Genomic DNA, 40,996 nt, shown 5'->3' with positions numbered 1-40,996 from the left:
GGTTGGTCTCGGCGGCGGGGGTTTCACGTCCGGTGTCGATGACGATCGTCCGCGTGGGGCCCTCGGCGATCCGCTGGACGGTCATGCACGCACCGGCCTCTCGTCTCTACTACAGAACGTGGAACTCATCGTGGAAGAGAGTATTCCGCTGTGCGAGCGTGCTGCTGGCGGGGCCGGTCGAAACGGGTGTGACCCGCGCCGTTGAGCCGTGAGCGAATTTCCGATGCCTGACCCGCCCGGGCGGTGGCCGGTGGGTATGGTCGAGCCTGTCGAATCACGGATATCTCAAGAGGAGGCGGGAGCCGTGGCTGCTTCGCTGGAATGGTCCAGTCTCGATAGTCGGGCGGTCGACACCGTCAGAATGTTGGCGGTGGACGCGGTCGAGAAGGCGGGCAACGGCCATCCCGGCACGGCGATGAGTCTGGCACCGGCGGCCTATCTGTTGTTCCAGCGGGTGATGCGCCATGACCCGTCCGACCCCGACTGGGTGGGTCGCGACCGGTTCGTCCTTTCATGTGGACACTCGAGCCTCACCCTGTACATCCAGCTCTACCTGTCGGGTTACGGGCTGGAGCTGGACGACTTGAAGGCGTTGCGGCAGTGGGGTTCGCTGACCCCCGGCCACCCCGAGCACGGCCACACCCGCGGCGTGGAGACCACCACCGGCCCGCTGGGTCAGGGCGTCGCCACGGCGGTCGGCATGGCGATGGCGGCCCGCCGCGAGCGCGGGCTGTACGACCCCGACGCCGCGCCGGGAGCCTCCCCCTTCGACCACAACGTCTACGTGTTCTGTTGGACGGTGACATCGAGGAGGGCATCAGCCACGAGGCCAGCGCGCTCGCCGGCGTCCAGGAGCTGGGCAACCTGGTGGTCATCTACGACGACAACCAGATCTCCATTGAGGACGATACTTCCATCGCCCTGGCGGAGGACGTCAACCAGCGTTACGCCGCCTACGGCTGGCACGTCCAGACGGTGGACTGGCGGCCCGACGGGCGCCACGAGGAGAACATCGGCGCCCTGTACGAGGCGATCGAGGCGGCCAAGGCCGTCACCGACAAGCCGTCGTTCATCACGCTGAAGACCATCATCGGCTGGCCCGCCCCCAATAAGCAGAACACCGGCGGAATCCACGGGTCCAAGCTGGGCACCGAGGAGGCCGCCGAAACCAAGCGGCTGTTGGGTTTCGATCCCCAATCCAGCTTCGCCGTCGACGACGAGGTGCTCGGTCACGCCCGCGACGTTGTCGCGCGCGGCCGGGCGGAGCACCGGCGCTGGCAGGACGACTTCGACGCGTGGGCGCTGGCCAACCCGGACCGCCGGGAGCTGTTCGACCGGATGTCGCGGCGGGAGCTGCCGTCCGGGTGGACCGACGCGCTGCCGGTGTTCGACGCCGACGCCAAGGGCGTGGCCACCCGCGCGGCGTCCGGAAAGGTGTTGTCGGCGCTGGCGCCGGTGCTGCCGGAGCTGTGGGGCGGCTCGGCCGACCTGGCCGGCAGCAACAACACCACCATGGATGGCGAGCCGTCCTTCCTGCCGCCCGAGCGGGCCAGCAAGAAGTTCCCCGGCAACCCCTACGGCCGCACCCTGCACTTCGGCATCCGCGAACACGCCATGGGCGCCATCTGCAACGGCATCACCCTGCACGGCGGCACCCGGCCCTACGGCGGCACCTTCCTGGTGTTCAGCGACTACATGCGCCCGGCGGTGCGGCTGTCGGCGCTGATGAAGCTGCCGGTGGTGTTCGTGTGGAGCCACGACTCGATCGGCCTGGGCGAGGACGGCCCGACCCACCAGCCCATCGAGCACCTGTCGGCGCTGCGGGCGATCCCGGGACTGGACGTGGTGCGCCCGGCCGACGCCAACGAGACGGCGTGGGCGTGGCGCGCGGCGCTGGAGCACACCGACCGGCCCACCGGACTGGCGCTCACCCGCCAGAACGTGCCCACCTTCGACCGCGAGACCTTCGGGCCCGCCGAGAACACGGTGCGCGGCGCGTACGTGCTGGCCGAGGCCGACGGCGGCGCCCCCCAGGTGATCCTCATGGGGTCCGGCTCCGAGGTTTCGCTGGCAGTGGCGGCGCGCGAAACGCTTCAATCCCAAGGCATCCCGACCCGAGTGGTCTCGGTTCCGTGCATGGAGTGGTTCAAAGAACAGGACGAGACGTACCGCGAAAGCGTGCTGCCCGGGAATGTCAGGGCCCGCGTGAGCGTCGAAGCGGGTGTGGCGATGTCGTGGCGCGACCTGGTCGGAGACAACGGGGAATCCGTCAGCATCGAGCACTTCGGGGCGAGCGCTCCGTACCAACGGATCTATCAGGAATTCGGCATCACCGCCGAGGCGGTGGTCGCGGCGGCCCAGCGGTCGCTGTCCAAACTCGGCGGTTGACAGCCTCTCGTACACAAGGAGTCCGAACAATGACTACTCAGGACAGGCTCGGGGAATTGTCCGCGGCGGGCGTCGCGGTGTGGCTCGACGACATCTCGCGGCAGCGGCTGTCGACGGGAAACCTGGCCGAGCTGCGCGACACCAGGCACGTCGTCGGCGTCACCAGCAACCCCACCATCTTCTCCAAGGCGCTGTCGTCCGGGGACCACTACGCCGATCAGCTGTCGGACCTGGCGGCGCGCGGCGTCGACGTGAACGAGGCGGCCCGCGCCATCACCACCTACGACGTGCGCTGGGCGTGCGACGAGCTGCGCGGGGTCTACGAGACCAGCGGCGGCGCCGACGGCCGGGTGTCCATTGAGGTGGATCCCCGGCTGGCGCACGACACCGCGGGCACCATCGCCGAGGCCAAGGCCCTGTGGTGGCAGGTGGACAGGGAGAACCTGTTCATCAAGATTCCCGCCACCGACGCGGGCATCCCCGCCATCGCGGCGACCCTGGCCGAGGGCATCAGCGTCAACGTGACCCTGATCTTCGGCCTGGAGCGCTACCGGCAGGTGATGGACGCGTTCTTCGAGGGCCTGGAGCGGGCGGCCGCCAACGGCCACGACCTGTCCCCCATGGCCTCGGTGGCGTCGTTCTTCGTGTCCCGGGTCGACACCGAGGTGGACCCGCGGCTGGACAAGATCGGCACGCCCGAGGCCTTGGCGCTCAAGGGAACCTCCGCGGTGGCCAACGCGCGGCGCGCCTTCGAGATCTACACCGAGACCTTCGACTCCGACCGGTGGCGCGCCCTGGAGGGCAAGGGCGCCAAGGTGCAGCGTCCGCTGTGGGCGTCGACGGGCACCAAGAACCCCGACTACAGCGACGTGCTGTACGTCGAGGACCTGATCGTGGCCAACACGGTCAACACGATGCCCGAGGCCACCCTGAACGCCTACGCCGACCACGGCGACACCTCCGCCGACAACGTCACCGGCAACTACGCCGACGCCAAGGCCGCATTGGACGGTCTGGGCGAGGTCGGCGTCGACTACGACGACGTGATCGCCACCCTGGAACGCGAAGGTGTGGAAAAATTCATCGCCAGCTGGAACGACCTGTTGACCAGCGTGCGCGCCGCGCTTGACGAGAAGGCGGGAGCCTGACCATGACCCGGATGGATGCCGCCGGCGGCCTCGCCGTCACCACCACAGTGGATGCCGACGGGTCGCTGGACGCGCTCACCCGCGACGACGTTCCCGCCAAGCTCGCCGCGCTGGACGCGACCCTGTGGGGTCCCGACGCCGAATCCGAGGCCGCCGTCCGGCTGGGCTGGGTGGACACCTTCGTGCGCAGCCGGGCGCTGCTGCCCAAGCTGGACGAGGTCCGCACCCGGATGCGCGACAGCGGCCTCACCAAGGTGGTGCTGGCCGGAATGGGCGGCTCGTCCCTGGCGCCGGAGGTCATCTGCCGCACCCTCGACCGGCCGCTGACCGTCCTGGACACCACCGATCCCGGGCAGATCCGCGCCGCCCTCGAACAGGACCTGGAGTCCACGCTGGTCGTGGTGTCCAGCAAGTCGGGCGGCACCATCGAGACCGAGAGCATCCGGCGCGCCTTCGCCCAGGCGTTCACCGACTCCGGCGTCAAGGACGTCGGCAAGCACTTCGTCGTGGTCACCGACCCCGGCTCCCCGCTGGAGCAGCTCGGGCAGGCCATGAAGGCCACCGTGTTCCTGGCCGACCCGGACGTGGGCGGCCGCTACTCCGCGCTCACGGCCTTCGGCCTGGTTCCCGCCGCGCTGGCGGGGGTGAACGTCGCCGAGCTGCTCGACGACGCCGAGTCCTTCGCGGCAACCATCGCCGCCAAGGCTCCCGACAACCCGGCGCTGCTCCTGGGGGCGGTGTTGGCCTCGCGGCCCACCATCTCCATCGCCGACGACGGCAGCGGCATCGTGGGCCTGGGCGACTGGGCCGAGCAGCTGATCGCCGAGTCCACCGGCAAGAACGGCACCGGCGTGCTGCCGGTGGTCGTGGAGTCCGTGGTGGCCCCCGGCGCGGAGGGCGAGGGCGTGCTGTCGGCCGTGGTCGGCGGCTCCAAGCCGCCCGGCTTCGACACCCGCAACAAGGTCGGCAACCCCGACGTCGCCGTCAACGGCCCGCTGGGCGCCCAGTTCCTGTGCTGGGAGCTGGCCACCGCCTACGCCGGCCGGCTGCTGGAGATCGACCCCTTCGACCAGCCCAACGTGGCCGAGAGCAAGGACAACACCAAGAAGATCCTGGAATCCGGTGCGCCGCGGGAGGAGCCGAGCTTCACCGAGGGCGCGGTCGTGGTGTACGGCGCCGCCGCCACCGACCTGGCCGGGGCCCTGGGCGACCTGCTCGCGCAGCCCGGACCCGACGGATACCTCGCGGTGATGGCCTACCTGGACCGGGCCGCCGACGCCGAGACCGCCGAGCTGCGGGCGCTGCTGGCCGAACGGACCGCCGCCCCGGTCACCTTCGGCTGGGGGCCGCGCTTCCTGCACTCCACCGGACAGTTCCACAAGGGAGGGCGTCAGACCGGCGTGTTCCTCCAGATCACCGGGGACACCGGCGCCGACCTCGAGGTCCCGGGCCGCTCCTACGGCTTCGCCGGTCTGCAGGCCGCCCAGTCGGCCGGCGACCGCCGCGCGCTGGCCACCCGGGCCCGCCCGCTGTTGAGACTGCACCTCACCGACCGCCGGGCCGGTGTCGCCCAGCTGCTCGCCGCCGTCAAGGAGTTGACCAGGCCGTGATCACGCCGTCCGAGTCCAGCAACCCGCTGCGCGATCCGCAGGATCGCCGGTTGCCGCACATCCCCGAGCCCTGCGGGCTGGTGATCTTCGGCGTGACCGGCGATCTGGCCCGCAAGAAGCTGATCCCGGCCGTGTACGACCTGGCCAACCGCGGCCAGCTGCCCGCCGCCTTCGTCATCCTGGGCTTCGCCCGGCGCGACTGGGACCACGGCGAGTTCGAGGAGCTGGCCCGCGAGGCCGCCAAGGACCACGCCCGCACCCCGTGGCGCGAGGACGTGTGGAACCGGCTGGCGGGCAACTTCAAGTTCGTGCCCGGTTCCTTCGACGACGACGAGGCCTTTGACACCCTGGCGTCCACGCTGGACGATCTGCGTAACTCGCACGCGATCCCCGGCAACGCCGCGTTCTACTTCTCGATCCCGCCGGGGGCGTTCCCCGTCGTGCTGCGCCAGCTGGAACGCACCGGCGCCGCCGACAACAGCGCCAGCGGCGGTTGGCGGCGCGTCGTGGTGGAAAAGCCCTTCGGCAACGACCTGGACTCGGCCCGCGAGCTGGACGACCTGGTCGACGACGTGTTCACCATCGACGACGTGTTCCGGATCGACCATTACCTGGGCAAGGAGACGGTCCAGAACATCCTGGCGCTGCGCTTCGCCAACGCCCTGTTCGAGCCGGTCTGGAACGCCAACTACGTGGACTCAGTGCAGATCACCATGGCCGAGGACGTGGGCATCGGCTCGCGCGCCGGTTTCTACGACACGGCCGGCGCGGCGCGCGACGTCCTGCAAAACCACCTGCTGCAGCTGCTGGCGTTGACCGCCATGGAGGAGCCGGTGGGTTACGCCGCCGACGAGATCCGCACCGAGAAGCTGAAGGTGTTGCGCGCCATCACCCTGCCGGAGGACCTGGAGACCTACGCGGTGCGCGGCCAGTACACCGACGGCTGGGTGTCGGGCGGCCAGGTGAAGGGCTACGTGTCCGAGGACAACATCCCGGCCACGTCCGCCACCGAGACCTACGCGGCCGTCCGCCTCAACATCCAGAATCGACGGTGGGCGGGGGTGCCGTTCTACGTGCGCACCGGCAAGCGGATGCCCCGCCGGGTCACCGAGATCGCGGTGATCTTCAAGCGGGCGCCGCACCTGCCGTTCCACGACTACGACACCGAGACCCTGGGCCAGAACCAGCTGGTGATCCGGGTGCAGCCCGACGAGGGCGTCACCGTGAAGTTCGGCTCCAAGGTGCCGGGCACCGGCATGGAGCTGCGCGACATCTCCATGGACTTCCACTATGGAGAGGCGTTCACCGAGTCCAGCCCGGAGGCGTACGAGCGGTTGATCCGCGACGTCCTGTTGGGAGACAAGACGCTGTTCCCCGACGCCGCCGAGGTGGAGGCCAGCTGGGCGGTGGTCGACCCGCTCGAGGAGTTCTGGGCCGAGCGCAAACCCGAACCGTATCCGGCGGGAACCTGGGGGCCGGAGGCGTCGGAGCGCATGCTCGCCGCCGACGGGCGCGCCTGGCGCCGACTGTGACAATCCAAAGGAGAGCTTCGTGATCGCGCTGTGGGATACCACCGCCACCGAGGTGGTCGCGGCCTTGGCCGCCGAGCGCCATTCCTCCGGCGACACCAGCGGTGTGGCCCTCAACCTGGTGGTCGTCGTCGACGAGAAGGGCGAGCGCGAGGCCGAGGCCGCGCTGACCATCGCCGCCCAACAACACCCGTGTCGGCTGCTCATCGTGGTGCGCCGCGACGAGGAGGCGCCCGAGCCCCGGCTGGACGCCGAGATCGTGGTGGGCGGGCGGCTGGGCCCGTGCGAGGCCGTGGTGATGCGGATGCACGGCGCGCTGTCGCGGCACGCCGAGTCGGTGGTCGGTCCGCTGCTGGCGCCCGACGTTCCCGTGGTGACCTGCTGGTTCGTCCCGCCGCCCAACTGCACCGCCGACGACCCGCTGGGCGCGTTCGCCGACCGGCGCATCACCTACGCGGCACGCTCCGATGACCCGCTGGCGGCGCTGAAGCAGCGCTCCCGCGACTACGCCCCCGGCGACACCGACATCTCCTGGACCCGCATCACCTTCTGGCGCACCCTGATCGCCAGCGCCTTCGACACGGCCACGGCGCCGGCCGAGGCGATCTCGATCACCGCCAAGGCCACCGATCCGTCGGCGGCGCTGATGGCGGGCTGGCTGGGCACCAAGCTCGGCGTCACGCCCACCATCGACGACACCGACGTGGTGCGCAACAGCGAGCACCTGCCGGCGATCCAGGGCGTGTCGTTCCGGCTCGCCAACGGCGACGAGATCGCCGTCCACCGCGACAAGGTCGGCACGACGGTGTTGCGCCGCACCGGTTTCCCGGACCGCACGCAGACCATCAACGGCCGCACCCTCGGCGAGCTGCTCGCCGAGGAGCTCCGCCACCTCGACCCGGACCAGCCGTACCGGGCAGCGCTGACCAAGTTCACCAGCTCCCCCGGTCTCGCCGAGCCGGAGCCGGTGGCGTCGTGACCTCGGCCAGCGTCGTGGTGCACCCCGATCCCGGGGTGCTGGCCCTGTCGGTGGCCGCGCGGCTGGCCACCACCATCATCGACGCCCAGGCCGCCCGCGGCGAGGCGTCCATCGTGCTCACCGGCGGCCGGATCGCCGCCCGCTTCCACCAGGCGCTGGCCGACAGCCCGGTGCGGCACGCCATCGACTGGTCCCGGGTCGACTTCTGGTGGGGCGACGAGCGCTTCCTGCCCGCCGGCGATCCGGACCGCAACGAGACCCAGGCGCGGGAGTCCCTGCTGGCCGCGCTCCCGGTGGACGAGAAGCGGGTCCACGCCATGCCCACCTCCGACGGCGAGTACGGCGACGACCCGGAGGCCGCCGCCGCGGGCTACGCGGCCGAGCTGGCCGCCGCGGCCCGCCCCGGCCACCAGGAGCACCCGCACTTCGACGTCCTGATGCTCGGCGTCGGCGAGGACGCCCACGTCGCCTCGGTCTTTCCCGGGCAGCCCGCCATCTACGAGGACCGCCCGGTGGTGGCGGTGCGCGGCGCCCCGAAGCCGCCGCCGCGCCGGATCACGCTGACCTACCCGACGATCAACAGCGCCGAAGAGGTGTGGCTGATCGCCTCGGGCTCCGGCAAGTCGGACGCCGTGGCGCTGGCGATGTCGGGGGCCGGTCCGAAGCAGGCGCCGGCCGCCGGGGTGCGCGGGGTGTCGCAGACCCGCTGGCTGCTGGACACCGCGGCCGCCGGGGCGCTGCCGAGCAGCTTTCGGAGCCTGCTGCGGTAGCGGGCCGTCACCGCTGGTCGATGGTGATCAACACGATCGCCACCAGCCCGAGCCCCATCGCCACCCAGACCAGCCACACCCTGTCTCGCGCCCGCGGTTCGGGCGTCTCGAGGTCGATGGGCACCAGGTCGGTGCGCTTGGTCAGCTCGGTGACCATGGCGCGCGCGGCGGCGTCGCCGCGCCGGGCCGCGAGCCGGCCGCGACCGAAAGCCCCACCCTCCACGGTGGAGCGATCGGTCAGCTCCAGCCAGGCGCGCCCGGCGTCGTAGTGGGCGTAGGCCACCCTTTGGTACGGGATCACGCGGTCGGTGAAGGCACTCCTCCACACGATGTCGTGGGGGCCCAGGATGACTCGCGGTCGGATCGTCGCCGTCCAGGTCAACAGTCCACACAGGCACAACATCGACATCATCGCGGCGGCCCCGGCGTCCCAGCTCCGAGAGACGGTCACGCCCAGCGCGATCACCCCGCCCAGCGCGGCCACCAGGACCAGGCTGAACCAGCCCGCGGCCACGGTGGACCCGCGGCGATACGTCCGCCTGTCCAGTTCCACGCGATCACTCACCTACCATGGGAGTCGGCCTCGACCCCGTCGCAGGAGGAACGATGCTCAACTCGCGATCCAAAGCGCTGCACCGGACCCTGGACCTGCTGCGGCAACCGCCGCGCCGTCCCGACATCGGGCAGGGGTTTCTCGATCTGTTGCCCGACGAGCCGTCCGAGGCGTCGATGCGGGTCCAGCGACTGTGGACGACGTCGACCGGTGTCCAGATGTACACCAGAATCTACGACCTGCCAAGCGCGCTGACGCCGCCGTGGCTGCGCGATATCCACGGCCGACTCGAGCTGGCGCCCGGCGACACCGTGCTCGACCTGGGTTCGGGCCCGGGCAACATCAGCCGGATGCTGTCGCGCCAGGTCGGCGACGAGGGCCTGGTGGTGGGCGTCGACATCTCGCGCCCGATGCTGCAACGCGCGGTGACCAGCACCGACGCCGACAACGTGGTGTTCACGCGCGGAGACGCCACGTCCGTGGCCTTCGCCGACGGCGTCTTCGACGCGGTGTGCTGCGTGGCGATGCTCCAGCTGGTGCCCGACCCGTCGCCCGTGTACGACGAGATCGCCCGGGTGCTGGCGCCGGGCGGGCGGGCCACCATCATCACCACCGGCCGCGCGGGCACCCTGCTGCGGCCGGTGACCACCCTGCTGGAGTGGGCCAGCCAGGCGCGGATGTTCGGGCCCGACGAGATACCCGACGCCCTGGCGCAGCGGGGCCTGACGTCGATACGCAGCCGCACGATCGGCCTGTTCGAGGTGGTGCACGCCCGCAAGCCGCGCTGAGGCCAAAAGACCGTTGCCGCGCGGCGATCGCTCCCTTAAGGTCGGTGACACGAGAAGGGAGCCCGCCATCGATCTGCCGCTGATCGGCCGGGGCCGCGACGCCGACGTGTTCGCGCTGGACGACGACCGGGTGCTGCGCCGCAATCGCGACGGTCGCGGCGTCGGCGACCAGGCGCGCCTGTTGACGTTCCTGCACGAGGCGGGGTATCCGGTTCCCCTGGTGCACGACGTTTCGGGCCCCGACCTGGTGATGCAGCGCCTCCACGGTCCCGTCGCGCTGGAGGTGTCGGTGCGCGGCGGCCCCGCGCACGGCGCCCTGCTCGCCGACCTCCACAACCGCCTGCACCGCATCGCCGCCCCCGACTGGCTGCCCGGGTGGCGGGCCGGGGACGATCGCGTCCTCCACCTCGATCTCCACCCCGCCAACGTGATCCTCACCGACGACGGCCCCGTCGTGATCGACTGGGTCAACGCCCGGGCGGGCGATCCCGCGCTCGACGTCGCCAGCACGGTCGTCCTGCTGCGCAGCTCCCAGCCCGACGGCGTGGACCCGGCGGTCGTGGAGTCCCTGCGGCACAGGATCCTCGACGCGTTTCTGCCCAAGGTGGACGACGACCCGACTCCGCAGCTCGCCAACGCCATCCGCGGCCGCCAGCGCGACGCCAACCTGCTGCCGCGCGAGGCCGAGGCGTTGCGGGAGTGGCTGGAACGCATCGCCTGAGGCGATCAGTCCAGGCCCACGAGCCGGGCGGAGGCGTCCCACAGGCGATCGCAACGGTGGCGGTCGGTGGTGTGGGGTGCCGTGGTCACCTTGGCGCGCTTGACGAAGAACGCGCCGCTCACGCCCTTCGGTTCCGTCGCGGTGGCGAGCCAGGCGGGGGTGTCGGCCCCGGCGTCGACGTCGATGAGCTCGGCGGGGTCGAAGTCCACATCGTCGTGGAACTGTTGGATGGCGGAGTCGTCCATCTCGCCCCCGAGCCGGGTTCCCGCCACGATGCCGGGGTGGGCCGCGTTCACCGTGATCGCCGTGCCGCGCAGGCGGCGCGCCAGCGCGTAGGCGACCATCGTGTTCATGTTCTTGGTGAGTCCGTAGGCCGCGAAGGGCCGCAGCGCGGCGATCGGCCAGGTGTCGGCGCGACTCATTGCCACGTCGTCGACGTCGACGGGGCGGTCGGCCAGGCGCCGCGGGTCGGCCGCCACCATGACGAATCTGGCGGCGTGCCGGTCGCCGATGTGGTCGCCCAGCAGTCGCAGCAACAGATACGGCGCGAGGTGGTTGACCGCCACGACGCGCCGCAGCCCCTCGGAGGTGACGGCGTCCACCGGCGCGATCACCGCGGCGTTGCTGATCACGGCGTCCAACGACGGTCGCCTTGCCAGGCGTTCGGCCAGCGCCCGCACGTCCTCCATGAGGGACAGGTCGGCCAGTTCCGGACGGAGGCGGGCCGCGGGCACCGCTCGTTCGATCCGCGCGAGGGTCCGTTCCAGACGCTCGGCATCGCGCCCCACCACGGTGACGGTGGCTCCGTCGGCCGCCAGCCGGCGCGCGATGGCCTCGCCGATTCCCGAGGTCGCGCCCGTGACGACGGCCTCCATGCCTTGTGACACAACATTCTCCATCTCGCTAGTGCTCAGGTTGACGTTGTCAACCTATCAAGGATGGGTTGACAACGTCAACCTGCCGCTACGATGAGCCCGTGCCCACCGACACCCGCGGCTGCCTGGTCGACGCCGCCACCGGCCTCCTGGATTCCGGGGGCGTCGCCGCGGTGACCCTGCGCGAGGTCGGGCGCCGCGCCGGCGTCTCGCACAACGCCCCGTACAAGCACTTCCCCAGCAAGGAGGCGCTGCTGGCGGCGATCGCGGCCCGCGAGCTCGACGCCCGCGTCGCCTTTCTGCGCGCCACCGTCGCCCGCGCCGGATCCCCCCGCGACGTGCTGCGCGCCGCCCTGCGCGGCTACATCGCCGCCGCCCGCCAGCACCCCGCCCGCTTCAAGCTCGTCTACGGCGCCTGGACCACCGGCACCCCCGAACTCACCGAGGCGGCCACCGCCGCCCACGCCACACTGATCGACATCGTCACCGCGGCACAGGACGCGGGCGACGTCCCCGCCGGCGACCCCGAGCGCATGGCCGCGCTGGTACGCGCGCTGGCCCACGGCGCCGCCGATCTCGCCGCCGCCGGTCACCTGCGGCCCGACGGCAAGGGACACGCGGGTCCCGCCGACCTCGTCGACGACCTGCTCGAATACCTCGGCCGCGCCGCCCGATGACGCGCGTCGATAACGATTGATCCATGTACTTCCGTTGCGGCCCGCGCACGATTACCATCTGCGCATGCGGATCACGCTCGCGCAACTCGACCCGGTGTTGGGCGATATCGACGCCAATGTGGACAAGGCGACCGAGGCCATCGATCGGGCCAAGGGCGACGGCAGCGACCTCATCGTGTTCCCCGAGCTGTTCCTGTCGGGATACTCCGTCGGCGCGGTCGAGCAGGACGTCTCGATCACGGTCGACGACCCGCGCGTCGTGGAGCTCGCCCGCCGCGCCGCCCCCATGGGCCTCCACATCGGGCTCGCCGAGGACGCCAAGCGCAGCCCGCACACCTACAACAGCGCCGTGTACTACGAGGGCGACCGCCTCGTCCACGTTCACCGCAAGCTGCATCTGCCGACGTACTCGATCTTCGAGGAACGCAAGCACTTCGCGCCCGGGCAGTCGCTGCGCGCGTTCTCGGTCGGCGCCGACACCACCATGGCGACGCTGATCTGCAGCGACGCCTGGCAACCGCCGCTGGCGTTCATCGCGACCCAGGACGGCGCCCGCGCCCTGATCGTTCCCGCGGCGGGCTCGCAGAGCCGCTTCCCCGAGCACTACGACGCCGCCGAGTACTGGCACGACATCACGCTCTTCTATGGACGGATCTACCAGCTCTACGTCATCTTCGTCAACCGCGTCGGCACCGAGGGCGAGCTGAAGTTCTTCGGCGACTCGCACGTGGTCGACCCGTGGGGACACCAGGTGGCCGAGGCGGCCACGTTCGCCGAGGAACTGCTCACGGTGGACATCGACTTGCGGGAGGTGCGCAACCGCCGCCGTCGCATGCCGCTCATCAAGGACGCCCGGCTCGGCCTGATCCAGCGCGAGATCTCCCGCCTGGTCGACGAGGGCGGGGACCTGTTAGCGCGCGGCGAAGCCGTGAGGACCTCAGCGCCGATTGCGGCGGCCCTGCTGGAGGACCAGGGCCCAAGCGAGGCCATACGCGAGCTGCTCCCGCCTGAAGCGGTCCCGCTCGGCGACGGCCTCGGCGTCTTCGGCGGCGCGCCTGGCGCGAACGGCCTCGATCGACTCGGGGGGCAGCAATCCGCCGGACAGCACCGGATCGATCGGCGGGTCCTCCCGCTCGGCGCGCTCGGCGGCGGTGGCTTCAAGCTCGGCGAATATCTCGTCCGTGGGGTCGTGGGTCATCGTCCGTCCCGTTGTCGTCCCGCACCCACGATACCCGGTCGACGACGCGACCATCCACACGCGAATGTCTACAGCCGCACCGCGAGCCGCGTCGCCTGGTCGATGGCGCGCTTGGCGTCCAGTTCGGTGGCGACGTCGGCCCCGCCGATCAGGTGGGTGGGGACTCCCGCGGCGGTGAGGTCGGCGTGGAGGTCGCGGCGGGGTTCCTGGCCCGCGCAGATGACCACCGTGTCGACGTCGAGGACGCGGGGCTTGTCGTCCACGGTGATGTGCAGGCCGGCGTCGTCGATGGAGTCGTAGGAGACGCCCGCCAGCATGGTGACGCCGCGGCGTTTCAGGGTGGCGCGATGCACCCAGCCGGAGGTCTTGGCGAGGTTCTTGCCCAGCGGGGTCTTCTTGCGTTGCAGGAGGAAGACCTCGCGGGCGGGCGCGGCGGGGTCGGGTGTGGACAGGCCCCCGGGGGTGGACGGGTCGGTGGTGACGCCCCATTCGCGGTTGAAATCGGCGTGTTCGGGTTCGGTGAGGTACGTGGCGACGTCGAAGCCGATACCGCCCGCGCCGATCACCGCGACGCGGGCGCCGGGGGCGTGACCGCCGGCGAGGACGTCGAGATAGGACACCACCTTGGGGTGGTCGATGGACGGCGTGGCGGGGATGCGGGGGTGGACGCCGGTGGCCAGGACGACGTCGTCGTAGCCCGCGGACGCCAGGTCGGCGGCGGTGGCGGGGGTGTTGAGGCGGACGTTGACGCCCGCCAGTTCGAGGCGGCGGGAGAAGTAGCGGATGGTGTCGGCGAAGTCGGACTTGCCGGGGATGCGTCTGGCCAGATTGAACTGCCCGCCGATGGAGTCGCCTGCCTCGTAAAGGTCGACGTGGTGGCCGCGTTCGGCCAGTGTGGTGGATGCGGCCAGGCCTGCCGGTCCGGCCCCGATGACGGCGACGCGCTTGGCGCGGCGGGTGGGTGTGGGCAGCAGGGCGGGTTCGGTCTCGCGGGCGGCGCGGGGGTTGACCAGGCAGGTGACGGGCTTGCGGCTGAACGCGTGGTCGAGGCAGGCCTGGTTGCAGGCGATGCAGGTGTTGATCTCGTCGGCGGCCCCGCGCGCGGCCTTGGCGGCCCATTGTGGATCGGCGAGCAGGGGGCGGGCCAGCGAGATCAGGTCGGCGCTGCCGTCGGCCAGCAGGGCCTCGGCGTCGTCGGGGGCGTTGATGCGGTTGGAAGCCACCACGGGGATGTCGACCTGTTCGCGGATTCTGCGGGTGGCCCAGGCGAAGGCGGCGCGGGGCACCGAGGTGACGATGGTGGGGACCCGGGACTCGTGCCAGCCGATGCCGGTGCCGATGATGGTCGCGCCCGCCGACTGGACGGCCCGGGCCAGGGCGACGGTGTCGTCGAAGGTCTGGCCGTCCTTCACCAGGTCCAGCATGGACATCCGGTAGACGATGATGAACTTCTCCCCCACCGCGCGCCGGGTGCGCTCCACGATCTCGCTGGGCAGCCGCAGCCGGGCGGCGAGGTCGCCGCCGAAGGCGTCGCGGCGGCGGTTGGTGCGCGCGGCCAGGAACTGGTTGATCAGGTAGCCCTCGGAGCCCATGATCTCCACGCCGTCGTAGCCCGCGCGCTGGGCCAGGGTGGCGCAGCGGACGAAGTCGGCGATCTGGCGCCGGACCCCGGAGGTGCTCAGCGCCCGGGGACGGAACGGGTTGATGGGCGCCTTGAGGGCGGAGGCGGAGACGCTGAAGGGGTGGTACGCGTAGCGCCCGGCGTGCAGGATCTGCAGGACGATCTTGCCGTCCTCGGCGTGGACGGCGTCGGTGACCACGCGGTGGGCGTCGGCGGCGCGGGTGCCGCCGAGGCGCGCGGCGAAGGGCAGCAGCCAGCCGGTGCGGTTGGGGGCGTAGCCGCCGGTGACGATGAGCCCGGCGCCGCCCCTGGCGCGTTCGGCGAAGTAGGCGGCGAGTCGGGGGAGGTCGCGGGCGCGGTCCTCCAGTCCGGTGTGCATCGAACCCATGACGACGCGGTTGCGCAGCTGCGTGAAGCCGAGATCCAAGGGACGCAACAGATGCGGGTACGTACTCATTTCATCACCTTCGATCTTGCGCGGCGCGCGTGGTTCATGACATACTTACGGACGAGTAATATTACTCCAGGGTAAGAATGCCTCGGGAGGCCCCATGGCCACGTCAGACCGCCCCGAACCCGGCGACGACTCGCTCGTCCTTCACCCGCGCGACGTCCAATTCGACTGGGAAACGCTGCCGCTGCACTGGATACCCGGCGAGCCCTTCGCCACCCACACCATCAACGTGCTCCACCTGCTGCTTCCCGAGGGCGAGCGCTGGTTCGTGCGCACCTTCACGCAGGCGCTGCCCCTGATCCGCGACGACCGGCTCCGCGAGGACGTGCGGGGCTTCATCGGGCAGGAGACCATGCACGCCGAGGCCCACAACGAGGTGGTGGAACACCTCAACGCCTGCGGCATCGACCCGGGTCCGTATGTCCGCCAAGTGGAGTGGATATTCCGCGACCTGCTGGGCGACCGCGCCGGGCTGTCGGAGCGGGCGCGGCGCCGCTACCTGGTGGAGCGGCTCGCGGTGATCGCGGCCATCGAGCACTTCACCGCATTCCTGGGCCATTGGGTCCTCAACGCCCGCGAACTGGACGCCGCCGGGGCCGACCCCGACATGCTGGACCTGTTGCGCTGGCACGGTTCCGAGGAGGTCGAGCATCGGCACGTCGCCTTCGACGTCGCGCGCCATGTCCACAGGAGCTACCCGCTGCGGGTGCGCAGCGCGCTGTCGGTGGCGTACATGCTGATCATGCTGTGGTGGCGGGGGCTGCGGTTCTTCATCGAGGCCGATCCCGTGCTGTCGCAACGCAAGCGGGCGCGGCTGCGGTCGTTCATGCGGGCGGCCGGGCGCGGTTTGCTGCCGCGGATCCGGCACATGGTGCGGTGGATGCTGCGGTATCTGCGGCCCGGGTATCACCCGAGCTGGGACTGCTCGACTCCGCAGGCGGTGGCGTATCTGGCCAGCTCTCCCGCGGCGCGGGCGGCGCGATGATCACCAGGACCCCGCCGCCGCCGGACCTGTATGGACGGCGGCGCCCCGACCGGTTCCTGCGCGCCACGTCCGCCCTGATGTACGGCCTGCAGTGGGTGTCGCGGGTGTTCGGCGGCGACATCGCCGAGGCTCCGCGCTCGGATGCGTTGCGGCGCCTGCGGGTGGACGAGGTGACGGTGCCCGCCGACGACGTCGCGGGGCTGCGGCTGGTGGCCGACGGCGGCGGGGCCCTGCCCGCGTGGCGGCCCGGGGCGCACCTCGACGTTCGGCTGCCGTCGGGGAGGTGGCGGCAGTACTCACTGTGCGGCGACGTGGAGGAGACCCACGCCTATCGGGTCGCGGTGCGGCGGATCGGCGCGGGATCGGGCGAGATGCATCGGCTGCGGCCCGGCGACACCGTGGCCACGCGGGGTCCGCGCAACGCGTTTCCGTTGGTGGCGGACGTTCCCGTCCTGTTTCTGGCGGGCGGCATCGGCATTACGCCGATCGCGGCGATGGCGCGCCACTGCGAGCGCCTCGGCGCCGACTGGCGCCTGATCTACACGGGACGGACCCCGGCGAGCATGCCGTTCGCCTCGGAACTGAAGGCGCTCAACCCCTCCCGCGTCGTGCTGCGCAGCGACGACGCCGACGGCGTACCCGACGCCCGCGAGCTCCTGGCGTCCGCGGCGCAAGGCGGCGCGGTGTACTGCTGCGGGCCACCGCCCATGCTGGAGGCGGTGCTGAGAGCGTTCGACGACTGCGCCGCCGCGCGCCTCCACTTCGAGCGCTTCTCGCCGCCACCCATAGTAGACGGACGCGAACTCGAGGTCACCTTGGCGCGCGGCCAGACCGTGCTGCGGGTGCCCGCCGATCGCACCGTCCTGGACGTCATCGCCTCCCACCGCCCCGAGACCGCCTACTCCTGCCGCCAGGGGTTCTGCGGCACCTGCCGGGTACGGGTGCTGTCGGGGCGGGTGCGCCACCACGACTCTCGCCTCACGCGGGACGAACGCGACCGCGGCGACATGTTGATCTGCGTCTCCCGGGCCGACGGCCCGCTGGTGCTCGACCTGTGACCCCCACGATTGCGAGGTGCCCCATGGCGGGCTTCGACTACAGCGACGCCGACATCGCGCGGTTTCGCGAGGTGCAGGCCCTGGCCTACGACCGGGCGACGCGCGTGGCCGGATGGCTGGGCCCGGGGGTGACCGAACGCCAGGCGGCCGCCCGGCTGCGGCGCGAGCTCATCGCCGGCGGCGTCAGCGACTTCTTCCACATCCCGTTCGCCTGGTTCGGCGATCGCACGGCTTTTCGCCGATTCCGGCAACCCCTGCAGTTCTTCCCCTCCCACCGCGCGCTCGCCGAGGGCATGCCGTTTGTGCTGGACTGCGCGCCGATTGTGGACGGTTATACCGCCGACATCGGATACGGCGGGGCCCTGGGCCACAACCCGGCGTGGCGACGCCTCGACCGCGACCTCGCGGCGTACCGCGACATGATCCTGACCGCGGTCCGTGAGGGCCGCGAGCTCGACGCCATCTATCGCGACGTCGACGCGCTCATCGCCAAGCAGGGCCACGACAACCGTCACAAGGTCTACCCTGGGCGGGTGATCGGGCACCAGGTCACCCGCCTGAAGGCCATCGGCCCCAAACGATTCACCATGTTCGGTTTCGGCGTGCGCACCCTGCAGACGCTCGGACGCGAGCTGATCGCCGAACGCGCGCACGGCCGCTCTCCCCTGTGGGCGGACAAGCGCAGCTCCCGACACCCCGCCACCCCGGGCCTGTGGGCCGTCGAGCCGCACATCGGGCACGGCGACGTCGGCATCAAATTCGAGGAACTCCTGGTGGTCACCGACGACGACGCCTACTGGCTCGACGACGACCTGCCACACGTACGACGCTGGAAGGCGGAGGCGAACCGATGAGGCACACGACGGTGACGTCGCGAGGCGTCGAGCTGGCCGTGTTCGAGTGGGGCGACCCCGAGGCGGACACGGTGCTGCTGGTGCACGGCTATCCCGACACCCACGCGGTGTGGAACCGGGTCGCCGAGATCCTGGCCGAGCGTTTCCACGTGGTCGCCTACGACGTGCGCGGCGCGGGGGAGTCCGGCGTCCCCAACGGGCGGCGAGGTTGGCGGCTGGACGCCCTGGCCGCCGACGCGTGGGCGGTGGCCGGGGCGGTGTCGCCCGAGCGGCCCGTGCACCTGGTGGGGCACGACTGGGGTTCGATCCAGTCGTGGGAGGCGGTGACGCGGCCCGGCGCCGAGAGCCGGTTCGCCTCCTTCACGTCGATCTCCGGGCCGAGTCTGGACCACATGGGACATTGGATCCGGCACAGGCTGGCGCGGCCGACGCCGCGGCACCTGGCGCAGCTGGGCCGCCAGCAGGCCCGCAGTTGGTACATCGCGGCCTTTCACGTCCCCGTGTTGTCGACAATGGTGTGGAGGCGCTTCGCGCGGGGCTGGGAGAAGCTGTTGCGCCGCAACGAGGGCGTGGCCGTCGACGGGCATCCCGCCCCGACGGTGTACCAGGACGGCCTGCGCGGCATGCGGCTGTATCGCGCCAACATGCTGCCCCGCATGCTGCGCCCACGCTCCCGCTTCACGGCCGTGCCCGTGCAGGTCGTGTGCCCCACCCGCGACGCCTACGTGGGGCCGGGACTCAGCCGCGGCATCTCGCGGTGGGTTCCGCGGCTGTGGCGCCGCGAGATCGACGCGCCGCACTGGGTTCCGCTCACCGACCCGGGGCGCCTGTCGGCCATGATCGGCGAGTTCATCGGACACGTCGGCGCCGAGCGCTCCCCCGCGCTGGAGGAGCACCGGGTGCGCCCCCGGGCCAAGGGCCGCAAGGCGAAGCGACTGGACGGCAGGCTCGCGGTGGTCACGGGGGCGGGCAGCGGCATCGGCCGCGCCACCGCCCTGGCGCTGGCCGCCGAGGGTTGCCGGGTGATCGCCGCCGACCTCCACGCCGACGCCGTGCGTCTCACGTCCGACATGTCGGTCGACCCGCGGCGGACGCATCCCTTCGAAGTGGACGTTTCGGACGCCGATGCCATGCGGGCCTTCGCCAAGAGCGTCGCCGCCGACCACGGCGTCCCCGACGTCCTCGTCAACAACGCGGGTGTCGGCCACTCGGGCCCGTTCCTCGACACCACCGGCGAGGACTGGCGGCGGGTGCTGGACGTCAACCTGTGGGGAGTCATCCACGGCTGCAAGGAATTCGCGCCCCTCATGGCCGGGCGCGGCAGCGGCCAGATCGTCAACGTCGCGTCGGCGGCGGCCTTCGCGCCGTCCAAGGTGCTTCCCGTGTACGCCACCAGCAAGGCGGCGGTGTTGATGCTGTCGCAGTGCCTGCGCGCCGAGCTGGCGGCCGATCGCGTAGGGGTCAGCGCGGTGTGCCCGGGCTTCATCAACACCAACATCACCCGCGCCACCACCTTCGCCGGGCTGGACGCCGCGGCACAGGACGCCAAGCGGGACCGGGTCACCGGCATGTACTCGCGGCGGGGCTACGGCCCCGAGAAGGTGGCGCGGGCGATCCTCTCGGCGGCGCGCCGCGACCGCGCGGTGGTTCCCGTGACGGTCGAGGCCCGCGCGTTCCGCTGGACGTCGGGGCTGCTGCCCGCCGTGATGCGGGCGATCGCGAAGGTCGACCCGTCGTGACTCAGGCGAAAGCGCCGGCGTTCTCTCGGCACCAGTGCGCGAATGTCCGGCCCGGACGGTCCAGCACCCGCGGCACCGCGTCGCTCACCGGGGATTCGTCCAGCGTGCCGTCCTGATAGAAGCTGAAGAACGCGTTCGCGTACTCCACGGGCATCGCCGCGGCCATCTCGGCGTACGCCTCGTCGTGGGGCTGGGCCTCGAAGCCCAGGTCGCGGCCGAGCGCCTCGCCGAGGATCTGCGCCCGATCGGACGGCAGCAGCGACTGCGGCCCGGTCAGGCGATAGGTCTGTCCATCGTGGCCGTCCGAGGTCAGGGCCCGGGCGGCGACCGCGGCGATGTCGTACGGGTCGATATTGGCGACCCGCACGTCGGCGAACGGGGCGCGCACCCGGTCGCCCGCCTTCAATTGCTCGGCCCATTGCATGGTGTTGGTCATGAAGCCCGAGGGCCGCAGGATCGTCCACGACAGACCCGATCCCTGGACGTCGGCCTCCGAGGCGGTCTGGTACCTGGTGATCGGATTGTCGCGATTGGACGATGTCGCCGCGCCGCCCGACAGCAGCACGACGCGCTTGACGCCCGCCTGGCGCATCAGGTCGAGGGTGACGGGCAGGTCGTCGTAGCCCGCCAGCAGGAACACGCCGTCAACCCCGTCCAGACCCGCCTTCAGGGTGTCGGGCTCGTTGAGATCTCCGGTGTAGGGCTCGGCCGCGTCGGGCAGCTTGGCGCGCGCGGGATCGCGCACCAGCGCCCGCACGGGGACATGTCCGTCGGCGAGCTGGCGTACCAATGCGGAGCCGACGTTGCCGGTCGCGCCCGTTACCAAGATCATGTGCACCTGCCTTCATCGACCAGATTGTGACCTAACACTATCCTTGCGTAGCCCGAATTCAAGAGCGGATTTCGGGAAGGTCGATGACGCGCGGCCAGGTGCCGTCCGGCTGGCGCCGCACCACCTGGACCCCACGCGGATCGCGTCGCGGCCCACGGTGTGTCCGCCCGGCGGGAATGCCAGAACGGCTTCGGGTTCGTACAGTTCGGACATTCCCTTGGCGTCGGCGGCATTGGCGCGCTCGACGAACAGGCGGGCGAGGTCCTCGGGGTGGCGAGCCTGGGCGGTCATGGCGTTCTCCCAGCCGGGGGTGAGTTCCCAACTGCGGCAACTGGAACGCGAACTCGGCCAGCCCCTGCTGGACCGTTCGGGACGGCAGCCGCGGCTCACCGAGGTGGGGCGGGCCGTCCTCCCGCACGCCCGCGCGGCCCTGGAGGGGGCGCGGGCCGTGCGCCACACCGTGGACGCGTTCGCCGGGCTCACCCGCGGACACATCGCCGTCGGCACGGTGACGGCACACGCCCTGGACCTGACCGGGCTGTTGGCCGACTTCCGCCGCGAGCACCCGAGCGTCGACATCGCACTGTCCACGGGGTACTCCGACGCCCTGACCGCGGACGTGCCGGCGGGCCGACTCGACCTGGCCATCGTGGGCCTGGTCGGTGCCGCGCCCGAGGGGGCGCGCGTCCAGGAGCTGTACGTCGAACCGCTGCTGGCCACGGCGGAGCGGGTCACGTTGGGGGCGTTGATGGATCGCGATCTCATCACCCAGGCGCGCGGGACCTCACTGTGGACGGCGCTGGACCGCGCCCGCGCCGACGCGGGGTTCGCCCCGCGGATCTCGTTCGAGGTCGGCGATCTCCTGGTGGCGGCCGAGCTGGCCGCTCACGGCCTCGGGGTGGCCGTCCTTCCCGCGTCGTCGACGGTGGCGGCCGGCGCCGGGCTGAGCGTCGTGCCCATCGTGGATCCCGTCCCGCGGGGAAGCCTCGGTCTGCTGTGGCGCGACGCGGCGACGCACAGCCCCGCCGCCAAGGCGTTCATTCGGCACGCCCGGCGCCGGCTGCCGAGGTCCTGACGGACGCGTCGAGGTGACCGACGGTCTCGTCCAACAGCCGCAGCGCCCTGGAAAGCCCGTCGTGGCACAGCCTCCCGTGGCGTTTGACGATCCGCCCGGCCACCATCACGGTGTCCACGTCGGACTTGTCGGCACACATCACCACGGCGCTCACCGGGTCGTTCGCCGGGCGCATGCCCAGGGTGTCGCGGCGCAGCAGCACGATGTCGGCCTGCTTGCCCACGGTCACCGAACCCGTCCGATCGCCGAGGCCCGCCACGGTCGCGCCGTCCATGGTGGCCATGCGCAGCACCTCGGGCGCCCCCGCCCCGGCGCCCGCCAGGCACAGGTTGGACAGTGCGCCCCGCATCTGGGTGAACATGTCCCCCGCCGAGGCCAGCACGCTGTCGGCGCTGAGACCGACGGTGATGCCGTGCCGCAATAGCCGCGCGAGGTTGGCCACGCCCATGGACAGGTGGGCCTCGATCGGCGGCGACACCGACGCCGTGCCACCGGATTCGGCGATCAGGACCGCCGCGGTGTCGCCGAGGTGGTCGCCGTGGACGAAGGTGATGTCGTCGCCGAGCACGCCGTGGTCGTGCAGGGCCCGGACGGCATCGTCGGTGTGGACGTGCACGGTGACGCGGCAGCCGAGGTCGCGGGCGAGGCGGATGTCGTCGGCGGCGATGCCCGCGGGGCCGTACTGGGGTCCGCGGATGCCCAGCGCCATCGAGACCAGCCCGGAGTCGGTGGGGAGGTGGGTTTGCCTGATGCGGCGGGCGTCGGCGGGATGGGGCGCGGGCTCGGCGAGCGGCAGCCCGAAGCTGTGGGCGAACACCGCGCGGATGCCGGAGTCGCGCAGGGCGGCCACCGAGGCGTCGCCGTGGTCGGGGGTGTTTTGCACGTGCGCCCAGTCGACCAGGGTGGTGATCCCGGCGTCCAGGCACTCCAGGGCGCCGGCGAGGGTGCCCGCGTAGACGTCGGCGGGGCGGTATCGGGGGCCGACGACGTTGAGGACCCGGCGGCGGTATTCGGCGAGGGTGCCGGTGGCCATGAGCCCGCGCAGGGGCGTCTGCCAGGTGTGTCGGTGAGTGTCCACAAAGCCGGGAAGCACCAGGCATCCCTTGGCGTCCAGGACCTCGGCGTCGAAGGCGTCCAGGCCGGGGCCGACGGCGGCGATGGTGTCTCCGTCGATCAGGACGTCGGTTCCGGGCAGGACGCGGGCACCGTCGGCGGTGTCGATGACGTCGCCTCCGGCGATCAGGGTTTTCGGCATGAATTTACCTTAACACAATGCTTTTCTAAAAGCTTTTCCTAAAGCTTTACGACGCCTCGTATCCTGGCACCATGGTGGAGCGGGACCAGGTCGACGACATCGTGGCCGCGTGGCGGACCGAGCTTCCCGAGGCGGCCGGTCCGCAGCTCGGCCTGGGCAAGCGCGTCCACAAGCTCGCCGACCTGTTCAACCAGGCGCTCGATCCGCTGCTGAGCGAGCACGGCGTCACCAAGGTGGAGTACGCGGTGCTGGCCACGCTGCGCGCGGCGGGCGCGCCCTACCGGCTCAAGCCCGGCGCGCTGTCGAAGTACCTGGTCATCACGACCGGCGGCATCAGCAACGTCCTGATTCGCTTGGCGGACAACGGCCTGGTGACCCGCGAGCCCGACCCCGCCGACCGCCGCAGCTCCTGGGTGCAGCTGACGCCCAGGGGCGTGTCACTGTCGGAGACCCTGGCGAAGGGGGCGGCCGAGGCGCAGGGGGCCCTCATCGAACCGCTGTCGCCCGCGGCCACCCAGAAGCTCACCGACCTGCTGCGCGAGGCGCTCATCATCCTCGAGCGCCGGTGATCTCCTCGCGGGGCAGACACGACAACGCCCGCACCGCGCGCAGGAACGCCCGCCGATCGGCGGCGGGCAGCGTCGCCAGGACGCGCTCCTCATTGGACTGAATGGCCGCCTGCACGGCGCCGCAGCGGCGGCGGCCGGCGTCGGTGATCGCCAGCAGCCGCACCCGCCGATCGTCGGGGTCCTGTTGCCGCGAGATCAACTCCGCGTCCTGGAGTTCGTCGAGTGTGGAGATGATCCGGGTCTTGTCGGCGCCGATCGCCTCCGCCAGCGCCGCCTGGGTGCGCACCGGGCTGTCGCGCAGCGCCAGCAGGACGCTGTAGGCCCACATCGAGATGCCGTGCGCCTCCAGCACGGGCAGCTCGGCGGCGATCAGCGAGCGCAGCAGGGGATGCAGCATCGCGGCGAGGTCGCGGCGGGCTTCGTCCGTCATTCCGACAAAATACCCGTAGGCAGATCATACGCACATGCTTATAATCTATTCATGCCTACGATTAACCCTCGTCCGCCACTCCCCGACGCTGCCGTCCTCGCCGCCTTCGACGCGGTCGCCGTGGCGGCCAGCGTGCGCGCGGTCGCCGACGCCACGGACGCCGACCTCGATCGACCGACCCCGTGCGCGGCATGGAGCCTGCGGGACCTGCTGGCGCACATGACGACCCAGCATCGCGGTTTCGCCGCGGCCTCGCGCGGCGAAACCGACGCCGACGTGTGGCGGACCCGGCCCTCGGGCGCCGACCCCGTCGGCGACTACCGCGCCGCCGCCGAGGCCGTCCAGGAGGCCTTCGCCGCGCCGGACATCGCCGACCGCGCGTTCGCGCTGCCCGAGATCCACCCCGAGTGGAGGTTCCCCGCCGCCCAGGCGATCAGCTTCCACTTCGTCGACTACGTGGTGCACTCCTGGGACGTCGCCCGTGCGCTGGGCCGCGACGTGCGGTTCCCGGCGGGGCTGCTCGACGCCGCGCTGGTCGTGGCGAGGGCGGTGCCCGGCGGCGATGCCCGCCTGTCCCCCACGGCCGCTTTCGGGCCCGAGCTCCCTCGCCCGGCCGAGGCGACCGTCCTCGACGACATCCTGGCGACCCTCGGCCGCGACCCGCGCTGGCGGCCCTAGCGGGTTCCGGCGGCCAGGAACACCGGCATCGCCACGAACATCCGACCGCTCGCGGCGCGTTCGCGTTGCTCGTCGAGCCATCGCGAGGCGCCGGGGACCTCGTCGGCGGTCTGGCCGAGGCTGCCCACGATGGCCTCCACCGGGGGAAACACCGTGTGCACCTCGACCGTCACGCCGGTGAAACCGTTGTCGCGCAGCAGGTTGCCGTAGCCGCGCGCGACGTTCGGCGAGGGCATCGCGGCGGCGCGGGCCCGCACCACGCGACGCGTCATGTCGTGGTCGTCGGCGTCGATGGCCAGCAGGTCCCAGTCCTGCCCGATCAACACCGCGCGGCCGCCGGGCCGCAGCACCCGCCGCGCCTCGACGATCGCCGCGGACGGGTCGTCCACGGCGTGCAGCACCTTGTCGACGCGATAGCCGGCGAGTTCGCCGTCGCCGAACGGGAGGCGCTCGGCCGCGGCGACGCGGAACTCCACGTTCGACCAGCGGGAGCGCGCGGCGTCGATCATCACCTGGCTGGGGTCTATGCCGTGCGAATCGGCGCCCCGCTCGGCCAGCTCGTGGGCGGCGCGCCCGCTCCCGCACCCGACGTCCACGACGGAGTCCCCCGTCTCCAGGCGCAGCCGCTCGTAGCCGCGCTCCCGCAGCGCGAGCGCCTCGGGCCGCGCGTCCATGGCGTCCAGGCGTTTCAACAGTTCCCTCATGTCGGTCATGGCGGGAAGGCTATGAGTTAATGTCAACATGAAGTCAAGCTCCCTGGATGTGACGCTGACCATAGGCGAGACCGCCGCCCGCTTCGACCTGGCCCCGCATGTCTTGCGGCACTGGGAATCCATGGGACTGGTCGCGCCGAGACGCTCGGGCGACCGCCGCCGCTACGACGCCGACGACCTGTACCGCATCGCGATGGTGATCACCGCCAAGCGCGGCGGGATGAGCCTGGACGACATCCGCGAGCTGTATCTGGCCCCGGACGGCGGCACCCGCAAGGAGATCCTGCGACGCCACCAGTCCGCCCTGCGCCGCCGCATCGCCGAGATGCGGGCGGCGTTGGACCTGATCGACCACGGGGTCGACTGCGGCGCCGAGGACATCGTCGACTGCCCCCACTTCCGGCGCAACGTCTCCGCGCTCGTCGGACCCGATCCGCGGGAGCCCACAAATTCATCGTCCGTTGAGTTAAGCTGTGTGGGCCACCGATGAGGAGTCTGTCCCATGTCGACACCACTGGTCATGAGTTTCAGCGACATCGCCGACGACGACTTCGACGCCGTCGGCGGCAAGACCGCGAACCTCGCCATCCTCACCAAGGCGGGATTCCCCGTCCCGCCCGGATTCTGCGTCACCACGGCCGCCTACCAGCGCATCGCCGAGGCCGCCGACGTCCCGGGATCGCTGTCGGGCGAGCGGCTGGCCGCCACCGCCCGCGAACGGATTCTCGCCGCCGCAGTGCCCGCCGAGCTCGCCGACGCGATCCGCGGCCTCGCCGACGGCCCGGTCGCGGTGCGCTCCTCGGCCACGGCCGAGGATCTCCCCTACGCCAGCTTCGCCGGGCAGCAGGACACCTTCCTCAACGTCGTGGGGCCCGAGGCCGTGCTCGAAGCGGTGCGCCGCTGCTGGGCATCACTGTGGACCGACCGGGCGGTCGCCTACCGCGACGCCAACGACATCGACCACGCTCGCGTGCGGCTGGCCGTCGTCATCCAGCGCATGGTCGACGCCGAGGTCGCCGGGGTGATGTTCACGGCCAACCCCGTCACCGGGCGCCGCCACCAAAGCGTCATCGACGCCAGCCCGGGCCTCGGCGAGGCGGTGGTGTCCGGCGCCGTCAACCCCGACCACTTCGTCGTCGACGCCGACGGCGCGATCGTGGAGCGGCGGCTGGGCGACAAGCGGCTGGCGATCCGCCCCTCGCCCGACGGCGGCACCCGCACCGTCGAGACCTCCGCCGAACAGGCGTGTCTCGACGACGCCCGGATCCGCGCCCTGGCCGAGCTCGGTGCCCGGGTCGAGGAGCACTACGGCTCCCCGCAGGACACCGAATGGGCCGTCGACGCCGACGGCAAGCTGTGGCTCACCCAGGCGCGCCCGATCACGACGCTGTATCCCTTGCCCGACAACATGAGACCGGGCCTGCGGGCGTTCTTCTCGCTGTCGGTCGGTCAGGGCCTGTATCGTCCCATCACGCCCATGGGCATGGCGGTGTTTCGGCTGCTGGCCAGCGGGGTGGCCCGCATGGCGCGCATCCCGGTGCCCAACCCCCTGGACGGCCCGCCCGTGTTCGCCGAGGCGGGCCAGCGCCTCTACATCGACACCACGCCCGCGCTGCGCAGCTCGCTGGGGCGCGCCATCGTACCGAGGGTGTTGGGCGTCATGGAGTCCCGGTCCGCGGTGGTGCTGCGCGGCCTGATGTCGCGCGAGGAGTTCTCGGTCAGGAGCCGCTCGCGCTGGCCCGCGCTGCGCCGCATCGCCCGCGTCCTGATCCGCTACGCCGTCCCGCCGCACGTCGTCGCCGCCGTGATCTCCCCGCGCGGGGCGCTTCGCCGCACCGAACGCCAGCTGAAGGCCCTGGAGGCCAACCTGACCCCGCCCCCGCTGACCACGGTGGACGAACGACTGGACTACGTGGAGCGGACCCTGCACGAGCGGACCATGACGCTCCTGCCCCGCATCGCACCCGGTCCCGCCGCCGGGTTCCTGATGCTGGGGGCGGCGTATCGCCTGCTGCGCGGCCACATCGAGCCGAGCGAGCTCGACGCCGTCCTGAGGGGACTCCCCAACAACGTCACCACCGAAATGGACCTGCGGCTGTGGGGCCTGGCCTCCGACCTGCGCGACGACCCCGGCTCCCGCGACGCCCTGCTGTCGACACCCGCCGCCGAACTGGCCGCCCACCCCGACCGGCTGCCGCCGAGGCTGGCGGCGGGCCTGTCCGATTTCCTTGAGGCATACGGGTTCCGCGCGGTCGCCGAGATCGACCTCGGCATGCCCCGCTGGTCCGACGACCCCACGCACATCATCGGCGTCCTGGCCAACTACCTGCGCCTGGACGACCCCGCCCTCGCCCCCGATCTCCAGTTCGCCCGCGGCGCCGCCGAGGCCGAGGACCTCATCGCGACCCTGGCGTCGCGGGTGGGCCGCGTCCGCGGCCGCCTGGTGCGCACCGCCCTCCACCGCGCCCGGCTCCTCATGGGACTGCGGGAACTCCCCAAGTTCGGGCTGGTCAAAACCCTGGGCGCCATGCGTTCCCAGCTGTCCCGGGTGGGCGCCGAACTGGCCGCCGCGGGCAGGCTCGAGCGCGCCGACGACGTCTTCTTCACCACCCTGACCGACCTGCGCGGCGACGCCGACCTGCGCGCGCTGGTGGCCGAGCGCCGCGAGGACTACGCCCGCGAACTGCGCCGCCGGCGCCTCCCCCGCGTCCTGCTGTCCGACGGCACCGACCCCGAGGCGATCGCCACCACACCCGCCATCGACGGCCAACTCACCGGCACCCCGGCCTCGGCGGGCACCGTCACGGCCACCGCCCGCGTCATCCTCGACCCCGTCGGCGCCCATCTGGAACCCGGCGAGATCCTCGTCGCCCCGTCCACCGACCCGGGCTGGACCCCGCTGTTCCTCACCGCCGGGGGTCTGGTGATGGAGATGGGCGGCGCCAACTCCCACGGCGCGGTGGTGGCCCGCGAGTACGGAATCCCCGCCGTGGTCGGGGTTCCCGACGCCACGTCCGAAATCGCCACGGGCCAGCGCGTCACGGTGGACGGCACGTCGGGGACGGTCGGCTTCGACTAGGGCCGTGTCGCACCGGATCAGCACCTCTACCCCTATGTAGCATTTCGGCTTAAGGCTATGTAGTATTCCGTCTATGGTTGCTTCATTGAGGGTCACCACCGCTGTCGTTCAGGTGCTGTCCTGCTTCCTGGCCGACGCCGATGCCGACCGCTACGGCCTGGATCTGATGCGCGAGTCGGGTCTGCCCAGCGGCACCCTGTATCCGATCCTGTCGAGGCTGCAGAAGGCCGGATGGCTGCGCGCCGAGTGGGAGCACATCGACCCGGAGACGGAAGGGCGCCCGGCCAGGCGCTACTACCGCCTCACCCCCGAAGGCGTCGCCGCGGCCCGCACCCAGATCGCCGCCCTTCGTGACCGCCTGTCCCAGACCCTTGGGCCCGTTGGAAAGCCGCAGACGACATGACCGCGATCGACCGCCTCACCGACGAATTCCTGAAGCTCGCCGCCCGGCGCTGGCCCGCCGACGTCCGCGACGAACGCCGCCGCGAATGGAGTGCCGAGATCTACTACCTGCGACACGACTCCGGCCGTTCGCGCTCGGGCAGGGCCTGGGCGCAGCTGAGGTACGCCTTCAGCCTGGCCGCCTCCCCTCCCGTCGGGGACGAAAACCGCGTCCCCCGGGGGTGGCGCGAACTGCTGCCCCGTCTCGGCCGTCGACTGTGGCCGGTCGCCGCGATGTTCGGCATGGGGGTCATCTGCCGGATTATCGGCTGGATGCTGCCGAACGTCATCATCACCGCCACGGCACCCGCGCCAGGGGCGGGGTTCTCCGACCGCTTCGCGCCCTTGTCCATCGTGGCCGGAATGACGGTGCTGGCCGTCGAGGTGGGACTGTTCTGCTGGCTCGGAGTCCTTGTAGGACGTCGCCTGCCCCTGATCCCCGGCTCGGGCGGCCCGCTCGCCCACGCCAGGTCGGCGGCGGTGGCGACGATCGCCCTCGGCGCGGGTGCGCTCGCGGTCGACGCGATCGCCCAATCGCCGTTCATCGGCGATCCGAACGTCATCATCAAGTGGACCTGGCTCTACGCCCCACTGATCTGGGCGATCGCGTTCTGGCCGGTGCCGTGGCTCGCCGTGACGCTGACCCGGCGCGGCGGGCCGCGTGTCGGGCGGCTCGGTGCCGCACTCGCCGGATCGGCGGTGCTGGGACTGACCATCGCGGCGACCTTGGTGATCGATCCGTCCGACCGGACGGTGTATCCCGACCAGGCCAACACCTTCTCCAGGCTCATGAGCAACATGGACGTGTTGGCGCCCTTGGTGATCGCCTCGGGGTTCGTGTTGTGGTACGCCATCACTTCCCGCCGAGCCACCCCACTCGAGTCCGTGGCGCGCCCGCCGTTGTCGGTCGCCGGGCGCGAGTTCCCACGCCACCGCGCGATCGTCGGGCTGTCCTGTGTGGTTCTCGGTCTCGCCGTGTGGGCCGTCGATCTGGCCTATGCCACCCCCGAGGGGGTCCGGCAGGAGATGGTCGCCGAGTCACAGTTCGTGTTCTGGGCCTCCGAACTGCGGCATGCGTCCATTCTGGTCATCGGCCTGGGACTGGCCCTGGCGCTGGTGGGGCGGGGGCGCCCGATGCCGGCGGCCACGGTGGCCGGGGCCGCCCTGCTGACCACCGACACCATCATGGACGCGGCCAACCGGGAGGGCTGGCGCGGGCTGGTGGGAGCCGTGGCCATCGGCGGTTGCGTGGTCGCCACCGCGTGGTGGCTGGGCCGCACCCTTCAGATCGCGCCACCCGATGCCGCTCGGGTTCGCCGTGCCTACATCGGAATCGCCGTCACCGCGGCGATGTGCGCACCGGTGATCCTCGTGCAGTCGTCCAAACCGGAGGGTTCGGCGGCACCCGTGGTGTTTCCGGCCTCCACCACCACGATCACGGTGACGATGGCGGCCATCGCCGGAGTCTGCGCGCAGGCGGCGCGCCGTCGCCAAACCCGAACCCGCGACACCTACCTGGTGCTGGCCATCCCGGTGGTGCTGTTGGGCGCCGCGGGCGCGGCATCGGGCACGGCGGTCATCGACATATTTGAGCGCTTCAACCTGGGTGCGTTCAACATGGGCGCGTTCGGCGCATTCCTGTGCGTGCCGTTCTCGGTGTACACGGTGGCGGTGATCTGGTGGGAGCGGGTGCGCCGTCCGGCGACGGCGGCCGTGATCTGGGGCCTCATCGGGCTGACCGGGGTGGCCGTCACCCTCGCCGCGATCCTGGTCTTCGGGATCACGCTGTCGTTCCTGATCGCCGCTCCCCTCATGCGGCTACAGGGCGCGGGATACCCCGCCGACGGTGGCGCGGTGCTTCCCGGCATGTTCATCCTCGCCGTGACGTGCGCGGTGGTGACGGCGTTCCGGATGGTCCGCTCGCCGCGCTCTTGGCCGAGCTCCTCGCCGACCACGGTTGCGGAGGCCAGTCCCGGCTGAGCGGGCCGGGATTCAAGGATTGGCGCCCGCATGTATTGACAGACGTCGCCGAATGGTTAAACGTATAACCGTGGCCGAGCCGACGCGCGAATCCCATCGACCCAAGCCGACGTCCCGCGATGTCGCGGCGCTGGCGGGCGTGTCGGTGGCCACCGTGTCCTACGTGCTCAACGGGCGCCGCGACCGCAGGGTCGGCGACGCCACCCGGCAGCGGGTGCTGGACGCCGCCGCCAGTCTCAACTACGCCCCCAACCAGTCCGCGCGGGACCTGCGCAGGCGCCGCACCCAGCGGGTCTGCCTCGTGGTGGGTTCGATCGGCGTGCCGACCTACGACAAGCTCGCCGAGGACCTGCACGCCGTCGCCGACGCGGCGGAGTACGGCGTCGTCACCATGGTGGCCGGCGACGCCGACCGGGCGCGCAAGGCCATCGAGTCGCTGCGGCAGGGCATCGCCGACGGGGCGCTCATCGCCACCGGCGACCGGGTGCTCGCCGAGCTGTCCCTGGAATCCCTGGCCGCCAGCGCGTTTCCGCTCGTGGTGCTGGGCAACCATGTGGAGGCGTCCGGATTCGACGTGTCGCGTTTCCCGGAGACCGCCGCCTGCGAGCGGGCGCTGCGGCACCTGGTCGACAGTGGACGACGGCGGATCGCCTTCGTCGGGCACCGCGGCGACTTCGACGGCACCTACCGCAGCGAACGCTACGGCGCCTACCGGTCGGCGGTGGCGCGGCATGGCCTGGACGCCGATGAGAGTCTCGTGGTCGCCGGCGCCGACGATCGGGTCGAGGGGTATCGGGCGGTGAAGGCGCTGCTCGCCCTTTCGGCTCCGCCGGACGCGGTGTTCGTGGCGTCGGATCGCGCCGCCATCAGCGCCATCTGGGCCGCCCGCGACGCCGGGCTGTCGGTGCCGCGCGACCTCGCCGTGGTCGGGTCGGGCAACCTGCCCGACGGCCTCATCACCAACCCGCCGCTGACCACCGTGGGTCCCTCGCGATTGGACTACTCCCCGGCGGTGCGGATGTTGTTCTCCCGCATCGCTTCCGGGCAACAGCTACCCGGGCGCACCATCACCACCGACTGGACGTTCATTCGCCGCGGCTCGGCCTGAACCGTCCACCTTCGAAGGGATGATCATGACTCCCCCGCTCCCATCCGATCCCCTCCCCCGCCGTACCCTGCTTCGCCTCGCCGGGCTCACCGGCGTCGCCGGCGCGACCGCCGGACTGGCGTCGTGCGCCGGTGCGCCCGGTGGCGGCGACTCCGGCGACTTCACCGTGTACTGGAACGCCGGCCACGGATACGCCGCCTACAAGGACGTGATCGACACGTTCGAGTCCGATCACGGCATCACCGTCAACCTGCAGAAGTTCCAGTGGGACGACCTGCGCACGCAACTGTTGTCCGACATGCAATCCGGCCACGCCCCCGACCTGGTGGAGACGCCGGGCGGGTGGGTGAGGGAGTTCGCCGTCAGCGGCGACGCACTGTCCCTTGAGTCCTATATCGCCGACGACGGCGAGGACATGGGTTACCCGAAGGACTGGCAGGAACGCACCCGCAAGCACAACGCGTACCACGGCAAGACGTACGGCATCCAGCTCCACCTCACCTGCTCACTGCTGTTCTACAATCGCGCGCTGTTCAAGAAGGCCAACGTGAGGCCGCCCACCACGTGGGACGAACTGCTGGACGTGGCCAAGAAGCTCACCTCCGGCGACGTTCACGGCATCGCCCTCAACCAGGACTACACGTACAGCTGGCCGTGGATGCTGCAAAACGGCGTCCGCTACTTCGACCCCGACGGCAAGGACTTCCTCCACCCGCACGACGCCGCGATCGAGGCGCTGGCGTTCCAGCGCGACCTGGTGCACAGGCACAAGGTGTCGCCGGTGCCGACCCCCGGCACCGACTACTCGGGACCCCAGAAGCTGCTGTCGGCGGGGCGGGCCGCGATGATCCTCACCGGGCCGTGGGATCTGGGTCCGATCGCCGAGTCCAGCCCCGATCTCGACCTCGGCATCGCGCCCGCGCTGAAGGGAAAGCAGCGGTCGACCCTGCAGGCGGGGTCCAATATGTTCATTCCCAGGAAGGCCCCGCACCCCGATCTGGCGTGGGACCTCATCAAGCGCCTCACCACCCTGAAGGTGGAGAGGGCCGCGACCAAGGAGACCGGCATGTTGATGCCGCGGCTGTCGTGGGCCAAGGGCGCGCAGGTGCGCGACGACCCCAAGGCCAAACCCTTCGCCGACGCGTTCGGCTACGCCGTCGACTACGGCGACGACGTCTCGCTCACCGGAAAGAGCGGCGACATCAACGACCTGTACAAGAAGCTGTATCAAAGCGTCGTCATCGACGACAAGGCCCCCGATGCCGCCGTGAAATCCTTTGTGAGCGCCGCCGGCGACCTGGTCAGGGGATGATGCCCGGTGTCGTTGCGGCGCAGGCGTTCGATGACCGCGCTGATGTTCCTGGCACCGGCGTTGCTGTTCTTCGCCGTGTTGTTCTATCTGCCGATCGGCAACGCCCTGGTCAACTCGCTCAACACCGGGCCACAGGCCAATGTGTACAACGGCGTGGGCAACTACACCAGGGCGTTCACCGATCCGGACGCGCGCAACGCCTTCGTCGTCACGCTGCTGTTCGCGGTGGGCACCACCGTCGGATCGATCGTGTGCGGGCTGGGGCTGGCGGTGCTGCTGGACCGCCAACTGCCCGGGCGCACGCTGATCCGCGCGATCCTGCTGGTGCCGTACCTGACGTCGGTGGCGATCGTGGGTTTGTTGTGGCGCAACATCCTCGACCCGGACCTGGGCATCCTCAACCGGTGCCTGGACGGCCTGGGTCTGCCGCATCAGCAGTGGCTCACCACGCATCCGCTGGCGACGATCATCGCGGTGACCCTGTGGCACAACGTCGGCTACACGATGGTGCTGTTCCTCGCCGGGCTGCAGGGCATTCCCGACGAGTACCAGGAGGCCGCGCGCCTCGACGGTGCCGGTGCGTGGCAACGGTTCTGGCGCATCACCCTGCCGCTGCTGACGCCCACCACGCTGTTCGTGTCGGTGATGACGGTGATCGGCGGGCTCCAGGCCTTCGGGCAGGCGTACATCATCACCGGCGGCGGCCCGGCGGGCAAGACCGACCTGTACATCTTTCACGTGTTCAACGTGGCGATCCACTCGCGCGACTTCGGTTACGCCGACGCCCTGGCCGTGCTCATGCTCGTCGTGATCATCGCGGTCACCATCGGCCAGCTGCGGGCCGCGCGGCGCGGCGAGATCCAATACTGAGAGGAGATCGACGGTGAACGATCGGATGTCCGGCACCACCCGGGTGGTGGCCTACTGCCTGCTGGGGCTCGCGTGCGCGCTGACCATCGTGCCGCTGCTGTACGTGGTGTCGCTGTCCCTGCAGACGGAGGCCGAGACGCTGTCGGCCCACCCGGTGCTGTGGCCCGACACGCCGCGCTTCGACAACTACGCGACCCTGTTCAAGCTGGCGCCGTTCGGCGACTTCATCCTCAACAGCGTGGTGGTGGCCGGAACCATCACCGTCGCCCACCTGATCTTCGATCCGCTGGCCGGGTACGCGTTCGCGAAGTTCCGGTTTCCGTTGCGCAACACGCTCTTCATCGCGCTGTTGGCGACCCTGATGGTGCCGTTCTTCATCCGGATGGTTCCGCTGTTCGTCATGATGTCGAACCTGGGCTGGCTCAACACCTATCAGGCGCTGATCGTCCCGTTCCTGATGGACGCGTTCGGGATATTCCTGATGCGACAGTTCATTCAGCCGATTCCCGACGACCTGATGGACGCCGCCCGCGCCGACGGCGCCGGCGAGCTTCGGGTGTACTGGCAAATCGTTCTACCCCAGGTGAAACCGGCCCTGGCGGTGCTGGGATTGTTCACCTTCGTGTTCCAGTGGAACGAATTCCTGTGGCCCCTGGTGGCCACCAAGACCGAGAACATGCGCACCATCCCGGTCGGCCTGACCCAGTTCAATCAGGAGAACTTCACGCTGTGGCACCTCACCGCGGCCGGGTCCATCATCCTGTTCGTGCCGACCGCGCTGCTGTTCCTGTTCACCCAACGCTATTTCGTCCGGGGCATCACGCTGTCCGGGCTGAAGTGAGGACCGCAATGAACCGAGCCGACTCCCGGCCCAATGTGATCGTCGTCCTCACCGACCAGCAGCGCTGGGACACCACGGGAGCCGGCGGCAACCCGCTCGGGCTGACCCCGCACTTCGACCGGATGGCGCACCACGGCACCCACGCGGCGCTGGCGTTCAGCCCGCAACCGGTGTGCGCCCCGGCCCGGGCGGCGCTCCAAACGGGACGGTACCCCACGGACAGCGGGGTGCACCGCAACGGCATCCGCCTGCCGCACAACACCACCACCCTCGCCACCGAGTTCGGAGACGCCGGCTACGCCACCGGCTACATCGGAAAGTGGCACCTGGCCGACTCGGAGCCCGTGCCGCCGGGGCAGCGCGGGGGCTACCAGTCCTGGTTGGGGACGAACCTGCTGGAGTTCACCTCCGACGCGTACCGCACCATCATGTTCGACCACAACGGACATGCCGCGCTGTTGCCGGGGTATCGCTCCGATGCCTGCTTCGACGCGGCGATCCGTTACGTCACCGAGCATCACGCGGAACCGTTCTTCCTGTTCCTGTCGCTCATGGAGCCGCACCACCAAAACGAGGTGGACAGCTATCCGGCGCCCACGGGGTACGCCGAGCGGTACGCGGGGCGCTGGATGCCGCCCGACCTGGCGACGTTGTCGGCCAACGGCGGCACCGCCCACCGGCACATGGGCGGGTATCTGGGCCAGATCGCCCGGGTCGACGAGGGCCTGGGGAGGCTGCACGACGCGCTGTTGAGCCTCGACCTGTCCGACGACACCATCGTGGCGTTCACCTCCGATCACGGCTGTCACTTCAGGACCCGCAATGAGGAGTACAAGCGCTCGTGCCACGACGGATCGATTCGGGTGCCGTTGGCGATCAGCGGCCCCGGCTTCGATTCGGGGGGCCGGATCGGTCGCCCGGTCAGCACCGTGGACCTTCCCGTGACCCTGCTGGATGCCGCGGGTATCGCGCCCAGCGCGCCCACCCACGGGCATTCCCTGCTGCCGCTGCTGCGCGACGCGGGCGCCGAATTCCCCGAGGAGGCGTTGATCCAGATCAGCGAGTCCCAATGTGGACGGGCGATCCGCACCGAACGGTGGATGTATTGCGTTGCCGATCCCGACGCCGACGCCTGGGACGACCCGTTCGGCGAGCGCTACGTGGAGACCGAGCTGTACGACCTGCGTCACGATCCGTACGAAATGGACAACCTGGTGGGGTTGGAGACGCATCGCGATGTCGCCGACTCGCTGCGGCAGCGCCTGCTGCGTCGGCTGCGCGGCATCGGGGAGGACGGGGCGAGGATCGATCGCGCGCGGCGGCGGCCGTCGCGCCCGCAGCGGGAGGTCGATCCGCGCGTGCACCGCCTGGCCGCCGACCCGATCGACTTCGGCGGTCGGCGCGGTCGCGATTGATTCCATCGGGTCATGCAACCCCGCGATGCGTTAAACCCGTATGAGCTTGTGACGATTCCAAGGAAAGAGCGCGCATGAATCCAGAATCCGAACAAGAGTTCAAGGTGTTCGTGTCGACCAACATCGATCACCTGTGCCGCTTCGCGTTCCTGCTCTGCCGTGATTGGCAACGCGCCGAAGACACGGTGCAAAAGGCACTGACCAGGTTGTACCTGCGTTGGCATCGGGTCAATTCCTCGACTCCGCGGGCGTACGTCTCGCGCATCGTGGTCAACCTGCTGCACGACGAGCGGCGGCTCTTTCGATTCCAACGTGAACGCTCCACATCGGAGCCGCCTGAGGAGGCGCAGGCCGACCACGCGGAGGCGACGACCACGCGGTTGGCGATGCTGGAGGCGCTGTCGCGGCTTCCCGCGCGGCAACGGCTGGCCGTGGTCCTGAGGTTCTGGGAGGACCTGTCGGTCGAGCAGACCGCGGAGATCATGAAGTGCTCTCAAGGGACCGTCAAGAGCCAGACCGCGCGCGGACTGCAGACGCTGCGCGGCCTGCTCGGTAAACCCATTCCGACGCAGGTCGAAGGAGCGAATCAGTGACCAATGAGATCAAGGACGACATCGACGCCGAGCTGCCGCGAGGGGCGGCGCCCGTGGGCATCGACGTCGAATCGGTGATGAGGGGTAGCCGCCGCGCGCTGCTGAGGCGGCGCCTCATCGGCGGCGGTGGAGCATTGGCATCCATCGTGGTGATCGTGGCCGCGGTGGTGTTGGTGGTGTCCATGGTGTCGGCGGGTGGCGACGATGTCGGCCCTGGAGATCACAGCAAGGACAAGTCGCGTTTGGATCCCAACTCCACGTATACGTGGGAGAACGAGGACAACGGAAAGGCGAACAAGGTGACCACGGCCTATTCCAGGGCGTTGTGGGCCTATCTCACCGAGCATTTCCCTGGCGTCAAGGCGTTCGTTCAAAACGAAAGCGGCCATATGGTTCCCGTTGCCTCGCGGCAAGCCGAACACGTTTTCTTGATGCGTACCACCGAAAACCTGTACAAGGGCGTCGACGACACCGAACTGATGGAACACCCTGACAAGTACAAACCCATCGCGACGCGCACGGTGCTGGACATGTTCGAGAACTACGGCAAGGGCGGTGACGCCCATTGGTCGACCTGCTGCGGCACCCTCGTGAAATTCCCTGGCGCCAAGCACAAAAACGGTTTCGAGATCCAGGTAATGCCCCGCGGGTCATACACCAAGCGCACCCATGACGCGTTGGATCTGGCCTCCTGCAATGGAAGTTCCATCGGCCAGGAGAGAACCACCTGTCATGCCGAGGACGCGACGGGTCCACACGGCGAGGACGTCCAAAACATCACCAAGACCGCCAAGGACGACGTGGACGGCACTCTCCACACCTTCGCGTATTCGACGGTCATGTACCGCAAGGACGGATCGGCGGTGTTGATCAGTCTGAGTTCGGACACCGATCCCGGGGCCAACGCGGAACGCGCACTGTCCTTCAAGGACATGATCGGCGTGGCTTCGGCTCTGCCGAAGGGTGACATCACCTCATAGGACGTCAGCCGAAGCATCGTGGAGGCGTTGCGCGACAGCCCGAGCGGCTCGGCGCAACGCCTCCGGGGCGTTGATGCGGTACGGGGCACGAATGGCGGTGAGCTGCCGCGCGTACCACTCCGGCTCGTCCGTGCTCGCGGTGATGCGTGTCCGCTTGTCGCCCAAGGGATCGCAGTGCCCCAGGCTTCGGGGGATCCACGAGGCGACGGCCGCGGGAGGGGCGTCGACGACGATGTCGATGCGATGCCGCCAGCCCGTGGACAGGTGCTCCTCGAGGGCCTCGGCGGGGTCGAGATCGGGCGGCGGGGTGAAGGTGGCGTCGAGGGCGGTGACCGAGTCCACCCTGTCGACGCGCAGCACGCGGCGCGCGGTCTTGGTGTGGGACCAGCACAACAGGTACCAGCGGCCGCCGCGCACGACGACCGCCCACGGGTCGACGTCCATGTCCCGATTCATATGTGGACGGATGCGGTAGGACAGTCGCAGGCGTTGGCGAGCCGCGGCGGCCTGGACGACACGGGCGGTGATCTCGGGGTCGGGGACGACGGAGGTGTCGGCCGCCGCGGCGACGCCGCGCATGGCCTCGGCCACCGCGGCGATGGGTTGGGGCAGGACCCGCAGCATCTTGTCCAGCGCGCTGGCGACGGGGTCGTCGGCTCCGCGGGGAGAATCCACCACCGACATCACCAGGCCGAGCGCCTCGGTAGTGGTGAACATCAAGGGGGGCAGGCGAAAGCCGCGCCCGATGCGGTAGCCGCCGTGCGGGCCGCGGGTCGACTCGATCGGGACGCCCGCCTCGCGCAGGATGCCCGCGTAGCGGCGGGTGGCGCGATCGGAGACGCCCAGGCGCGCCGCGAGGCGCTCGGCGGTGATCCCGGGCTGGTTTTGCACCAGCTCCAGGAACAGCAACGCCCGCGCGGTGGGGCTCTCGTCGTGATCCATCGACCCAGTTTCGCATTTCGGAAGCAGATCGTCCGCAATAGCTCCTAGACTCTGGCGCCATGACCAACCACAACGAACCCGAGATCCTCGAGGCCCCGCTGGCGGGCACCGAGGTCGAGTCGCTGATCGGCTCGATGGAACGGCAGCGGCGCATCTTCGCGTGGAAGACCGCGGGACTGGACGCCGCGGGGCTGCGCGCCACCGCAGCCGCGTCGTCCATGACCCTGGGCGGCCTGCTCAAGCATCTGGCGCTGGTGGAGGACGAGTACTTCAGCGTCAGGCTGCTCGGTCGCACGCCGCCGTCGCCGTGGGACGCGGTCGATTTCGAGGCCGACCCCGACTGGGAGTGGCGTACCGCCGCCGCCGACTCCCCCGAGTCGCTGTACGCGCTGTGGAACGCCTCGGTGGCCCGATCCCGGGCCGCGGTGGCCGAGGCGTTGGAGCGCGGCGGCCTGGATCAGTTGGCGGCCTTCACTTCCCGAAGCGGGTCGCCGAGTCTGCGTCGCATCATGATCGACATGATCGAGGAGTACGCCCGCCACGCGGGGCACGCCGACTTCATCCGCGAGTCGATCGACGGTTTGGTCGGCGAGGACCCGCCGCGCTGAGCCCTCCCGCGCCAACGCGGTCGCGCCGTATCATGTGGCCAGCGCACCATCGCAGCCGAATCGAGGGCAACCGTGCCGACCTCACCACCATTGTCCAAGCTGAGCCGCTACTGGGACAAGCAATCCCCGAAGTACGACAGGAAGATGGCCTTCGCCGACCGCAAGTTCTTCGGCGACACTCGACAGTGGATCTGCGACCAGGCGAGCGGCGAGGTGCTCGAGGTGGCGATCGGCACGGGCCTGAACATGCACCTGTACCCCGTCGAGGTCACATTGACGGGAATGGATCTGAGCCCCGACATGCTGGCCCTGGCCCGAAAGCGCGCGGCGCGGCTGGGGTTCGCGGTGGACCTGACGGTCGGCGACGCCGAGCATCTCGACTTCGCCGACGCGTCGTTCGACACGGTGGTGTGCACCTTCGGCCTGTGCGCCGTGCCCGACGAGGCGAAGGCGATCGCCGAGATGGTGCGGGTGCTGCGCCCCGGCGGACTGCTGCTGTTGGGCGATCACGTCGTGAGCACGTCGGCGCCGATTCGGGCCGTCCAGGCACTCATCGAGGTCTTCAGCGTCCGCCTCGGCAACGAGAACTTCAGGCGCCGCCCGATCCGGCAGGTCCGCGAGGCGGGCCTGACCATCGAGCGCCACAGCCGCTTCAAGAAGGGCATGGTCGAGCGGCTGGCGGCCCGCAAACCCGAATCTCCCTAGGGGCGGCGTCGCGCCCGGTTCGACAAGGGTGATCTCGTCCATTGCCCCCGACGCCGCCGATCGGTAGGGTGCGGGACGGTCCGAGCTCGAAGGGAGTGACGCATCCATGCCCCAGGATCTGGTGCGATTGGCCGCGGTCGACCGGCGGGAGGTGGCGCGGCTGGCGCCCGAGGCGGTGATGGTGTTGCCGATCGGCGCGATCGAGCAGCACGGGCCCGCCCTGCCGTTGGGCACCGACGCGGCGATGGCCGAATCGGTGGCCGAGGCGGGAATCGCCGCGTCGACAACCCCGCGCCCCATCATCCTGGCACCCACCGTCCCCTATGGAAACTCGGCGCATCACCTGTTCGCCTGCGCGGGATCGGTGTCCTCGCGGACCCTGGCGCTGATGCTGGGCGACCTGATCGACTCCTTCGCGCGCAGCGGGTTTCGCCGCGTGTTCATCCTCAACGGGCACGGCGGCAACGACGAGTGCGTCCACCTGGCGGTGAAGGACGCGATCAACCGTCACGACGTCGTGCTGGGCGCGGCGAGCTACTGGACGCTGGCGCCCGAGGGCCCGTTCCCCGCCGGGCGGGTGCCCGGGCACGCGGGGGCGTTCGAGGCGTCGCTGTTGATGGCCG

The 40,996-nt window shown here is 70.5% G+C and carries 38 protein-coding genes and 3 pseudogenes; 32 read left to right on the top strand and 9 right to left on the bottom strand.

Going from position 1 to position 40,996, the window contains the following annotated elements; genetic code table 11:
- The 7 genes and pseudogenes from VE172_RS17875 to pgl all read left to right on the top strand — a co-directional run.
- The coding region (locus tag VE172_RS17875; RefSeq protein WP_324803313.1) for a hypothetical protein at positions 1-212 on the top strand (212 nt) is incomplete at its 5' end.
- 44 nt (positions 213-256) lie between these two features.
- Positions 257-2,388: pseudogene (gene tkt / locus VE172_RS17865) on the top strand (transketolase).
- A gap of 29 nt (positions 2,389-2,417) precedes the next feature.
- Positions 2,418-3,536: a transaldolase gene (tal, locus tag VE172_RS17860; protein WP_324803311.1), complete on the top strand. Its 1,119-nt coding sequence runs from the start codon at positions 2,418-2,420 to the stop codon at positions 3,534-3,536.
- A gap of 2 nt (positions 3,537-3,538) precedes the next feature.
- Complete coding sequence (locus VE172_RS17855) at positions 3,539-5,146, top strand: glucose-6-phosphate isomerase (RefSeq protein ID WP_324803310.1); 1,608 nt, start codon at positions 3,539-3,541, stop codon at positions 5,144-5,146.
- A complete protein-coding gene (gene zwf, locus VE172_RS17850; protein ID WP_324803309.1) occupies positions 5,143-6,678 on the top strand; it encodes a glucose-6-phosphate dehydrogenase in 1,536 nt (511 codons plus the stop codon). Before VE172_RS17855 ends, zwf begins: the two co-directional genes overlap by 4 nt.
- 19 nt (positions 6,679-6,697) lie before the next feature.
- Positions 6,698-7,654, top strand: coding sequence for a glucose-6-phosphate dehydrogenase assembly protein OpcA (locus tag VE172_RS17845; RefSeq protein ID WP_324803308.1), 957 nt, complete (start codon positions 6,698-6,700; stop codon positions 7,652-7,654).
- Positions 7,651-8,424, top strand: coding sequence for a 6-phosphogluconolactonase (gene pgl / locus VE172_RS17840; protein WP_324803307.1), 774 nt, complete (start codon positions 7,651-7,653; stop codon positions 8,422-8,424). The genes VE172_RS17845 and pgl overlap by 4 nt, the downstream gene beginning before the upstream one ends.
- 7 nt (positions 8,425-8,431) lie before the next feature.
- Here pgl and VE172_RS17835 read toward each other — a convergent pair whose 3' ends face one another.
- Positions 8,432-8,977, bottom strand: a complete 546-nt coding sequence (locus tag VE172_RS17835) for a hypothetical protein (protein ID WP_324803306.1) — start codon at positions 8,975-8,977, stop codon at positions 8,432-8,434.
- Between the two features lie 53 nt (positions 8,978-9,030).
- Here VE172_RS17835 and VE172_RS17830 point away from each other — a divergent pair, with 53 nt between their 5' ends.
- Positions 9,031-9,765 carry a methyltransferase domain-containing protein gene (locus tag VE172_RS17830; RefSeq protein ID WP_324803305.1) on the top strand — a complete coding sequence of 245 codons (735 nt, stop codon included), beginning with the start codon at positions 9,031-9,033 and terminating at the stop codon, positions 9,763-9,765.
- Between the two features lie 13 nt (positions 9,766-9,778).
- A complete protein-coding gene (locus VE172_RS17825) occupies positions 9,779-10,486 on the top strand; it encodes a phosphotransferase (protein ID WP_324803304.1) in 708 nt (235 codons plus the stop codon).
- 5 nt (positions 10,487-10,491) lie between these two features.
- Here the strand turns inward: VE172_RS17825 and VE172_RS17820 are convergent, their stop codons facing one another.
- Complete coding sequence (locus tag VE172_RS17820; RefSeq protein WP_324803303.1) at positions 10,492-11,373, bottom strand: SDR family NAD(P)-dependent oxidoreductase; 882 nt, start codon at positions 11,371-11,373, stop codon at positions 10,492-10,494.
- An 89-nt stretch (positions 11,374-11,462) separates the two neighbouring features.
- Between VE172_RS17820 and VE172_RS17815 the strand changes: the two genes are divergently transcribed.
- Positions 11,463-12,038 carry a TetR/AcrR family transcriptional regulator gene (locus VE172_RS17815; RefSeq protein ID WP_324803302.1) on the top strand — a complete coding sequence of 192 codons (576 nt, stop codon included), beginning with the start codon at positions 11,463-11,465 and terminating at the stop codon, positions 12,036-12,038.
- 64 nt (positions 12,039-12,102) lie between these two features.
- Positions 12,103-12,852: pseudogene (locus tag VE172_RS17810) on the top strand (nitrilase-related carbon-nitrogen hydrolase); the annotation flags it as partial.
- Between the two features lie 452 nt (positions 12,853-13,304).
- Here the strand turns inward: VE172_RS17810 and VE172_RS17805 are convergent.
- Positions 13,305-15,314, bottom strand: coding sequence for an NADPH-dependent 2,4-dienoyl-CoA reductase (locus tag VE172_RS17805; protein WP_324803301.1), 2,010 nt, complete (start codon positions 15,312-15,314; stop codon positions 13,305-13,307).
- 94 nt (positions 15,315-15,408) lie between these two features.
- On the opposite strand from VE172_RS17805, the gene VE172_RS17800 reads away from it, so the two are divergent.
- From VE172_RS17800 to VE172_RS17785, 4 genes are read left to right on the top strand one after another with little or no spacing between them, the layout of a single operon-like run.
- Positions 15,409-16,296 (top strand): metal-dependent hydrolase, encoded by an 888-nt coding sequence (locus VE172_RS17800; RefSeq protein ID WP_324803300.1) that lies wholly within the window; start codon positions 15,409-15,411, stop codon positions 16,294-16,296.
- A complete protein-coding gene (locus VE172_RS17795; protein ID WP_324803299.1) occupies positions 16,293-17,354 on the top strand; it encodes a PDR/VanB family oxidoreductase in 1,062 nt (353 codons plus the stop codon). Before VE172_RS17800 ends, VE172_RS17795 begins: the two co-directional genes overlap by 4 nt.
- Before the next feature lie 23 nt (positions 17,355-17,377).
- The gene (locus VE172_RS17790) at positions 17,378-18,208 is read left to right on the top strand and encodes a M24 family metallopeptidase (RefSeq protein WP_324803298.1); all 831 of its coding nucleotides are present in this window, start codon (positions 17,378-17,380) and stop codon (positions 18,206-18,208) included.
- Positions 18,205-19,947, top strand: a complete 1,743-nt coding sequence (locus VE172_RS17785) for an SDR family oxidoreductase (RefSeq protein WP_324803297.1) — start codon at positions 18,205-18,207, stop codon at positions 19,945-19,947. Before VE172_RS17790 ends, VE172_RS17785 begins: the two co-directional genes overlap by 4 nt.
- 1 nt (position 19,948) lies before the next feature.
- Here the strand turns inward: VE172_RS17785 and VE172_RS17780 are convergent, their stop codons facing one another.
- Positions 19,949-20,779 (bottom strand): NAD(P)H-binding protein, encoded by an 831-nt coding sequence (locus VE172_RS17780; RefSeq protein ID WP_324803296.1) that lies wholly within the window; start codon positions 20,777-20,779, stop codon positions 19,949-19,951.
- 58 nt (positions 20,780-20,837) lie between these two features.
- Positions 20,838-21,070: pseudogene (locus VE172_RS17775) on the bottom strand (YybH family protein).
- Here VE172_RS17775 and VE172_RS17770 point away from each other — a divergent pair.
- On the top strand, positions 21,069-21,854 hold the full coding sequence (locus tag VE172_RS17770) for a LysR family transcriptional regulator (RefSeq protein WP_324803293.1): 786 nt from the start codon (positions 21,069-21,071) through the stop codon (positions 21,852-21,854). The pseudogene VE172_RS17775 and the gene VE172_RS17770 overlap by 2 nt on opposite strands.
- On the opposite strand, the gene VE172_RS17765 is transcribed toward VE172_RS17770, so the two are convergent.
- Positions 21,817-23,109, bottom strand: coding sequence for an amidohydrolase family protein (locus VE172_RS17765; protein WP_324803292.1), 1,293 nt, complete (start codon positions 23,107-23,109; stop codon positions 21,817-21,819). The two genes, VE172_RS17770 and VE172_RS17765, sit on opposite strands and share 38 nt — an antisense overlap.
- A gap of 71 nt (positions 23,110-23,180) precedes the next feature.
- Here VE172_RS17765 and VE172_RS17760 point away from each other — a divergent pair, with 71 nt between their 5' ends.
- A complete protein-coding gene (locus VE172_RS17760) occupies positions 23,181-23,678 on the top strand; it encodes a MarR family winged helix-turn-helix transcriptional regulator (protein WP_324803291.1) in 498 nt (165 codons plus the stop codon).
- Here the strand turns inward: VE172_RS17760 and VE172_RS17755 are convergent.
- Positions 23,659-24,108 carry a MarR family winged helix-turn-helix transcriptional regulator gene (locus VE172_RS17755; protein WP_324803290.1) on the bottom strand — a complete coding sequence of 150 codons (450 nt, stop codon included), beginning with the start codon at positions 24,106-24,108 and terminating at the stop codon, positions 23,659-23,661. The two genes, VE172_RS17760 and VE172_RS17755, sit on opposite strands and share 20 nt — an antisense overlap.
- Positions 24,109-24,159: 51 nt before the next feature.
- On the opposite strand from VE172_RS17755, the gene VE172_RS17750 reads away from it, so the two are divergent.
- Positions 24,160-24,786: a TIGR03086 family metal-binding protein gene (locus VE172_RS17750; RefSeq protein WP_324803289.1), complete on the top strand. Its 627-nt coding sequence runs from the start codon at positions 24,160-24,162 to the stop codon at positions 24,784-24,786.
- Here VE172_RS17750 and VE172_RS17745 read toward each other — a convergent pair.
- Positions 24,783-25,499, bottom strand: coding sequence for a methyltransferase domain-containing protein (locus VE172_RS17745; protein ID WP_324803288.1), 717 nt, complete (start codon positions 25,497-25,499; stop codon positions 24,783-24,785). The two genes, VE172_RS17750 and VE172_RS17745, sit on opposite strands and share 4 nt — an antisense overlap.
- Positions 25,500-25,527: 28 nt before the next feature.
- Here VE172_RS17745 and VE172_RS17740 point away from each other — a divergent pair, with 28 nt between their 5' ends.
- The 11 genes from VE172_RS17740 (at position 25,528) to VE172_RS17690 (ending at position 38,118) form a co-directional block, all read left to right on the top strand.
- Positions 25,528-25,989 (top strand): MerR family transcriptional regulator, encoded by a 462-nt coding sequence (locus VE172_RS17740; protein WP_324803286.1) that lies wholly within the window; start codon positions 25,528-25,530, stop codon positions 25,987-25,989.
- Positions 25,990-26,001: 12 nt separating this feature from the next.
- Positions 26,002-28,578 carry a PEP/pyruvate-binding domain-containing protein gene (locus VE172_RS17735; protein ID WP_324803285.1) on the top strand — a complete coding sequence of 859 codons (2,577 nt, stop codon included), beginning with the start codon at positions 26,002-26,004 and terminating at the stop codon, positions 28,576-28,578.
- Positions 28,579-28,651: 73 nt separating this feature from the next.
- Positions 28,652-28,981, top strand: a complete 330-nt coding sequence (locus tag VE172_RS17730) for a PadR family transcriptional regulator (RefSeq protein ID WP_324803284.1) — start codon at positions 28,652-28,654, stop codon at positions 28,979-28,981.
- Entirely contained in the window at positions 28,978-30,999 is a 2,022-nt protein-coding gene (locus VE172_RS17725; protein WP_324803283.1) for a hypothetical protein, read from the top strand. Before VE172_RS17730 ends, VE172_RS17725 begins: the two co-directional genes overlap by 4 nt.
- 70 nt (positions 31,000-31,069) lie before the next feature.
- Positions 31,070-32,107, top strand: a complete 1,038-nt coding sequence (locus VE172_RS17720; protein WP_324803282.1) for a LacI family DNA-binding transcriptional regulator — start codon at positions 31,070-31,072, stop codon at positions 32,105-32,107.
- Between the two features lie 25 nt (positions 32,108-32,132).
- On the top strand, positions 32,133-33,419 hold the full coding sequence (locus VE172_RS17715; RefSeq protein WP_324803281.1) for an ABC transporter substrate-binding protein: 1,287 nt from the start codon (positions 32,133-32,135) through the stop codon (positions 33,417-33,419).
- 30 nt (positions 33,420-33,449) lie between these two features.
- Entirely contained in the window at positions 33,450-34,289 is an 840-nt protein-coding gene (locus VE172_RS17710) for a carbohydrate ABC transporter permease (RefSeq protein ID WP_324803280.1), read from the top strand.
- Positions 34,290-34,314: 25 nt separating this feature from the next.
- Positions 34,315-35,130, top strand: a complete 816-nt coding sequence (locus VE172_RS17705; RefSeq protein WP_349258440.1) for a carbohydrate ABC transporter permease — start codon at positions 34,315-34,317, stop codon at positions 35,128-35,130.
- A gap of 8 nt (positions 35,131-35,138) precedes the next feature.
- Positions 35,139-36,545, top strand: coding sequence for a sulfatase-like hydrolase/transferase (locus VE172_RS17700; RefSeq protein WP_324803278.1), 1,407 nt, complete (start codon positions 35,139-35,141; stop codon positions 36,543-36,545).
- A 74-nt stretch (positions 36,546-36,619) separates the two neighbouring features.
- Positions 36,620-37,138, top strand: a complete 519-nt coding sequence (locus VE172_RS17695) for a SigE family RNA polymerase sigma factor (RefSeq protein WP_324803277.1) — start codon at positions 36,620-36,622, stop codon at positions 37,136-37,138.
- Positions 37,139-37,191: 53 nt separating this feature from the next.
- Complete coding sequence (locus VE172_RS17690; protein ID WP_324803276.1) at positions 37,192-38,118, top strand: hypothetical protein; 927 nt, start codon at positions 37,192-37,194, stop codon at positions 38,116-38,118.
- Here the strand turns inward: VE172_RS17690 and VE172_RS17685 are convergent.
- Positions 38,113-39,060, bottom strand: a complete 948-nt coding sequence (locus VE172_RS17685) for a helix-turn-helix transcriptional regulator (protein ID WP_324803275.1) — start codon at positions 39,058-39,060, stop codon at positions 38,113-38,115. The two genes, VE172_RS17690 and VE172_RS17685, sit on opposite strands and share 6 nt — an antisense overlap.
- A 59-nt stretch (positions 39,061-39,119) precedes the next feature.
- Here VE172_RS17685 and VE172_RS17680 point away from each other — a divergent pair, with 59 nt between their 5' ends.
- From VE172_RS17680 to VE172_RS17670, 3 genes are all read left to right on the top strand, one after another.
- On the top strand, positions 39,120-39,668 hold the full coding sequence (locus tag VE172_RS17680) for a DinB family protein (protein WP_324803274.1): 549 nt from the start codon (positions 39,120-39,122) through the stop codon (positions 39,666-39,668).
- Positions 39,669-39,740: 72 nt separating this feature from the next.
- Entirely contained in the window at positions 39,741-40,373 is a 633-nt protein-coding gene (locus VE172_RS17675) for a class I SAM-dependent methyltransferase (RefSeq protein WP_324803273.1), read from the top strand.
- A gap of 106 nt (positions 40,374-40,479) precedes the next feature.
- Positions 40,480-40,996: creatininase family protein (locus tag VE172_RS17670; protein ID WP_324803272.1), on the top strand; the 517-nt coding region annotated here is incomplete at its 3' end.

The organism is Stackebrandtia sp. (assembly GCF_035643755.1).
Taxonomy (GTDB): domain Bacteria; phylum Actinomycetota; class Actinomycetes; order Mycobacteriales; family Micromonosporaceae; genus Stackebrandtia.
The sequence above is the reverse complement of the archived record's forward strand: the minus strand, read 5'-3'. Positions and strand labels throughout refer to the sequence as shown.

What these genes read in the sequence shown, in the direction of transcription:
- tal (WP_324803311.1), top strand. Translation starts at nt 2,418, where the DNA reads ATGACTACTCAGGACAGGCTCGGGGAATTGTCCGCGGCGGGCGTCGCG.
- VE172_RS17855 (WP_324803310.1), top strand. Translation starts at nt 3,539, where the DNA reads ATGACCCGGATGGATGCCGCCGGCGGCCTCGCCGTCACCACCACAGTG.
- VE172_RS17830 (WP_324803305.1), top strand. Translation starts at nt 9,031, where the DNA reads ATGCTCAACTCGCGATCCAAAGCGCTGCACCGGACCCTGGACCTGCTG.
- VE172_RS17805 (WP_324803301.1), bottom strand. Translation starts at nt 15,314, where the DNA reads ATGAGTACGTACCCGCATCTGTTGCGTCCCTTGGATCTCGGCTTCACG.
- VE172_RS17800 (WP_324803300.1), top strand. Translation starts at nt 15,409, where the DNA reads ATGGCCACGTCAGACCGCCCCGAACCCGGCGACGACTCGCTCGTCCTT.
- VE172_RS17795 (WP_324803299.1), top strand. Translation starts at nt 16,293, where the DNA reads ATGATCACCAGGACCCCGCCGCCGCCGGACCTGTATGGACGGCGGCGC.
- VE172_RS17790 (WP_324803298.1), top strand. Translation starts at nt 17,378, where the DNA reads ATGGCGGGCTTCGACTACAGCGACGCCGACATCGCGCGGTTTCGCGAG.
- VE172_RS17785 (WP_324803297.1), top strand. Translation starts at nt 18,205, where the DNA reads ATGAGGCACACGACGGTGACGTCGCGAGGCGTCGAGCTGGCCGTGTTC.
- VE172_RS17780 (WP_324803296.1), bottom strand. Translation starts at nt 20,779, where the DNA reads ATGATCTTGGTAACGGGCGCGACCGGCAACGTCGGCTCCGCATTGGTA.
- VE172_RS17770 (WP_324803293.1), top strand. Translation starts at nt 21,069, where the DNA reads ATGGCGTTCTCCCAGCCGGGGGTGAGTTCCCAACTGCGGCAACTGGAA.
- VE172_RS17765 (WP_324803292.1), bottom strand. Translation starts at nt 23,109, where the DNA reads ATGCCGAAAACCCTGATCGCCGGAGGCGACGTCATCGACACCGCCGAC.
- VE172_RS17760 (WP_324803291.1), top strand. Translation starts at nt 23,181, where the DNA reads ATGGTGGAGCGGGACCAGGTCGACGACATCGTGGCCGCGTGGCGGACC.
- VE172_RS17755 (WP_324803290.1), bottom strand. Translation starts at nt 24,108, where the DNA reads ATGACGGACGAAGCCCGCCGCGACCTCGCCGCGATGCTGCATCCCCTG.
- VE172_RS17750 (WP_324803289.1), top strand. Translation starts at nt 24,160, where the DNA reads ATGCCTACGATTAACCCTCGTCCGCCACTCCCCGACGCTGCCGTCCTC.
- VE172_RS17745 (WP_324803288.1), bottom strand. Translation starts at nt 25,499, where the DNA reads ATGACCGACATGAGGGAACTGTTGAAACGCCTGGACGCCATGGACGCG.
- VE172_RS17740 (WP_324803286.1), top strand. Translation starts at nt 25,528, where the DNA reads ATGAAGTCAAGCTCCCTGGATGTGACGCTGACCATAGGCGAGACCGCC.
- VE172_RS17735 (WP_324803285.1), top strand. Translation starts at nt 26,002, where the DNA reads ATGTCGACACCACTGGTCATGAGTTTCAGCGACATCGCCGACGACGAC.
- VE172_RS17730 (WP_324803284.1), top strand. Translation starts at nt 28,652, where the DNA reads ATGGTTGCTTCATTGAGGGTCACCACCGCTGTCGTTCAGGTGCTGTCC.
- VE172_RS17725 (WP_324803283.1), top strand. Translation starts at nt 28,978, where the DNA reads ATGACCGCGATCGACCGCCTCACCGACGAATTCCTGAAGCTCGCCGCC.
- VE172_RS17715 (WP_324803281.1), top strand. Translation starts at nt 32,133, where the DNA reads ATGACTCCCCCGCTCCCATCCGATCCCCTCCCCCGCCGTACCCTGCTT.
- VE172_RS17710 (WP_324803280.1), top strand. Translation starts at nt 33,450, where the DNA reads ATGACCGCGCTGATGTTCCTGGCACCGGCGTTGCTGTTCTTCGCCGTG.
- VE172_RS17705 (WP_349258440.1), top strand. Translation starts at nt 34,315, where the DNA reads ATGTCCGGCACCACCCGGGTGGTGGCCTACTGCCTGCTGGGGCTCGCG.
- VE172_RS17700 (WP_324803278.1), top strand. Translation starts at nt 35,139, where the DNA reads ATGAACCGAGCCGACTCCCGGCCCAATGTGATCGTCGTCCTCACCGAC.
- VE172_RS17695 (WP_324803277.1), top strand. Translation starts at nt 36,620, where the DNA reads ATGAATCCAGAATCCGAACAAGAGTTCAAGGTGTTCGTGTCGACCAAC.
- VE172_RS17685 (WP_324803275.1), bottom strand. Translation starts at nt 39,060, where the DNA reads ATGGATCACGACGAGAGCCCCACCGCGCGGGCGTTGCTGTTCCTGGAG.
- VE172_RS17680 (WP_324803274.1), top strand. Translation starts at nt 39,120, where the DNA reads ATGACCAACCACAACGAACCCGAGATCCTCGAGGCCCCGCTGGCGGGC.